The organism is Oceanobacillus salinisoli (assembly GCF_009733865.1).
Classification (GTDB): domain Bacteria; phylum Bacillota; class Bacilli; order Bacillales; family Amphibacillaceae; genus Oceanobacillus; species Oceanobacillus salinisoli.
Window position 1 is genome coordinate 112,297 of record NZ_WOFB01000017.1, and the last position, 41,782, is coordinate 154,078.

Consider the following 41,782-nt stretch of genomic DNA (forward strand, 5'->3'; position numbering starts at 1 on the left):
GAAGAGAAATTAATATAAAAAATCCTAGATGTGTTTCTGGGATTTTTTCATGTCAGCAGGAAAGTATAACATTTTGGCTAAGAAGCAAATGCGAGTTTTTTAAATGTTTTCTTTATTTTACAATGGACGGTTAATAGAGAAAACTAGTCATATTTTGTCCTAGCTAACATACATTTTACTATATAACTACTAAAAAGAGAGGGTCCATTTATGGATGAAATTATACGATTATTTCCGGATGAAATAAGACAAGCTATACAGACCAAAATTGGAAAAAGGTGGGACTTTCTGCAGGAAATACGAATTCGTTTGTTTCAACCAATTGAACTTATTTTTGATAGGAATATAGAATGGATTCACCATGTGAAACCGAACAAGAAGGATGGAATATTCATCGTCAACCAATTGAGTGAATTTTCATTATATCGCATGACTGATGAATTACGGGATGGATATATAACAATTGAGGGCGGACATCGTGTTGGTATAGCTGGAAGGGTGAATACCATCGGCGGTTCAGTCAAAGCACTTCAATATATTACGTTTTTTAATATTCGAATTGCCAAACAAAAAATTGGGGCCGCTACATCCATCCTTCCATATATATATGATAAGCAATATAGGAATACGCTCATTGTAGGTGCACCACAAACTGGAAAAACAACACTTATTCGGGATGTGACGAGGATTATTTCCACTGGCTGGAAAAATGTACAAGCTCAAAAGGTTGGGGTCATTGACGAGCGTTCAGAAATAGCGGCTTCAATCAACGGGGTTCCACAGCATGATCTCGGATATCGAACGGACGTCATGGACGCTTGTCCGAAAGCAGAAGGGATGATGATGATGGTTCGTTCCATGTCTCCAGAAGTGATCGTCGTCGATGAAATTGGAAGCGAAGAAGATATCGCTGCGTTGATGGAGGCGATTAATACTGGGGTGACGGTTATCTGCTCTATTCATGGACAAAACTTAATGGAATTAAAAAAGAGACCGTCTTTACAGGTTTTATTTCAACAGAAAGTTTTTCAGAGAATGATATTTCTGGAAAAATCGAGAAGGCCTACACGAATTAAAAAAGTGTATGACCAGAATGAAAAGGAAATATCCGAGAATTTGAGGTTTGTCATAACATGAAATGGATAGGGGCTCTTCTATTAATAGGGACAACGACTTGGATTGGCTTTGACTGGAGCAGCCGTTTAGCCAATCGTCCGAAGCAGATTAGACAATTAAAAAATGCTTTACAAATATTAGAAGCTGAAATCGTCTATAGTCAGTTGCCGCTTAAGGAAGCATTTTTAAATATAGCTGGACAAATTCCAGAACCGGCGAAGTCTTTTTTTAGGGGATTGGGAAACGGATTAGATGATTCCACTATTGATTTATATAAGATTTGGAAGGAAAACGTAGATGTATTTATGCAAAATTCCAGTTTAGGAGCAAATGAAAAAGAAATCCTGTATCAATTTGGGAGAACATTAGGGCAACATGATTTTTACCAACAGCAAAAGCATATTCAATTGACACTTTCTCATTTGGAAAGGGAACTGGAGGATGCGAGAGAGGAGCAATACAAATACAGTAAAATGGCAAAAAGTCTAGGTGTATTAGCCGGATTATTTATTGTGTTGTTGCTTATTTAGTAAGAAAGGAGATAGTCCATGTTTACGGATGCGCAAGTATTATTCCAAATTGCTGGAATTGGAATCATTGTTGCACTAATACATACCATCTTAAAACAAATGGGAAAAGAAGAAATCGCGCAATTTGCAACGTTAATCGGTTTTATTATTGTTCTTGTAATTGTTATCAATGGACTTTCTGATTTATTCAACCAGATTAAATCAGTATTTCTTTTCTAGGAGCAGGTAAATATGGATATTTTACAGATTGTGCTTCTCGGAATCATCGCCAGTATTTTATATATCGTCTTAAAAGACATCAATCGTTCCTTTGCGTTTTTCATCATTTTAATAACGGGCATTATTATCTTTCTGTCCATTATTCAGCAAATTGCAATTATCTTTGAGTTAATTCAAGATCTCGGAAGAAATGCAAATGTAGAAGGTTTGTACATGGAAACTATCTTAAAAATCATTGGCATTGCTTACATCGCTGAAATTGGTGCAAGTCTGACAAAGGAAGCAGGACTGGAAGCTGTGGCAAAAAATATAGAGTTAGCTGGTAAGATTTTTATCCTATTGCTCGCTGTACCAATTATAACAGCAGTAGTGGAAGCAATATTAAATTTTTTACCATCCGTATAAATATGGTTAGGAAATCGTAATCGAAGGGGGAAATCATAGTGAATGAAATTAATTAAATATCAACGAATCTTCTTATTCACTTTTATTTTTCTCTTTATTGGACAAGCGCCTATTCAGGCGCAAACCGAACCTATTGAAGTTACGGATTCCTTATTGGATGAAATATCATTAGATGGTGTTCAGGAATACTGGGATCAACTAGTACAGGAATACGGTGGCTATGTTCCCGAATTGGAAAAAACAAGTATCTATGAATTTATTAAGAGCCAGGATTCCTTTTCAATAAAAGCTGTTCTCATGGGTTTTGTGGAATATTTGTTCCATGAGATTATCCTGAACGGAAAATTGCTAGGTACACTACTGCTGCTCACTCTGTTTTCTACTCTATTACAGACGATGCATAACGCATTTGAAAAATCTTCAGTAAGTAAAATCGCCTATTTTGTCGTTTATATCGTGCTCATCTTTTTGGCATTAAATAGTTTTTACGTTGCTGTATCTTATGTTGAGGATGCGATCCAGACGATGAGCAGCTTTATGATTGCATTATTACCCTTGGTACTGGGATTAATGGCAACCTTTGGGAATTTAGTTTCGGTATCTTTTTTTCATCCTATTATCATTTTTCTTATTAACGTGAGTGGAGTTCTTGTTTCCAACTTTATTTTGCCTTTATTGTTTTTATCCGCCATTCTCACCATTGTCAGCAGTGTAAGTGAGAATTATAAGGTGACACATTTAGCCAATTTATTTAAATCAGTGGGGATGGGTGTGCTAGGTGTTTTTCTGACCATATTTTTAGGTGTTATTTCTGTTCAGGGGACAGCCAGTGCCATTCAAGATGGTGTTGCGATGAAAACAGCAAAATTTATTACTGGTAATTTCATACCTGTTGTTGGACGTACATTTACTGATGCAACAGATACGATATTAAGTGCCTCTTTGCTGTTAAAAAATGCAGTGGGCGTTGTAGGGTTAGTGATTGTTTTACTTATTGCTTTATTTCCAGCTTTGAAGGTTGCTGCCATCGCCATTATTTATAAGATTGCCGCTGCAGTCTTACAGCCAGTAGGGGACGGACCTGTTATTTCTACACTAAATACAATCAGTAATTATATTTTGTTTGTACTCGCATGTCTTTTAGCCGTATCGATTATGTTTTTCCTGGCCATTGTCATTATTGTGGTCGCCAGTAATCTTACAATGCTCTTACGATAGGATGGTGGAAATGGACATATTAATACAGTGGGTAACACAGATTATACTATTCATCATTCTAGCTACCATCATCGATTTGCTAATACCTGCAACAGCGATGAAAAAATATATTAAACTAGTTGTTGGCTTAATTCTCATCCTTATTTTACTAAAACCAATTTTTTATGTTTTTAATATGGATATTGAAAGTGCGCTAAATGCCTCATTTCAACAGATTGATCAAGCTAACAGCAATAATGAATCTGTAGAAAATTTAATCGAATTTCAAAAAAAAGAGATAGAAAGCAAACAAGATGCATATATTTTAGAACAAATGGCTGTCCAATTAGTAGATATTGCCGAAGACCCTTTAAAAGAAGAACATCAAGTAGAAATAACCGATGTTCAATTTCAGTTCCTGCCAAATGAGGAACTTACTTATGAAGGTCTTGAAGAAGTCATTGTCTATGTAAGAGATTTTGAAGAAGGGGAGGGAGAAGCTAGCGCAGTTGAAGATGTTGTAATTAATACAGATGATTCAGCAGAAAAAAAAGAAGAGGACAGACATGATGACCAAATTAAAACACTATTACAAGAAGTTTGGGAACTTACCGACAAAGAAATAACGATTTATTGGGAGGGAGGGGCATCTTGAAAAAATTATTTGAAAAATTTTTTCAGTCAAAGAATCCACAGGATGGCAAAAATGTCTCCAATAAAGCTGGCTATGTTGTCATTCTAGGTCTGATTGGCGTTCTTCTTATCTTCTTAAGCAATGTATTTTCATCACCTGAAGAAGAGGCAGACAATAATCAGCCGATAGAACAAACCCAGACAGAAGATGTACAGGCATCTAATGGGGAGGAATCTGATAAAACTTCAGATGTTGAAGAGCTGGAAAAAAGCTTCAAAGAGGATTTAGAGGAAATGCTGAATAAAATACAAGGTGTATCCGAAGCAGAGGTGATGGTTAACTTAGCCTCGACCAATGTTAAAGTTTATGAAAAAAATATTATAAAAGGGCAACAAACAACAGATGAAACAGACCAAAATGGCGGGACAAGAAAAGTAGAAGATCATACAGAAGAAACACAGGTTGTTTTTATCAGACAAGGTGATAGAGAGGTTCCATTACTTGTTAAGACGGAAAAGCCTGACGTAAGCGGAGTATTTGTTGTAGCTAAGGGGGCAGATCATGCAACAGTAAAAAAGTGGATTGTAGAGGCGGTTTCAAGAGTATTGGATGTTCCAACACATAGGGTTTCAGTAATGCCTAAAAGCAATTAAGAGGAGGAAGAAAAATGTTAAAAAAACAAACAGTTTGGTTATTGACAATGTTAAGTTTAATGATTGTGTTAAGTGTCTATTATATGATTTCTCCGGATAACAATGATTTGGCTTATATCGATAATGGACAACCAGCAACAGAGCCAGCGGCTTCGACTGACGTGCAAATAACGGATGAAGAAATGGAAGAGACAGAAGTAGATGAGATGGCAAATATCGGTGGCGACGAATTGTTTACAACGATTCGTATGGAAGTTCAGGATGAAAGAAGCATGACTAAATCACGTCTGGAAGAAATTGTAGCATCCAGTTCAGCAAGCGCAGAAGAAAAAGATGAAGCATTAAGAGAAATTGATGAATTAGAAGATGCATCTAAGAAGGAGAGAATCTTGGAAGAAACGATTTTATCTTCAGCTGAATTTCAAGACGTACTTGTACGTTCCGAAGAAGATAAGGTTCATGTACATGTAAAAGCAGAGGAATTATCAGGAACGGAAGCAAATGATATTATGCGAATGGTATATGATGAGTTTGGAGAAATTACAGTAGATGTTGTGATTCAACCAATAGATAATGAATAAATAATTTTTAAATAAGATAAGATCCAGGCTGCTGTTGAGCGTCTGGATTTTTATTTCGGAAAGGTGTGAAGTGCTTTGACAGTTTTTGCTTTCATTGCTAAATCATCGAAAAGTAAAATTTTTAAATAAATGAATTTCATGTCAACAGATCATTACGTATGCTTGTTCTTGTATTATTCGCTTTAAGCGTTAATCACTGATATAATTGGTATAAAAGTGTTTTAAGAATATTGACTATACTTATATTGTTTAATTAAACCTTGATGTACATTACTATATTATCGTAAAATAATAAAAGGTGATTTTAGTACCTAATAATAAATGGACATATATCATAATATAAAGGGAGTGCCAGTCATGTTAAAAATCCAGGAAATAAGGGAACTAATAAAATTGATTGATCAATCTGATATCAATGAATTTACATATGAATCAGACGGGACCACTGTAACAATGAAAAAATCAGGAAATGAAGCAGTGATACAAAAGGAAGTATTGACAAATGTTCCAAACGAACCGACTACATTAGTCAATACTACCCCACAACCAGCTGTGAAGGAAGACACTGTAAGGGCAGAGTCTCCAGCAGCAAAAGAAGAACAGAGGGAAGCAGCATCAGATGCAGACTATGAAATCGTATCACCAATGGTTGGAACCTTCTATAATTCTCCAAATCCAGAAAGTGATCCATATGTAATAAAAGGAAGCAAAGTGCAAAAAGATACGGTTGTCTGCATTGTGGAAGCAATGAAACTGTTTAATGAAATTGAAGCAGAGGTTACAGGTGAAATTGTAGAGGTATTAGTAGAAAATGGTGAACTGGTAGAATACGGACAACCATTGTTTAAAGTGAAGACAAAGTAAGGGGTTGGAAGAATTGATTAAGAAACTGCTAATTGCGAATAGAGGAGAAATTGCAGTCCGTATCATACGTGCATGCAAAGAACTGGGAATAGAATCAGTGGCTGTATATTCAGAAGCGGATAAAGATGCGTTACATGTACAGTTAGCAGATGAGGCGTATTGTATCGGTCCTAAGTTAAGTAAAGACAGCTACCTTAATTTTACTAATATAATGAGCGTTGCTACTTTAACAGAGGTTGATGCCATTCATCCGGGTTACGGATTTTTAGCTGAGAATGCAGACTTCGCTGAGATTTGTAAAGCATGTAATATCGCATTCGTCGGCCCAACACCGGAAGCTATTCAAAAAATGGGTATAAAAGATGTTGCAAGGGAAACGATGAAAAATGCAAATGTACCGATTGTACCAGGATCTGACGGAATTGTAGAAAGTGAAGAAGAAGCATTGGAAGTAGCAAACGAGATCGGTTTTCCTGTAATCATTAAAGCAACAGCCGGTGGGGGCGGAAAGGGTATACGTGTAGCAAGAACGGAAGAAGATTTAATCAAAGGTATTCGAGTTACTCAGAAAGAGGCAGAAACTGCCTTTGGTAATCCGGGTGTATACATTGAAAAGTTCATAGAAGATTTTCGTCATGTTGAAATTCAAGTATTGGCAGATGCATATGGAAATGTAGTACACTTAGGTGAAAGGGATTGCTCGATTCAAAGAAGGCTTCAAAAATTAATCGAAGAAACCCCTTCTCCAGCCTTAACTCCAGATATAAGGAAAAAAATGGGTGATGCATCTGTGAAAGCTGCGAAAGCAGTAGACTATGTTGGTGCAGGTACTATTGAATATATCTTTGATAGAAATACAAATGAGTTTTACTTTATGGAAATGAATACAAGAATTCAAGTAGAACACCCAGTTACTGAAATGGTTACCGGAGTGGATTTAATTAAAGAACAAATAAAAATTGCTGATAATGAAAAACTTTCCATAAAACAGGAGGATATTAGCTTAGAGGGGCATGCTATTGAATGTAGAATTAATGCAGAGGATCCTTTTAGAAACTTCATGCCATCAGCCGGCAATATTAATATGTACTTAGCTCCAGGTGGACTGGGTGTCCGAGTGGATTCAGCGGCGTATACTGGCTATCAGATTCCTCCATATTATGATTCCATGATTGCAAAACTTATCACTTATGCTCCAACCCGTGAGGAAGCAATCAAACGCATGAAACGTGCATTGGATGAGTTCGTTGTGGAGGGTGTTCATACAACAATTCCATTTCATAGCTTAATTATGGAACATGAGGTTTTTATAAAAGGAGATTTTAATACAAACTTCCTTGAAGAAAATCCAATCATAGAGAAATAAAAATAAATTTTATTTTTATACGAATTTAGGAGTGATGTCATGAGTGAACAGCCATTGTTAAAAGTAAGTGAGGATTCCGCTTTAGGAAAGGTTGAAATTGCTCCGGAAGTAATTGAGGTAATTGCGGGTATCGCAGCGACAGAAGTAGAAGAACTTTATGCGATGAGAGGGAATTTTGCTTCGGGTGTTGTAGAACGTTTAGGAAAGAAAACACATAGCAAAGGGGTAAAAGTGGAATTAACAGAAGATGGAGTTACCGTTGATTTGTATGTCATCTTAAACTTTGGTGTATCGATTCCACAAGTTGCCCAAAAAATCCAAACGAATATCCGGCATTCACTAAAGTATATGACAGCTCTCGAAATTGCAGAAGTTAATGTACATGTCGTAGGTATGAATATGGATGGCAATGAAAACCCTCAGGAAGAATAAAAAATGAAGGTCAAAGGATACTATCTTTTGACCTTCATTTTTTAGTTCCACATTAGGAGTATAAAATTTTATGTGAGTTCTCCAAGCAATAAGCTAAAAGACGATAGTTACTTCAACATGTAAAAAGGTAAGAAATCTAGTCCCTTTATAGTGAAGTACCAAGTTTTCTAGCCATTTTCTAGCTTTGCATAATTAATCATGTTATTATTTTGTAGAGAAGATGTAAAAGGAGTAAAAACCGATGAATCGACATACTGCAAGAGAAAAAGCATTTCAGATTATATTTCAAATGGATATAAATGAAGTGGAACCAAAAGAGGCTATCCAATCTACTTTAGAAACTGATAAAATAAATGACTTTTTACTGTCCCTTGTTAACGGTGTTACGGAAAACAAGCAGAAGATAGATGCCATTTTGACAGAGCATTTAGAGAATTGGACACTAAATCGAATCGCATCCGTAGAACGTAGTATTTTACGTATTGCAACATATGAAATCAAATTTATGGACGACATACCGAATAATGTTTCCATTAATGAAGCAATTGAGTTAGCAAATAAATTTGGCGATGAAAAATCCGGGAAATTTATAAATGGTGTGTTGTCTAAAATTATAGCTTAAAAGGGGAAATAGAGATGTCAGCAGAAATTATTAGCGGGAAGGATTTAGCACAGGAACTCAGATTAAACATGAAGCAGGAAGTAGAAGAACTGCGTAAAGAAGGAATTACACCACAATTAACAGTTGTACTCGTAGGGGATAATCCTGCATCCAAATCTTATGTTAAAGGAAAAGAAAAGGCAGCAAAGGAAGTTGGAATATCTTCATCTGTCATAGAATTACCTGCAACTATACCTGAAGAAGAACTGCTCCAATTAATACATAAATTGAACCAGGATAAAGAGGTGAATGGGATTCTTGTCCAACTGCCTCTTCCAGATCACATCAGTGAACAAAAAGTTATAGAGACGATTAATCCGGATAAGGACGTGGATGGTTTTCACCCGGTAAATATTGGAAGGATGATGATTGGGGAGGATACATTCCTGCCGTGTACACCTTATGGTATTTTAACAATGCTTAAATCCAGAAATATCCAGCTGGAAGGGAAACATGCAGTAGTTATCGGTCGGAGCAATATAGTCGGAAAACCTGTTGGCCAATTATTGCTAAATGAAAACGCAACGGTTACTTATTGCCACTCACGTACGAAAGATTTAAGGAATTTTACGACAAAGGCAGATATTTTAATTGTAGCAATTGGTAAACCCAATGTTCTTACTGCAGAAGATATAAAAGATGGAGCAGTCGTTATTGATGTTGGTATTAATAGACTGGAAAGCGGAAAGTTAACAGGGGATGTAGATTTCGAAAGTGCTGTAAGTAGGGCTTCTTACATCACGCCAGTTCCAAAGGGAGTAGGTCCAATGACCATCGCCATGCTATTAAAAAATACAATAAAAGCAGCTAAAGGACTAGAAAATCGTTGAATCATAAATATTTAACTGTTGCAGCAATAACGAAATATATTAAGCGTAAAATGGATACCGATCAACATTTAAGAGACATTTTGATGAAAGGCGAAATTTCAAATTTTAAGCATCATTCCCGTGGACATATGTATATGACAATAAAAGATGAGCAGGCAAAAATCCAGGCCGTCATGTTCGCTGGCAATAACCGGTTTTTAAAGTTCAGGCCGGAAAATGGAATGAATGTACTTATAAGAGGGGAAATCAGTGTATATGAAGCACATGGACAATATCAGCTTTATATCCACCAAATGGAACCGGATGGCATTGGTTCTTTATACTTAGCTTTTGAACAACTTAAAGAGAAATTACATAAAAAAGGCTATTTTGACGAATCACACAAAAAAAGCATTCCAATGTATCCTCAACATATAGGGGTGGTTACCTCTCCTACTGGTGCCGCTGTACGGGATATTATTACAACGATCAGAAGAAGATATCCGGTAGCAACAGTAAGTGTTATACCGGTATTGGTGCAAGGTCCGAATGCAGCTCAATCGATTAAGCATGCTATTGAAAAAGCTAATAAAATTGGTGATTTTGACACGTTAATTGTCGGCAGGGGTGGAGGTTCCATTGAGGAATTATGGAGCTTTAATGAAGAGATGGTTGCAGATGCAATCTTCCAATCGAATATTCCGATTATTTCAGCTGTTGGCCATGAGACAGATATAACCATTAGTGATTATGTAGCTGATCTTCGTGCACCAACTCCAACTGGAGCGGCAGAGATTGCAGTTCCATCACAAGTTGAATTAAGAGGAAGAATATTGAAATTAAAGCAGGCGTTGAACAGGGAACTGCAGAGAGAACTGTCCAACTATCATAACCATTTAAGGCGTTTAACAGAATCCTATGCTTTCCGCTATCCAGAACAGCTTGTTAAACAAAGGGAGCAAGAGCTGGATAGTTTAATGGAAAGGTTGCAAAAGGCAGTAGTAAATATCAGGAGAGAGAAGAAGCAGCGTTTAGAAAGCATGTTAAAACGACTGGTTGCACAGCACCCTAAGAAACAAGTGGAACAGGCGCAGAAACATTTATCTGAACACATCAAACTACAGAACTATTATATGAAAAAAATAGTAGAGAGCAAGACTGTCAAACTAACAAACACGATAGACAAGCTAGCTTTACTGAACCCTTTAGAAATTATGAAACGAGGGTTTGCTCTGCCGTATACTTCAGATGGAGAGATGATAAAATCAGTAGCGCAAATACAGTCAGATGATGAAATTGCTGTACGATTAAAAGATGGAAACTTATATTGTCATGTATTACAAGTAGAGGAGAATTTGGATGAGTAAAAATGATGAACTTTCTTTTGAAGAAGCGATGAAAAACTTGGAAGATATCGTTCAAAAGCTAGAAGAAGGGGATGTTCCTTTAGAAAAGGCAATCAGTTATTATCAGGAAGGAATGAACCTTTCCAAAATGTGCAGTGATAAGTTGAGTCATGTTCAAGATAAAATGACGCAAATTATGAACGAACAAGGGGAATTTGAATCGTTTGAAGTACAGGAGGAAGAGTAAACGTGTCAGATAGCCTGAAGGAATATATTAGTGATTATAGAAACATGATTGAAATGGAATTACAGGAACACCTTCAAAAATTATCGATTCCAGAGCAGTTAAAAGATTCAATGTTATATTCAGTAGAAGCTGGGGGAAAAAAATTACGTCCCATCTTACTGCTCGCTAGTTATCAAGCTTACAAAAAAGATTATAAAAAAGCAGTTTCATCCAGTGTTGCACTGGAAATGATTCATACCTACTCACTTATTCATGATGATTTGCCTGCACTGGATGATGATGATTATCGCAGAGGAAAGCCAACCAATCATAAAGCTTTTAACGAGGCAACGGCAATTTTGGCCGGAGATGCATTATTAACATACAGTTTTGAAGTGATAGCCAAAGATCCATTATTAGATGCCGAACAAAAAGTGGAGATTATGAAAATGCTGTCCTTCTGCAGTGGACCAAGTGGAATGGTTGCCGGGCAATTTTTAGATATGGGAGCAGAAAACCGGGAAGTAACCATAGAAGAGCTTGAGAAGATTCATATGTTAAAAACGGGTAAATTACTTGAATTTGCGGTCTTTACTGGTGCATATCTTGCTGGTGCATCAGAAAAGCAATTAGAGCATTTAAAACAATTTTCCTTTTATCTAGGTTTAATCTTTCAAGTACAAGACGATATTCTCGATGTAATGGGTGATGAAGAGCAGCTTGGAAAACCTGTCGGGAGTGATGAGGGAAATGAAAAAAGTACGTACCCTAAATTGCTCGGTATAGAGGGTGCCATCAAGAAAAAAGAAGAATATGCTGCAAACGCTGCAGCTGCCTTACAAAAAGCAAATGCACAAAACACCTATTTAATGGCATTAATGGAGTACTTTAGTAATAGGAGCTACTAGTGCGTGATCAAAAAGTAGGATGAAAGGGACCGGTCGGCTAAAATCGCAACGTCCTGGGACTGCGGTTACTCGTCCCATCGAAAACATTTGTTGCAACGCCGACACTAGCACGTCCTGTGGTCGAAAGTTCGAGGCGGCGAGCCAACGAAGAAATTCGATGTGTTATTTTCACCGGACTTTTTGAACATCCTCTACTAGAACAATCTTTCTAGAAATAAAATCTAATCTTTGTTATAATATAAACATATACGGAATGGTGCAGTATTCTAGTTAGTCCTCCTATCCTGAAGGCGGGCCTAAAAATCCGCCAAAGGGCACATCGATGAAGTTCCTTGTGTTGGCTTGAGGCGCCCAGCCTTGGGTTGATGCTGGGAGTTAAGGATTTTGGGCGATCCACAAAGGCATGTGGGCGTTGACCCGATTTCCGCGGAGGCCCATCTCTGTCGTGAAAACTAAGCCTAGTTATCGCGATGGAATGGGGTATGAACCTGCAAAAATATGGTAAGGGATACCTAATGTGCAGCGTAGCCTGTCTTGAGTGGCACTGAGGGGATTAGATCGATGGGTATTAAGTCTAGATGGCCACTGGATTTAATATCAATGTCTATGAAATCAGTGCTGCAAAAGAGACTAGGGATGGGTCAAAGACTGTAGAGGAAACCTCCTAGACTGTTCGTTATGACTTTTAGAAGGGATTATAGTGCGGATTAAGTGGTAATCCAGTCTAGCTATTGGTGACAAAGCTAAGGTGGGTTTAATGGGGAACCACCCTCATGGCGACGTGGGGCATCCACTTGGGAAAACCTACTGGACCTAAGCCGCAGTTTTAACCTTTTAAAAGACCATTCCACATACATAATTTTACAATTCGAGGTTATTCATGAAATCACAAATAAAACGCTCTATTAAATTTAGTTTTTCCATCGCCGTTATCACTTTTGTGTTAGCGGCTATTTTTTCAGTTGTATCATCCTCCATTCTGAGTGGAGTAGTCTGGATTACAGGATTATTTATTGTATTTTTGATTGTTTTTGTTGGAGTTGTTTTTGACATGCTGGGAATTGCAGCAACAGCGGCTGACGAAACTCCATTTCATGCGATGGCTGCTGAAAAGATTTCAGGCGCAAAAGAAGCAGTTTATATTGTAAGAAATGCGGATCGATTTGCCAGTTTTTGTAATGATGTAATTGGTGATATTTCCGGGATTGTCAGTGGTACAGCTTCCGCAATCGTTGTGTTGCAAATTGCTTCCCTTTTAAATCAGGCGGAAGGGTCACCAGGTCAGTTAGCGTTATCGACATTATTGACGAGTATTGTTGCAGCATTAACAGTAGGCGGAAAAGCAATTGGGAAAACACTGGCAATAAATAGTTCAACTAAGATTATATTTTTTGCTGGAAAGATGGTTTCTATACTTGAAGATAGGTTAAAAATAAATGTATTACCAAAAAAATAATACAAAAGGATATAATAAATGAGCAAAAAAAGATTAGATGAAATATTAGTGGAAAGAAATTTAGTGGAGAGCACGGATAAGGCAAAACGGCTAATTATGGCAGGACTTGTTTTTTCAGAGCAAATGCGTTTGGATAAACCAGGGATGAAGATAAAGGAAGATATTCCTCTGACCATTAAAGGAAAACAGATTCCTTATGTTGGACGAGGCGGTTTGAAATTAGAAAAGGCCCTCTCTTCCTTTTCTATATCAGCTGCCGAAAGGATTTTAATTGATATAGGAGCTTCTACCGGCGGATTTACAGATTGTGCTTTACAACACGGTGCCTCTTTAAGTTACGCAATTGATGTTGGCTATAACCAATTAGACTGGAAACTTAGAAATGACCGTCGAGTAGTAGTCATGGAACGAATGAATTTTCGTTATGTCACTTCAGATATGCTTCAAAAAGGAACACCTGACTTGGCTACCATCGATGTTTCTTTTATATCCCTTAAACTAATGCTGCCAGTACTGAAAAACCTTCTTTCGGAAAATAGTGATGTCATTGCTCTTATTAAACCGCAATTTGAAGCAAAAAAAGAGGAAGTTGGCGATAAGGGAATTGTCCGGGATAAAAGCACCCACCTGGAAGTTCTCCGTGAAATTATTCATTTTGCCGAAAAAGAAGGGTATGATTTTATCAATTTGACCTACTCTCCTATCACTGGCGGGGAAGGAAATATTGAATTTCTTGCACACTTTGGCTGGAAAAAGGAAATCAGTCAACCTGTTTCTTTGCATATGGAACAAATTGTGGAAGAAGCCCATTTATACGCTAAATAAAGAAACCCTTTTCGAAAAAGCCGCAGAAAAAGAGCTGATAAGGAGTTGAAAAATGAGCAAAATTCAACGTCATTTAAAAATTCGTGAACTTATTACAGAAAAAGAAATAGAAACACAGGATGAATTAGTGGATCGGTTAAAATCCCTTGGTTTTAATGTGACACAAGCAACGGTTTCAAGAGATATTAAAGAACTGCAGCTTGTAAAAGTTCCTACAACCAGTGGTAAATATAAATATAGCCTTCCAGCTGATCAACGGTATAACCCGCATGAAAAATTAAAACGGCTGATTGTAGATGTGTTTGTCAAAATTGATTCTGCCAGTCATTTTATCGTCTTAACAACCCTTCCCGGTAACGCTCATGCAATTGGCGTTTTAATTGATAATCTGGATTGGGATGAAATTATGGGAACCATATGTGGTGATGACACGTGTTTAATTATATGCAGAACAGAAGCAGAGTCAGAAGAAATTAAAAATCGTTTTATTAATATGCTATGACATATCTCGAGGTGATTTGTGGTGTTAACAGAGTTATCGATTCGCGACTTTGCCATTATTGAAAATATAGCGATAACATTTAATGAGGGGTTAACCGTTTTAACGGGTGAAACAGGAGCAGGTAAATCCATTATTATTGATGCAATTCAATTATTAGCGGGTGGAAGAGGATCGGTTGAATATGTGAGACATGGATCTAAAAAATGTGAAATCGAAGGACTATTTACGATAGACGACCCTAATCATATGATTTATCATACAGCGAAGCAATTTGGTGTAGAGATTCAGGATGGACAAGTCGTTCTCCAGCGCACAATTACTTCTTCTGGTAAGAGTATCTGCCGGGTTAACAGCAAGTTAGTAACCCTCGCTATTTTAAGGGAATTTGGACGTATGTTAATTGACATTCATAGTCAGCATGAAACACAGGTGTTAATGAATCCTGACCATCATTTAGAGTTCCTAGATATGTATGAACCGAATGTAATCATGAATACAAAGGAAGAATATGCCTATCTTTATGAAAGATTGATGACGTTAAAAAAACGTTATAAGCAATTAAACGAAAATGAACAGGAAATGGCGCATCGTTTGGACTTGCTGGAATTTCAAAAAAATGAAATTGAACAAGCAAACCTTTCTCCAAATGAAGACCTGGAACTTGAAGAAGAAAGAAAAACTCTTGTTAATTTTGAGCGGGTCTATACCTCGTTGACGAAAGCTTACAATGCCTTATATGGAGAAGGGAAAGGACTGGAGTGGGTGAATGATGCCATGTTGTCCATGGAAGAAAATGCGAAATTTGATTCCTTCATCGAACAGAAAGCTGAAGACTTGGCCAATTATTATTATCCACTCGAAGATTTAACATATGAATTAAGAAATAAAATAGAAAACCTTCAATATAATCCGGAAAGATTAAATGAAATAGAATCAAGGTTAAATGAAATCAGTCGGTTGAAAAAGAAGTATGGTGAAAGTGTCAATGATGTGCTTGAATATCTTGCGTCAATAGAGGAAGAACTAGAAGAAATTAAGAATAAAGATAATCATTTGTCTTCTTTGGTTGATCAAATTGAAGAAACGGAAAAAGATGCCCTCTTGGAGGCACAGCAATTACATGATATCCGTAAAAGGTCCGCAGAAAAACTTACAAAAGCTGTTATGCACGAGTTAAAGGGATTATATTTAGAAAAAGCAGCCTTTTCCATTTCATTTGATATAGAGGAACAACATCATAGACCGAAATTACATAAAAATGGGTTTGATCATATTCAATTCCTTATCTCAACAAACCCAGGGGAACCATTAAAAGTATTAAGCAAAGTAGCGTCCGGTGGCGAATTATCACGAATTATGCTAGTATTGAAAAAAATATTTGCCAAGCATCAGGGGGTTACAAGTGTTATTTTTGATGAGGTGGATACAGGTGTTAGTGGTCGTGTTGCACAGGCAATGGCTGAAAAAATTTATCAAATTTCCCATGATTCACAGGTCTTATGTATTACTCACCTGCCACAGGTGGCAGCGATGGCTGATACCCATAAGTATATTGAGAAGGAAGAAAAGCAAAATCGAACAATTACTAAAGTTAGGGAATTATCCAGGGATGAACAAATTGTAGAGCTAAGCAGAATGATGACTGGTACGAAGCTTACAGATACTGCACTAGAACATGCAAAAGAACTGCTGGATTCATCATTATGCTTTAAATCAGCGCTTACATGAATATTTTCCAGTAAAAGTCAGAAACTAAACCATCTGGCTTTTTTTTGCACGTTAGTAAAGTATAAATGTTAACCAAGAAGGTATTTTGACGTAGCTGAAAATTTTAACGATCCAGTATAAGAAAGATAACAAAAACTTTCCCGTCTTGCTCCAAGAGATTATTCTGTGAAGCAGCAATCCTCAAAAAACCTGAAGATCATTCAAGTGTAAAATTATGTGCTAACTAAAAGGAGTTCTTCGCTATAGGAGAGTTGACATGACTTTTTCTAATGGACGGAAGAATTAACGTGTTTTCAATTAACTCCTGTAATGACAAAAATAAACATGGGTGAGATTAACAATCTTGACTTCATCGCATTATTCCATATTCTTGTTATTTTAAACAGGAAATGTTAAACATCTTTTCTTATGATTCTCCAGTTTAAAACATCGGACGGAAGGTCAAATTAGAAGTACAGATAAATATTGTGTAATGGTGTGGGTTAGAGACAAGGAGAGTGAACCATTTGAAACTACCTCAATTGAATACAGTCAGGCATTGTATAGGTGTTATACTCCTTATTGCGGTAATTGCAGTTCCTTTGTTAACCCCAATGAACAAGTATCTCTCGATTCCTAATGAAATGGTTACCATTAGTAAAGAAACTCCAGTTGAGATACCAACTCTAGGTGAAAATGTAACTGTTAATACAACTAGTGACCATATACAAGCAATTGATTCCTCGGCTTTTCGTGCAAGTGAAGCAGGAAGCACTGAATTGGTATATGAAGTGAATGGCTTCCCAATAAAAAAAGTGAATCTTTCTGTATTAGATGACCTTAAAGTTGTTCCCGGGGGACAATCGATTGGTGTTCAATTACAAACACGCGGTGTTCTAGTTGTTGGGCATCATCTTGTAAATAAAAACGACAAAACAGTGTCACCAGGAGAAGAGGCAGAAATTCAAGTTGGGGACGTAATCGTTAATATAAATGGGAATCCAATCAAAGAAATGAAGGAAATTAAGGATTATGTATTAAAAGCAGGAGAAAACAATGAAAGTCTAGAAATTACTTTAAAAAGAGGGAAAGAAACGATTGAGACAACACTTAAACCAGTATTAGATGATAAGGAAGACGAATATAAAATTGGATTATACATTAGAGATTCTGCAGCTGGGATTGGCACGATGACTTTTTATGAACCAGAATCGAAAAAATATGGTGCTTTAGGTCATGTGATTTCCGATATGGATACGAAGAAACCAGTTGAAATAAATAATGGTACCATTGTACGTTCTTCTGTAACATCAATAGAAAAGGGAAATAATGGAATACCAGGGGAGAAACAGGCGAAGTTTTCTGTTGAAGAAAATAAAATAGGAAACATTACTAAAAACAGTCCATTTGGTATATTTGGTAAGTTAAATAAAACGATTAAAAATGGTAAATATGACGAACCAATGCCCGTTGCGTTATCACATGAAGTAAAAGAGGGACCAGCAAAAATTCTCACTGTAGTTGAAGGAGAAGAAGTGGAAGAATATGATGTTGAAATTATTAGCAGTGTTCCACAAAAATATCCGGCAACCAAAGGCATGGTTATTCAAATAACAGATGAAGAACTATTAGAGAAGACAGGTGGCATTGTACAAGGAATGAGTGGAAGCCCGATTATTCAAGATGGAAAAATCATTGGTGCTGTCACACATGTATTTGTAAATGATCCAACATCAGGTTATGGGGTCCATATTGAATGGATGTTACAGGATGCCGGTATCGATTTATATCGCGACAAAAAAGAAGCAAGCTAGGAATCCAAAATAAAAAGTGATTTGTTATGGTTTTTACATTCCATAATAAATCACTTTTTTAATGAGAAATTTACATAAAAAATCAATATAAAGCACCGTGAATATTTTTCGACATATTTTGTAGTAATTTGTCGTAATCACGAGAAAAGTTGAGAAAACGTGAGAAATCATAAAAAAATACAATCTTTTTAAATAAAAAAAAGGATATTTGGAACTTTTGTAGAATATCTTAAAATGGAAAAGTAAACCGCTACATAAGATTAAAGGAGGAGCTTTTTTTGAAGAAGATAACAGTTGGATTGGTTGATGACAACAGAGAATTAGTTCAAATGATGGAAGATTATTTTGATGAAAAAGATGATATTGAAGTAATTGGAACTGCATATAATGGGAAAGACTGTTTAAGCCTGCTAGATGAATTAGAACCAGATGTGCTGGTATTGGATATTATTATGCCTCATATAGATGGATTAGCTGTATTAAATACAATAAGAGAAAATCGCTTAAAATCAAATGTTATCATGCTGACTGCTTTTGGTCAGGAAGAAGTCATGAAAAAAGCAGTTGATTTAGGAGCATCTTATTTTATTCTTAAACCATTTGATTTAGATCATTTAGCTGACCAAATTAGACAGGTACAGGGTACACCAGCCATTCAATCGAGTGTGAAAAAAGGAACGAAAAAAGAGAAAAAACAGGATTTAGAGGCAAGTATTACGAATATCATACATGAAATTGGTGTACCTGCGCATATTAAGGGCTATATGTATTTGAGAGAAGCCATTACAATGGTATATAATGATATTGAATTATTGGGTTCAATCACAAAAGTTTTATATCCGGCAATAGCCAAGAAGTTTAATACAACTTCCTCACGTGTGGAACGTGCAATTAGACATGCGATAGAAGTTGCATGGAGTAGAGGCAATATTGAATCCATCTCCCAGCTATTTGGATATACGATTAACATCTCCAAAGCAAAACCTACCAATTCCGAATTTATTGCGATGGTCGCTGACCGCTTGCGTTTGGAACATAAAGCTAGTTAATACCATCAAACGTTTTTAAGAATTTAAACTTAGAAAGATGGGAATAATGTAATGAAGAGGATATAGAACGTTTATAATGTTTACCAGCGTCTTTCTTTATCATCGGACAATTCGATGAGGGAGGCGCTTTTTTGTTTAATAAATTTTATATTATAACTAATTGAGGTTATTCGTTAAAAAGACATGTTACGTCTATTTTTATTAAGCGAAGGACAAATTAAAACGAGACCAATTGAAGAAACGCAGCTACTAAAGAATTTTACATTTTGGTTCCGCAAAAAGGAAGAAGATGAATTAAACCACATCAACGAAAAGTTACCTAAAAAAGGAATGAGTTGGGAGACTGGCTGCCTGACTCCCACTTATCATTCTTGAAGTATCTCGAATTCTTTTCGTTAAGGTCTTACATCCAGTTAATCATGTGATAAAACTACTACATACTTCTATTTAGTAGTTATAGACCTATTAGACTATTATCTATTAAAAAAAATAGGTTTCTATTCTAGATAGAGAAACCAGTCATAATCGAGATAACCTCATATCTATATAGAGAAAGTAATATAGAAAATTAAAAAGGAGGTTATTTATTTATGCACAATCCTACTTTCATTTTTTTTAATGGGCTTGCAATTGGAACGTTTGTAACTATTCAATTTGATGGTGGTGGTGCAGCAGGTGTATGGGAAGGAACATTCCAAGGTATTGATAACCGTGGCAATGCTCTATTCTATAATCTTTACAATCCTACTACGAACACTACCTTATCAGGAATTACCCGTTTAAGAATTAATTCTATTAATTCTGTTACAGTTTAACTAAGCATTCACAAATTAATATCCTTAGAAAGGGGGTGTTATATTGCCTGATAAATTAGAGACTAATAAAAAAAACCACCACTATAACAATAACTATGGTTTATTCGTTATACTTTTTATATTATTAGTTATCGTTGGGGCAATTCAGATTACTGATCGAAAAGTCTACTATCACCCAAATAATAATAGGAGTAACGGAACGAGTCAATCTGTAAGTAATAACAATCATCTAAATCATAGTGTAAATAATAACAATAATTATCATCCCAATAATAGTGTCAATGAAAATAATAATAATAATGTAGCTAATGAAAATGGTGTATACGGTGTTACACATTTTGGTAACGGTGACGAAAATAGAAAGGCACATTATCAGAATAATCCTTAAGAACAGAAAGCTCGTTTATTCACTATAATAAGAAAAACCGGGAACAAGTATCCCGGTTTTTTACAGTCTAAAGGTAACATTAACGGTTCTCCGACAGAAGGCCCAAGTCTCGTTTGTATTACTCAAAAAACGCTTTATATAAGGAGCGAATAGCCTTATCAATGTCTACAGCCTGAATACCAAACATCATGGACACCTCGGAAGACCCTTGGTTAATCATGTCAATATTTACATTTGCATTGGAAAATGCAGCTGTTGCTTTTTGGGCAACACCTATCGTATTAACGAGTCCTTCACCGACTACCATAACGACAGCGATTCCTCTTTGAAGACTTACTGTATCAGGATGCAGTTCATCATTAATGCGCTTAATGACAATATCTTCCTTTTCAGGAGTCAGTTGATGTTCTCTAATAATAACAGACATGTCATCGATTCCGGATGGTGCGTGTTCAAATGAAATTTCTTCGTCCTCGAGAATATTTAATAGTTTGCGGCCAAAGCCAACTTCACGGTTCATTAAGTACTTGCTGACATAAAGGCTGCAGAATCCTGTGTCACTGGCTATTCCAGATACACATTGTTCATTTACTTCCCTTTCCGCAACAATCAACGTACCTTTTGCTTGTGGATTATTCGTGTTTTTGATACATACTGGAATCTTTGCTTTTATTGCGGGAATTAGCGCTTCGTCATGGAATACAGAAAATCCGGCATAGGATAGTTCGCGCATTTCTTTATAGGTTAAAACCGTAATTTCTTTTGGATTGTCCACAATGGTTGGATTAACCGTATATACGGAATTAACATCTGTAAAGTTCTCATATAAACTTGCTTGAACACCTGCTGCAACAATTGATCCTGTAATATCCGATCCACCTCTGGAAAAAGTTACAAGTTTTCCTTCTTCAGAATATCCAAAGAATCCCGGTATAACAAGAATTCCTTCTTCATCCCTAAGGGCATACATTTTTGTGAAACTATCTGGTAATATTTGGGCATTACCTGGCTCGTCACTTACAATTATACCTGCATCCTGTGGGTTTATGTAACGAGCAGTCAATCCTATTTTGGATAAATAGGCACTAATAATTTTTGCATTATTATTTTCACCAATCGCTTTTATGGAATCCATTTTTAATTCTGGATTTACGTCCTGGGCAAGAATGGTTTTAATGGATTGCTCAATTTCCATCATTAATGATGAAGAAAGCTCTAAATCATCAATAATATCTTTAAAACGTTCCACCACAATGGAATAAAACTTTTCATAATTTTCATTATTAATATAAGCAGTTCCCATCTTAATGAGCATGTCCGTCATTTTGAAATCATCTTTATCACGCTTACCTGGAGCGGAAACTATAATAAATTTCCTTTCTGGATCGCTGTTAATGATTTCTCCTACTTTTTTAATTTGTGTTGCATTTGCAACAGAACTTCCGCCGAATTTTGCTACTTTCATACTTTATCCCCCTGGTTTGGTTGATTATTTTTTATAATAACATAATTATTCTATTTTTCTATGAAAAAAGAAAAAAAGATGGCTTTTTATCCATCTTTTTCTTTATCATGCGATTAACTGGAGGCTGTAAGACCCCCACTTCAAGAATTCGAGATGCCTCAAGAATTATAAGTGGGCGTTGGGCAGCCAGTAAACTCCTGATTCGTTCAGAGGCCTTTAGGTCATCCTTAGGGCTAACAATCTTTGCGGGATGAAAAAAACCCCCACTAATTGAAGATTCACTTTATTCTTCGTTAGTTTTTGTATATTGGTCCTCTTTATCAGGAATAGCACGATATTTATTTTTTCTGTCCCGGTAAACAATAAATCCGCCAATGAAAAAGAAACCTAAAATAAAAAGAACCAGACCAACAAAAAATTGCACACCAGTATTTAAAAGAATATAATAATAATCTGAAAACATGGAATCACGCATTAATTTGATACCGAATACAGCGATTAACCCAGGTATAAGCAGTAATAGTAAGGCAATCATTCTCATCGTTCGTTACCCCTCTGTGTTTTGTACATACTAGTATAACAAACAATAAATAAAAATAGAAATGAAGGACTTTGCTAAAGTGTGCAAGATACCGTATGATGAACCTATGCAAAGTTTTGCAAGGAGGGTTGGGATGAAGAGGATACTCATTGTGGGTGCCGGTAAAGGGGGAAGCATATTATTTAAGCTGCTTCATGCTACAAAACGTATGAAGATTGTTGCCATGATTGATAAGGATGAACATGCCATTGGATTGAACCTGGCGAGAAAATATCATATTCCTGTCGATTCATACTGGGAAAAATGGATTCAAAAAGATGTTGATATTATCATCGAGACCACGGGCAACGAAGGAGTATTGGAACTATTAATGGAAAAAAGTTTACGACACACCGTTGTTATTCCTGGTTCTGTGGCATATATCATTTCGGAATTATTTGACGAAAAAGAAGCACTTCTTGAACGGATTAAACAGCAAAGTAAAAATCAGGAGCTTATTCTCAGTCATATACGGGATGGTATGATTATCGTCGACAATAAAGGGAAAATACAATTTGTCAATGATAGTGCATTAGACATAATCGGTAATCCGAAAAATAAGTTTGAGGGCAGATTTATTGACGATGTAATCAAACATTCAAGGCTGTTGAATGTGCAGCAAACAAAGAAAAAAGAAATTAATCAGAAATTCAAATTGGAGAATGGGAAGCAAATTATTACGACACGAATCCCGGTTATTAATGCGGAGGGGGAACTAATTGGTGCCTTCGCTGTGTTTAAAGACATTACAGAAGTAATCAAATTAGCTGAAGAAAATACAGATTTAAATGAAATTAAAACGATGCTGGAAGCTATTATTAAATCCTCTAATGAAGCCATTAGTGTAGTGGATGAGTATGGTAATGGACTGATGATTAACCCTGCCTATTCCCGTATTACAGGATTAACAGAGAAAAATGTCATCGGTAAACCAGCGGCAACAGATATATCCGAAGGTGAAAGCATGCATATGAAGGTATTGGAAACTAAAAAGACTTTTCGCGGTGTTCGAATGAAGGTCGGACCAAAGAAGAAAGACGTCGTTGTTAATGTCGCACCGGTTATTGTTAAAGGAAAAGTAAAAGGAAGTGTGGGAGTCCTGCATGATATATCAGAGATTGAATCTTTGACAAGTGAGTTAAATCGAGCACGTCAGATTATACGAAATTTAGAAGCAAAGTATACATTTGATGATTTGATTGGAAATTCCCAGGAAATGACTTTAGCCCTGGAACAAGCTAAAGTCGGTGCGAAAACCCCTGCCACCGTTTTACTTCGAGGTGGGTCCGGCACGGGAAAAGAACTTTTTGCTCATGCCATTCATAATGAAAGCAATAGAAAACAAGGTAAATTTATCCGAGTTAATTGTGCCGCGATTGCAGAATCTCTCTTGGAAAGTGAGCTGTTTGGGTATGAAGGTGGGGCATTTTCTGGAGCAAGAACAGGTGGTAAAAAGGGATTGTTTGAGGAGGCGAATCACGGAAGTATATTTTTAGATGAAGTGGGCGAGTTGTCACTGAATATGCAAGCGAAGTTATTGCGTGTACTGCAGGAAGGCGAATTGGTACGTGTTGGCGGTACAAAACCGATAGTAATTGACGTTCGTGTTATTGCGGCAACCAATACTAATCTGGAAAAAGCCATTATGAAAAAGACATTTCGGGAAGATTTATATTACCGCTTGACAAGACTTCCTATTTACATTCCGGCTTTAAGAGAGAGAATATCCGATCTTCCGGAATTGGTTGATCATATTATCCAAAAAATTAACCAGGATTACGGTAGAAATGTACAAGGTATTGAAAACGAGGCATTACATAAACTAAAACAGTACCACTGGCCGGGTAATGTTCGTGAATTAGAAAATGTTATAGGACGTACCATGATATTTATGGATAATAACGAAGAAAATATAAAGAAAGAGCATATTCCCAAATTAGAAACGGATGTACCTAAAAAAAATCATCATACTTTAGGTTTTCCAGAAACCATACCCTTACAGAAAGCAATGGAGCAATACGAAAAACAATACATTTTAAATCAATATAAACAGAACAACTACAATAAAACGAAAACAGCACAAGCGTTAAATATTTCGATAAGAAACTTGTATTATAAGTTGGAAAAATATAGTATAGAATAAACATGCATGCAATTAGTTGCAGGTTTGCAAATTATTGCATTGTACCAACCCTCACAAATGAAGCGCTTACAATAGTGAACGATATGGCATACTTTTTGCTAACAATATATGAAAGAAATATGTAGTGGACCATCAAGAAAAACGATAAGGGGGATATAATATGGGTATTTTTGTTGAGATGGAGAAACATGATTACGAGCAAATCGTGTTTTGCCAAGATAAAAATTCTGGATTAAAAGCAATCATTGCATTACATGATACAACATTGGGTCCTGCTTTAGGTGGAACTCGAATGTGGACATATGAATCAGAAGAAGCTGCAATTGAGGATGCTCTGAGACTAGCAAAAGGAATGACATATAAGAATGCTGCTGCTGGGCTAGATTTAGGAGGCGGGAAAACCGTTATTATAGGAGATCCAAAGAAGGATAAAAACCCAGAAATGTTTCGTGCGTTCGGTCGTTATATACAAGGCTTAAATGGACGCTACATTACTGCAGAAGATGTAGGAACGACCGTTGAAGATATGGATCTAATCCATCTGGAAACCAATTATGTAACTGGCATTTCTCCAGCTTTTGGTTCATCTGGAAACCCGTCACCTGTTACCGCTTATGGGGTTTATATGGGAATGAAGGCTGCAGCAAAGGAAGCATTTGGCGATGATTCATTGGAAGGAAAAGTTATTGCTGTTCAAGGTGTAGGAAGTGTTGCATACTCTCTGTGTGAACATTTGCATGAAGAAGGAGCCAAATTAATTGTTGCGGATATTAATGAAGTTGCCGTAAAACGTGCAGTAGATGCATTTGATGCCACTCCAGTAGATCCGAATGAAATATATGATTGCGAATGCGATATTTATGCGCCTTGTGCACTGGGAGCAACGATAAATGACGACACGATACATCGTATAAAAGCAAAAGTAATTGCAGGTTCGGCAAATAATCAGTTAAAATTACCTAGACATGGTGATATGATTCACGAACTTGGGATTGTCTATGCTCCGGACTATATTATTAATGCTGGTGGCGTAATAAATGTAGCGGATGAATTAAATGGCTATAATAGGGAACGTGTTATGAAAAAAGTAGAGATTATTTATGATCATTTAAATAAAATTTTTGATATTTCCAGGCGGGATAATATACCTACTTATGTAGCAGCCGACCGAATGGCAGAAGAAAGAATTCAGTCGGTTCAAGCTTCGAGAAGGCAATTTTTAAGAAATGAACATCATGTTTTAAGCAGAAGAAAAGGATAATTCCAGACAGGAAGTACTTTCTTATGAATGATGCCTAGACATCTTCTGGGAAAGTACTCCAGTTTGAAAGGAGTGTATTAAATGGCCGAGGAATACGATATCGTTATACTAGGCGGTGGAACTGGCGGCTATGTAGCTGCAATAAGGGCAGCACAGCTGGGGATGAAGGTCGCTATCGTTGAAAAGGATAAATTAGGTGGAACATGTCTGCATCGCGGGTGCATCCCGTCTAAAGCACTGCTCAGAAGTGCTGAAGTATATCAGCAAACAATGAAAGCAAGTGAATTTGGAATTGAAACAGAAAATACCACCTTCAATTTTTTGAAGATTCAAGAGAGAAAAGACGCAATTATTGAAAAGTTGCATCAGGGTGTAAAAGGATTAATGAAAAAAGGTAAGATTGATGTATTTTATGGGTACGGCAGAATTTTAGGTCCGAGTATTTTTTCTCCGCTTCCTGGTACGATATCCATTGAGTACAAGGATGGGAAAGAAAATACGATGATTGTACCTAAATCTGTAATAGTTGCAACAGGATCGAAACCCAATACATTGCCCGGATTAGATATAGATGGAACGAATGTTCTCCATTCAGATGATGCGCTACTTATGGAAAAACTGCCCGAATCCATTCTTATTGTTGGAGCAGGTGTAATTGGGGTAGAATGGGCATCCATGTTAAGTGATTTTAATGTGAAGGTTACGGTTGTTGAATATTCAGATCGAATTTTGCCTACCGAAGATGAAGAGGTTGCAAGCGAAGTGGAAAGACAGCTTAGTAAAAAAGGGGTAACTTTTATTAAGAATGCTAAAGTGCAGCCAGATACAATAGACAAACAACGTGGTATTCAGATCCATGCCGAAATTAATGGGGAAACGACTGTATTAAAGGCTGAAAAAATGCTGGTTTCCGTTGGTCGAAAAGCTAACATAGACAATATTGGACTGGAAAACACGGAGATTGAAATAGAAAATGGTTGGATTCAAACGAATAAATATTACCAAACGAAAGAGTCTCATATTTATGCGATTGGCGATGTAATTGGAGGAATGCAGCTTGCCCATGTTGCTTCCCATGAAGGAATTGTTGCCGTTGAACATATAGCGAATCAAAATCCGATGCCTATTAATTATAATCATGTTCCTTCTTGTATCTATTCCAATCCGGAAGCAGCAAGTGTAGGATTAACCGAGAGGCAGGCGAAGGAAAAAGGTTTCGATTTGAAAGTTGGAAAGTTCCCGTTTGCAGCTATAGGAAAAGCACTCGTTTTTGGAGAGACGGACGGTTTTGTCAAAATTATTTCGGATAAGAAAACAGACGATATCCTCGGAGTACATATGGTAGGACCTCATGTAACAGATTTGATTTCTGAGGCTGGGCTGGCAAAAGTTTTAGATGCAACAGCATGGGAAATAGGTCAAACGATTCACCCGCACCCAACACTCTCTGAAGTGATAAGTGAGTCTGCATTAGCTGTAGATGGATTTCAAATTCACGGGTAGATGTAATAGAAAAAGGGAGGTAATAAGATGGCGAATCTACATACTGAATTAGGGTTGTCTGACCAGGATGTTCTGGATATATATCAAACGATGTTACTAGCAAGAAAGATTGATGAAAGAATGTGGCTGTTGAATCGCTCAGGTAAGATTCCGTTTGTTATTTCTTGTCAAGGCCAGGAAGCAGCACAGGTCGGAGCATCTTTTGCTTTAAACAGAGAAAAGGATTATGTTTCCCCGTATTATCGTGATTTAGGGGTAGTCCTCTCCTTTGGGATGACTGCGAAAGATTTAATGCTATCTGCGTTTGCAAAAGCGGAAGATCCGAACTCAGGGGGAAGGCAAATGCCTGGTCATTTTGGGCAAAAGAAAAACAGGATTTTAACGGGGTCTTCCCCGGTTACTACGCAAGTACCACATGCAGTTGGGGTTGCATTAGCGGGGAAGATGGAGAAAAAGGATTTTGTCTCTTTTGTAACATTGGGGGAAGGGTCTTCCAACCAAGGTGATTTTCATGAAGGATTGAATTTTGCTGGAGTTCATAAATTGCCGGTCATAACTATGGTTGAAAATAATCAATACGCTATTTCTGTACCAATTGAAAAACAAATTGCCAGTAAAAATATCTCTGTACGTGCATTAAGCTATGGTATGGAAGGTGTTACGGTAGATGGAAACGATCCGCTTGCTGTTTATAAGGCTGTTCGCGATGCCAGAGAGCGTGCCATAAATGGGGAAGGTGGAACGGTAATTGAAGCTGTTTCCTATCGTCTAACCGCACATTCCAGTGATGACGATGATCGATATCGGGAAAAAGAAGAAGTAGATGAAGCGAAAAAGCAGGACGCTATCATTACATTTGGCAATTATTTAAAAGAAGAGAACGTATTGTCGAATAAAATAGAAGAAGAAATGAATCGAGACATTACGTCTATTATTAACGAGGCAACGGACTATGCGGAAGAAGCGCCTTATGCTATGCCTGAAGACGCGCTTAAATATGTATATGAAGAATAAGGAGGGGATACTATGCCTGTTATGTCTTATATCCAAGCTGTAACAACAGCATTAAAAGAGGAGATGCTCCGCGACGAGAAAGTCTTCATTCTTGGGGAAGATGTAGGGAAAAAGGGTGGCGTTTTCCGTGCAACAGAAGGATTATATAATGAGTTTGGGGAGTATCGCGTTTTAGATACACCACTGTCAGAGTCAGCAATTGCAGGAGTAGGAATAGGTGCTGCTATGTACGGCATGCGTCCAGTAGCCGAAATGCAGTTTGCGGATTTTATTATGCCTGCAGTAAACCAAATTATTTCCGAAGCGGCAAAAACCAGGTATCGGTCGAACAATGATTGGAATGTACCAATTACGATTCGGGCACCATATGGCGGTGGTGTTCATGGAGCACTTTATCATTCTCAATCTGTAGAGGCTGTATTTGCCAACCAGCCTGGCTTAAAGATTGTTATGCCTTCAAGTCCCTATGATGTCAAGGGACTATTAAAAGCCGCCATTCGTGATAATGATCCTGTTTTATTTTTTGAGCATAAGCGCGCCTATCGTCTGTTAAAAGAAGAAGTGCCGAATGAGGATTATGTTCTTCCAATTGGTAAAGCAGATGTAAAACGGGAAGGTTCAGATATTACAGTTATTACGTATGGATTATGTGTTCATTTTGCCCTGCAGACAGCTGAAAAATTAGCGAATGAAGGAATTGAAACACATATTCTTGATTTGCGTACAGTCTACCCTCTGGATAAAGAGGGAATTATTGAAGCAGCTAGTAAAACAGGTAAAGTCTTGCTCATTACAGAAGACAATAAAGAAGGTAGTATTATTGGTGAGGTCGGAGCAATTATTGCCGAAAATTGCTTATTTGACCTTGACGCACCTGTCATGCGTCTTGCAGGTCCTGATGTACCAGCCATGCCTTTTGCGCCGACTATGGAAAAGTTTTTTATGGTTAATCCTGATAAGTGTGAAAAAGCAATGCGTGAATTGGCAGAGTTTTAATTGGAGGGAAAAAAATGGCGACGGAAAAAATTACGATGCCACAATTAGGTGAAAGTGTAACAGAAGGAACAATTAGCTCCTGGTTAGTTAAAGAAGGTGACAAAGTAACTAAATATGATCCGATTGCGGAAGTATTAACGGACAAAGTAAGTGCCGAAGTCCCCTCTTCATTTACCGGGGTGATCAAAGAATTGGTTGCATCAGAAGGAGAAACCATTTCTGTTGGAGATGTCATGTGCCTGATGGAAACGGAGGAAAAAGGAGCGCGTGAAAAGGAGAAAACCACCGCTGAACAACCTCAAACAGACCCGGTACCAACCGAACCGGATCAATCAATGAAAAAAAGGTATTCTCCTGCTGTCTTACGTCTTGCCCAAGAACATGATCTAGAACTGAATCATGTAACTGGAACAGGAAAAGGAGGGAGAGTTACCCGAAAAGACTTAGAGAAGATAATCCAATCTGGTGAACTTCCTCAAAAAGAAGAACAAGAAGCTTCCATTTCATCACATACTACATCCCAGCCATCTGAAACCATTACACATGCTGGGGACATGGAAATCCCTGTATCTGGTGTACGAAAAGCGATTGCTCAAAATATGGTTCGGTCAAAACAGGAAATTCCGCATGCTTGGATGACGGTAGAAGTAGATGTCACAGATTTAGTAAGCTATCGTAATCGAATGAAAAAAGAATTTATGGAAAAAGAAGGATTTAACCTTACGTATTTTGCTTTTTTCGTCAAAGCAGTCGCTCAGGCTCTAAAAAAATACCCACAGCTTAACAGCACTTGGCAGGAAGATAAGATTATACAAAGAAAGGCTATTAATCTTTCTATTGCTGTTGCAGCAGAGGATAAGTTATTTGTCCCAGTAATAAAAAATGCGGATGAAAAAAGCATGAAAGGAATAGCGAAGGAGATTTTTGAATTTGCTAATAAAGCAAAAGCAAATGCCCTAACATCACAAGATATGGAAGGTGGAACCTTTACGGTAAATAATACAGGTTCATTTGGTTCGATTCATTCGATGGGAATTATTAACCATCCACAATCTGCCATTTTACAGATTGAATCGATTGTCAAGCGTCCGGTCATTATTAATAATATGTTTGCTGCACGTGATATGGTTAACTTATCTTTGTCCTTGGATCATCGCGTTTTAGACGGGCTTATCTGTGGAAGATTTCTGGCGTATGTGAAAGAATTATTAGAAAGTATGAGCGAAGAAAACATTCAAATATATTGAAACGCAAAATGGTGCCAATCCAATTAATTGAAATTAGTATCCAAAGTTGATAATCTAGAATATATGAAAACACTTTTATAAAAAAGGGGTAGGGTATATTATGGATTTTAATTTATTTATGAATGACGTTGTCGATGCAGCGCGTAAGGATATAACAGAAGCAGGTTATAAAGAATTAAGAAGTCCAGAGGAAGTGGATAGTACTCTAAAAGAAAAGGGTACAACACTTGTTATGATTAATTCTACATGTGGATGTGCTGGTGGTGTAGCACGCCCAGCAGCTGCTAATGCTATTCATTATGATAAACGTCCGGATCAATTAGTGACGGTATTTGCAGGGCAAGACCGTGAAGCGACAGAGAGAGCACGTGAATATTTTGAAGGTTATCCACCATCATCACCATCTTTTGCATTATTAAAAGACGGCAAAATCGTAACAATGATTGAGCGCCATGATATTGAAGGCCATAGTCCAATGGAAGTGACGAATAAACTTCAACAAGTATTTGAAGAGCATTGTGAAGAATTGTAAAAAGTAAGGAAAGAAGAAAAGAGGCTGTTCTTAAATTGAGAACAGCCTCTTTTTCGTACAGATTATCATTTTCCAGAAAAAAAAGTACAACCGCATTTGCACTCGTCTATTATCTAATGGGTTCTTTTATCTAATATTTGGGAGATAAAACTTTAGCTAGATTGCCCTTTTCTGGCTAAAATTTTATCACGCGCTGAATAAAAATCCACTATTAAAGAAGCACTTTTTACTCCTAATGTGTAAAAAGACTGAGCTCGTTTGAGGTCAGTCTTTTAAAAATTTATAAAATAAGCTAATCCGGCAGTAATAGTGGATAAAAGCATAGCAATAATCATAATATAAATAATTACTTTTTGTCTTCTTTCACGTTTTGATTTTCTTCTTGGAGCCGAGTTCTTTGCATTTGTTGCCAAGGTATAATCCTCCTTTAACGATTTAACGACTAACTGTATTTTATCGTGAAATATCCTATAGGACAAGTATAAAAAATTAAATATGGAGATATATACAGAAGTAATTGAAAATAGATTAGATAATAATTATATATTTACTTGTAAAGGTAGGGGGTGCAAAATGGGTGTTAACAATCAAGATTCTACTCCAAGGGAAAGATGGGAGACTGCTGCTTCAAAAATGATAAAACGCTTCGCAGAGAGGAAAGAAAGATTCATAACCTCTTCAAATATTGAAGTGAAACGATTGTATGAATCGAAAAGAAAAGAGGAAGTGGGAAATCTTGGATATCCTGGTCAATATCCATATACCCGTGGGATACATCCAACAATGTATCGAAGTCGTTTTTGGACGATGCGCCAATATGCCGGTTTTGGTTCCGCTAAGCAAACGAATCAACGTTTTCGGTATTTACTGGAACAGGGGCAAACTGGTTTATCTGTTGCTTTTGATCTACCAACACAAATTGGATATGACTCAGATGATGTGATGTCTGAAGGAGAAGTGGGAAAAGTAGGTGTAGCAATTGATACACTTAATGATATGGAGCAATTATTAAGCGGGATTCCCCTTGATAAAGTGAGTACCTCCATGACTATTAATGCACCAGCATCCATATTACTCTGTATGTATCTTGCAGTAGGAGAAAAGCAAGGGGTACCTTTTGAAAAAATAGCCGGAACGATTCAAAATGATATATTAAAGGAATATATTGCCAGGGGAACCTATATTTTTCCTCCTAAACCGTCGATGCGGTTAATCACAAATATTTTTGAGTTTTGTAATAAGTATGTACCGAGATTTAACACCATCAGTATTTCCGGTTATCATATTCGAGAAGCTGGATCCAATGCGGTGCAGGAAGTAGCTTTTACCATTGCTAATGGAATGGCATATGTCGATGCTGCAATTGAATCAGGGTTGAAAGTGGATGATTTTGCGTCTCGTTTGGCATTTTTCTTTAATGCCCATAATCATTTATTTGAAGAAATAGCTAAATTCCGTGCCGCAAGAAGGATTTGGGCTAAAATAATGAAAGAATATTATGGAGCAAAGGATTCGAATAGCTGGAAATTACGTTTTCATGCGCAAACCGCTGGCTCTACACTTACTGCCCAGCAGCCAGATAACAACATCGTTCGCGTTACTTTACAAGCGCTTTCGGCAGTACTCGGCGGTACACAGAGCTTGCACACGAATTCTCGTGATGAAGCACTATCCTTGCCGACCGAGGATTCTGCCAGAATTGCACTTCGCACCCAGCAGATTATTGCTCATGAAAGTGGTGTCGCTGATACGATTGATCCGTTAGCGGGGTCTTATTTTGTGGAAAGCCTTACTGATGAAATGGAAAAAGAAGTAATGAAGTATTTAGACAAAATTAAAGAGATCGGTGGTGCAGTCCAGGCGGTTGAAGAGGGATATATGCAGAGGGAGATTCATCAAAATGCTTATCAAATCCAAAAAAATATAGAATACCAGGATGAAATTGTTGTAGGCTTAAATAAATTTACCGTGGATGAAGAAGTCGAACCGGATTTATTAAAAGTTGACGAAGCATTGGAAAAAGAACAAATTGATTCGTTACGTGTAGTAAGGGACAAAAGAGATAATAAAAAAGTGAAAATGACACTGACAGCACTTAAGGAAAATGCAAAAGACGAAAAAGCTAATTTAATCCCTTTGATATTAGAAGCGGTAAAAGCGTATGCTTCTGTAGGAGAAATTTGCCATGTACTTCGTGAAGAATTTGGAGAATACAGAGGAGTTTAAAGGGGGGGATGAAAAATGAGGAGGAAAATCCGTGTGTTATTTGCCAAACCAGGTCTTGATGGACATGATAGAGGTGTATTGGTTATTTCTCAAGCATTAAGGGATCATGGAATGGAAGTGATTTACACTGGGCTTCGACAGTCTCCTTTACAAATTGCACAAGCAGCCATTCAGGAAGATGTGGATGTGGTCGGATTATCATCCCTTTCAGGGGCACATCGAACTTTATTTCCGAAAGTCATTGAAGAGTTAGAAAAACAAGGGGCTGGATATATACCAGTTGTTGGTGGCGGTGTTATTCCCAGTGAAGATATTCCTTACTTACTCGAGAAAGGTGTAAAAAAGATATTTACGAGCGGGTCATGTACTGATTTATTAGCCAATTATATTGAGGAATTAATTAATCCTTAAACAGAGCCTGTTGCACTGCCGAAAAATGATAAACGCGGAACTAATAAAAGACCTGGAGATGCTACATAATAGGAAGAGCAGCTTTAGCAAAACTCGAATTCGCTCATGTGCTCAATTTTTTTTATATTTCTTAAAGTGGAAGAAAAAGCACGGGCAACATTCCCCCTTAAATCCATTCAATAGAACACCATATCTTTTTATTTCTATAAAAAATGTAGTAACCTATTTATCAGGAGGTTATGATAGATGACAATTACAGTTAATGAAGAGCGACTTTTAGATGAATTTTTTGAGTTAGTTAAAGTAGATTCGGAAACAAAATATGAAGCCAAGATTGCGGAAGTACTAACTAAAAAACTGACGGATTTAGGTGTTGACGTTATAGAGGATAACAGTAAAGAAAAAACAGGACATGGCGCAGGGAACCTTATTTGTACCTTAAAAGGCAACAAGCAAGGTGTTGATCCTATTTATTTTACGTCACATATGGATACAGTTGTGCCAGGTAACAACATCAAACCATCTATTGAAAATGGATATATTGTTTCCGATGGGACTACTATACTCGGTGCCGATGATAAAGCAGGTTTGGCAGCTATATTGGAATCGATTCGTGTCTTAAAAGAGAACGATATTCAATATGGGGATATTCAATTTGTCATTACGGTTGGAGAAGAGTCTGGATTAGTTGGTGCAAAAGCATTAGATAAATCTTTATTACATGCAAAATTTGGCTATGCTTTAGATAGCAATGGGGAAGTAGGCGATATTATTTTAGCAGCACCCACACAGGCAAAAGTTCATGCAGTAATTAAAGGTAAAACCGCACATGCCGGATTAGAACCAGAAAAAGGAATATCCGCAATTACACTTGCAGCAAAAGCGATTTCAAAAATGCCGCTTGGGCGAATTGACGAAGATACGACAGCAAACATAGGCCGGTTTGAAGGTGGAAAGCAAACTAATATTGTTGTTGATCATGTGGAAATTCTGGCAGAAGCAAGGTCATTAGTTCCAGAAAAAATGGAAAAACAGGTAGAAAAAATGAAAGAAGTTTTCGAGAAAACAGCCGAAGAATATGGCGGATCTGCAGATGTAGAAATTAATGTCATGTATCCTGGATTCCATCAAAATGCAGGAGACGAAGTGGTAGAAATGGCAAGAAATGCAGCGAAAAAACTCGGGCGTGAAAGTAATTTACTAAAAAGTGGTGGTGGCAGTGATGCTAACATTATTGCTGGATTCGGAATTCCCACTGTAAATCTTGCTGTCGGCTATGAAGAAATTCATACTACCAATGAACGCATTTCGGTAGAGAATCTGGTTAAAATCACAGAATTGGTAGTTGAGATTATTCAACAAGTATCCAAAAAATAATCTAGGGAAACGGATTCGTGGTCCCAAACTTATAAGAAGAAAAAATCCGAACTAATTCGAATTTTAACTGAAGCATTTTGAATTATAGTTCGGATTTTTCTTTGGGTACTTTATGTATAAATGAATGAATATACAAGTAAGAAAAAACAAAGATGTGGTATAATTAGTAGACAATTCTAGGAGTAAGGATGAATTTTTATGTCAACACAAAAGCAGAATAAAAGAAGAATAATATTTCATATTGATATGAACTGCTTTTATGCATCCGTAGAGATGGCATTTAATCCACAGCTGAAAGGCAAACCTTTAGCTATTGCAGGAAATCCTGAAGAACGCAGGGGAATCATTGTGACGAGCAGCTATGAAGCAAGAGCTAAAGGAATCAAAACGACAATGAATCTATGGCAGGCTAAAAAACTCTGTCCTGAATTAATTGTCATGAAGCCCAACTTTGAACGTTACCGAAATGCTTCCAAGGAATTATTCAAAATATTGTCAGACATTACTCCATATGTCCAACCTGTTTCTATTGATGAAGGTTATATGGATGTTACGGATATACATGATTACGGGACACCAGTTGAATTAGCCCATTATCTTCAAAATAAAATTAAGAATGATCTTGACCTTCCATGCAGTATTGGAATTGCTCCCAATAAATTTTTGGCAAAAATGGCCTCTGATATGAAAAAGCCTTTAGGAATAACGATCCTTAGAAAACGGGAATTGGCGAAAACGCTATGGCCATTGCCGGTAGAGGAGATGTATGGGGTAGGTGAAAAAACTGCTAAAAAGATGCACTCGTTTGGAATCAAAACCATTGGAGACTTAGCAAAAGAAGATACATATCAACTTAAACAGCTTTTTGGAATTAATGGAGAAAGGTTAAAAAATAGAGCTAACGGGGTGGATCCTCGTCCAGTGGATCCAGATGCGATTTATGATTTTAAAAGCATAGGTAATTCCCAGACAATGGCAAAAGATACGACAGATATGAAAGAAATAAGCAGACTAATGAACCGTCTTGCTGAAAATGTAGAACGAAGAATGAAACGTAAAAATGCAGCTGGAAAAAGCATACAATTAATGATACGCTACCATGATCGAAAAACGATAACACGCAGTAAAAAGTTGGATTACTATATTGATTCTAAGTCAGATATTCTCTTTCTGGCCAATGAATTGTTGCAGCAACATTGGAATTTGGAACCTATTCGACTAATTGGAATTACCGTTCAGGATGTTGAGGATAAACAAAACATAGGACAACAATTGGATTTGTTTACTTACGAAAAGGTCGCCAGTAAAGAAAAGTTGTATAGTGCAATCAATCAGTTAACAGAAAAATACGGCGAGAATCCGTTTAAAATACTACAGTCTCCAGAAACCTCAGATATACAGCACCCTCAAACCAGTTTTCAGAAAGATTTTTTAGATGATTACAGGAAATAAGATAAGGTCGAAAAATAAATGGAATCTTCAATAGTTTTTTTCATCCCTTATTGTTAGATAAACGAATCACGTGATAAATGAACTATAAAAAGAACGAAACTATAGTAAAGGGCAATTATTATGTAGCAAATACTTAACAGACAAAATACTCCTTTTAGTATTTTGTCTGTTATAATTCTATTTATTTTGATGATAGACTCATTCTCTTAAATTATTATTCCATGATTTTCTTTACAATCGATTCTGAAACTTTATTACCGGGATAACGGAATGGGATATCGAACTTCGTTGTTTGTTTTAGTATGCTTTTTTGGTGGGTAAAAGCATCAAAGCTGAATTTCCCATGATAAGCACCCATCCCGCTTGTACCAACTCCACCAAATGGTAAATGAGGGTTTGCTAAGTGATAAAATGTATCATTGATGGAACCTCCACCAAAAGGGACATACTCAATGACTTGCTGTTGTGTTTGACTATCTTCCCCAAAGTAATATAAGGCCAGTGGTTTTTCACTTGTTTTAATGCGATGTAAAGCATCTTCCAAGTTTGTAAAACTTAATACAGGAAGAATTGGTCCAAATATTTCTTCGTGCATTACCGCATCTTCCCATGTGATTTTATCAAGGACAGTCGGTTCAATTGTAAGTGTATCTTTATCGAAATTGCCCCCATGTATCACATTGCCATTAGAAAGGAAGCGGATTAGACGGTCAAAATGTTTGTCGTTAATAATACGCGTATAATCATTGTTTTTTAAAGGGTCTTTACTATAAAAAGAACGAATATATTTTTTAACCGCTTTTAAAAATTTAAATTTAACTTTTTCATGCACGCACACATAGTCTGGTGCAACGCATGTTTGCCCTGCATTTGTAAACTTACCCCAAACAATTCGTTTTGCAGCTAAATTAATATTTGCATCCTCATCGACTACTGCTGGACTTTTCCCGCCTAATTCAAGTGTCACAGGTGTTAAGTGTTCACTTGCTGCCTTCATTACAATTTTTCCAACTTCAAGGCTACCGGTAAAGAAGATTTTATCAAATCGCTGCTCTAACAATTCTGTTGTTGTTTCTATTCCTCCTTCTATAACTGTAAAAAAAGAACTGTCAAAATGATCTCTAATCATATCTGCTAGTAGGGAGGAAGTTGCTGTTGCGTGTTCGGAAGGCTTCAGGACAACACAGTTTCCTGCAGAAATTGCTCCTATTACTGGTGCCAGCGCTAATTGTAACGGATAATTCCATGGTGAGATAACTAACGCTACACCGAATGGTTCTTTTAAAATATAACTTTTGGATCCTTTATGAGTAATTGGTGATGGAACCTTTTCTGGTTCCATCCAGCTGCGCAGGTTTTTAACAGCAAAATCAATCTCTGAAAAGAGAAACCCTAGCTCAGTTGTGTATACCTCATATCTTGATTTATTTAGATCTCGCTTTAATGCTCGGTAGATTTGGGATTCATTCTTTTTAAGCATTTGCTTTAAATTTTCTAATTGTTTTTTTCGAAACTCATATGAGACCGTATTCCCATTTAAGAAATACGCTCTTACATTGGATACCGCTTTTTCGGTTGTTTCCATAAAAGTTCTCCTCTACGTTTGATGTTCTATGATTATTCTTTTTAAGTCTGTTGCCATGGTTGTGTTTGAGAAGATTTGTTGTGCTTCGTTTGTCAGCAGCTTATTGTCTTCTTTTTGATAGCGCGATGAAATATGAGTTAGGATTAAATGGTCTACATTCCCTTGTTTAGCTAGGAAGGCTGCTTGGGTCGTTGTTGAATGAAAATAATCATATGCTAAGGCAGATTTATCTTGATCGAATGTTGCCTCATGGATTAAAACATTTGAATTGCTTACAAACTCAATATGTTCCTCCTTATACCGTGTATCACCAAGAATACTAATCACTCTTCCTTGTTTATCAGGTCCTATATAATCCTCCTGGTGCAAGATTTTTCCATCGTCAGTCGTTACAACAGAATTTTCCTTAATTTGTCTGTAAATGGGGCCAGGTATGATTCCGATTTTTTGTAACTTATCTACGAGTAACTCCCCAGGCTTATTTTTTTCGACAATACGGTAACCAAAACTTGCTATACCGTGATCGAGTTTTTTTGCATGTACTTGAAAATGATCATCGTCCATTACTTTTCCTTCTGTAGTCTCAACAAAGGTAATAGGATAAGTGAGATGGGATGAACTTACTCGGAGACTTGTTTCCACAAACTCTTTAATTCCACTTGGACCATAGATGGTCAGTTCTTCATCACCACCTTGGAAGGAACGACTGCTAAGGAAACCAGGTAAACCGAAAATATGATCCCCATGCAAATGCGTAATAAATATTTTATTTACTTTTCTCGGTTTAATGGATGTATGCAGAATCTGATGCTGGGTTGCTTCCCCGCAATCAAAAAGCCATACATTATTAATTTCCTGCAATAAGGATAAAGCAATACTTGATACATTCCGTTCTTTTGAGGGGACACCTGCACCAGTCCCAAGAAAAATTAGCTCCATAACTTTTTATATCCTCCAACATTATTTCCAGCCGCGTTTGTATTGTTTCGGCGCTTCGATGTCTGTTTGTAATTCATCTGAAGCAGCTTTAGCCCAATATGGGTTGCGTAATAGTGCTCTACCGATAAAAATTAAATCGGCACGGTCATTTTGAAGTATTTCCTCTGCTTGAAGCCCAGTTGTTATTAATCCAACCGCACCGGTATAAATGTTTGTATGATGTTTAATAATCTCAGCGCGTTTCACCTGGTATCCTGGATAGGAAGGGACTGGTTTTGGTACAATTCCACCTGAACTGCAATCAATTAAATCTACTCCCATTTTTTTTAATTGCTCTGTAAAATACAATATATCTTCCAGTGTATTTCCATTTTCATCGTATTCATTAGTTGATAAACGTACAAATAACGGTCCACCCCATTCCGTTTTTACCGCTTCAATGGTTTCCTTCAGCATACGGAAGCGGCCATTCCTATCTCCACCATACGAATCCTCTCTCTTATTGGTTAATGGTGATAAAAATTCATTAAGCAAGTAACCGTGTGCCGCATGAATTTCTATCATATCAAATTTTGCTTCCTTTGCACGTCTAGCACCATTTTTAAAAGCTGAGACCGTATTCTGAATATCCTTCGCAGTCATCTCCAAAGGTTGTTTTGACTTTTCGCTAAATGGAATGGACGAAGGAGCATAAATTGGAGTAGTTGAATCTAACACCGCTTTTCTACCAGCATGAGCGAGCTGAATCCCTGATTTTGACCCGTATGCATGAAGTTGTTCATTTAGTTGCTTGAAACCTTCTATATGTTGATCAGACCAAATTCCTAAATCGTGAACAGAAATTCTTCCTTCGGGTTGCACAGCTGTTGCTTCAACGATGACAAGACCTACTTGCCCGACGGCTCTGGATGCATAATGTGTCAAATGGAAGGGGGTAAGCATGCCATTTTCCTTCATCGAAGAGTACATACACATAGGTGACATCACAATTCGGTTTTTAAGGGTAACATCTTTTATTTTAAATGGTGAAAATAATTTGGTCACAGTATACCTCCTAGAATTTTTCTTGCTTATACTTAAATGCTATATCCGGGACATCAGTAAATATTCCGTCACAGCCTACATCAAAGCAGCGCTTAATCGATGGATATTTATTTACTGTATATACCCGTACTTTCATCTTTTTTTGATGGGCTTCATCAACCAATAATTGGTTTAATAATCTGTACTTGATATGTATCGCATTTGCTCCTAATTCTTTCGCGTCATAAATCAAGTGTTTATTTTTTTTCGAAGTAAGAAAGGCAACACCTATGGAACGATTAATGTCCTTCATGCGTTTGACGCTTTCAGGGTTAAAGGTAGAAAGTGTCGTTCGTTCGAGAAGTTGATATTCCTTTAGCATTTCATATACAATCATTTCCAGATCTTTATAATCTATTTTATTATTTTTTAGTTCAATATTTAAGTATAACGGCTTATGTTTTGCCCAATCTAAAAACTCTTTCAAAGATGGTAATTGAGTATTTGAATATTTTTTGGAAAACCAGCTTCCGGCATCTAGCGTTTTTAGCTGAGCGAATGTTAGGTCTTTGACATATCCTCTGCCATTTGTCGTCCGTTTAACATGTTCATCATGGATAAGGATGGGAACATTGTCTTTTGTTAACTGGACATCAGTTTCAATCCCGTCCGCTTTCATTTGATATACCAGTTCAAATGCAGGCAATGTATTTTCTGGTGCGTATTTACTGGCTCCCCGGTGCGCAAAAATTTTTGTAGTCAATCATGTCACCTCTTTTGTATTCTTGGAAGATAAAGTGAATCTTCAATCAGTGAGGGTTTTTTCCATCCCCAACTGATTGTTAGACCTAAAGGCCTCTAAACGAATCTGGAGTTTACTGGCTGCTCGACCCCCACTTATAATTCTTGATGTATCTCGAATTCTTCTCGCTAAGGGTCTTACAGCCAGTTAATCACGTGTTAAAAAAGTATAAAACGTTCAGCTGTATAAAAGCAACAAAGCAGGAAATTAAAAAAACTCTTATGTAAATCATATGATGAATTTATAAGAAACAAACTATATTGTTACCGAAACTATGCCCAACATGTTACACTTTGAGTTAAAGGTGGTATGAAAATGAAATTAATGATTACTCCAGAAGCAAATAGGAAATTAAAGGAACTGAATGTAGAGGAAAACAAATATTTACTTTTATGGTATGACAGGGACGATTGTGGTTGCGGGGTTAACGGATTACCAACCATACGTTTTACGAATGAGAAAAAGGACTTTCATCAAGAAGTAAATAATCAATCCTTTCCAACATTAATCCCCGAGCAACAGGCCGTATTTTTTAATAATGACTTAAAGTTGGATATTCATCTGGGGTCTTTTCGATTAACGAGTCCGAATGAGATGCTAAATCCGTTTATTCCACAGCATAGCATTTGCACGCCTGTTTATGATAATTAGGTTGATACAAATTGTATCAACCTAATTTTTTACTGCTTAGCGTACAATGTCAAATACTTTTTTCAAGTTTTT

42 protein-coding genes and 1 pseudogene are annotated in these 41,782 nt (G+C 36.9%); 36 read left to right on the forward strand and 7 right to left on the reverse strand.

Going from position 1 to position 41,782, the window contains the following annotated elements; all coding sequences use genetic code 11:
- Positions 1 to 210 precede the first annotated feature (210 nt).
- From spoIIIAA to GMJ66_RS13525, 24 genes are all read left to right on the forward strand, one after another.
- Positions 211 to 1,137 carry a stage III sporulation protein AA gene (gene spoIIIAA / locus GMJ66_RS13410; RefSeq protein ID WP_231514932.1) on the forward strand — a complete coding sequence of 309 codons (927 nt, stop codon included), beginning with the start codon at positions 211 to 213 and terminating at the stop codon, positions 1,135 to 1,137.
- A complete protein-coding gene (spoIIIAB, locus tag GMJ66_RS13415; RefSeq protein WP_156290824.1) occupies positions 1,134 to 1,646 on the forward strand; it encodes a stage III sporulation protein SpoIIIAB in 513 nt (170 codons plus the stop codon). Before spoIIIAA ends, spoIIIAB begins: the two co-directional genes overlap by 4 nt.
- A gap of 18 nt (positions 1,647 to 1,664) precedes the next feature.
- Positions 1,665 to 1,865, forward strand: a complete 201-nt coding sequence (spoIIIAC, locus tag GMJ66_RS13420; RefSeq protein WP_121202836.1) for a stage III sporulation protein AC — start codon at positions 1,665 to 1,667, stop codon at positions 1,863 to 1,865.
- Between the two features lie 12 nt (positions 1,866 to 1,877).
- Positions 1,878 to 2,270 carry a stage III sporulation protein AD gene (gene spoIIIAD, locus GMJ66_RS13425; protein ID WP_156290825.1) on the forward strand — a complete coding sequence of 131 codons (393 nt, stop codon included), beginning with the start codon at positions 1,878 to 1,880 and terminating at the stop codon, positions 2,268 to 2,270.
- 42 nt (positions 2,271 to 2,312) lie between these two features.
- Complete coding sequence (gene spoIIIAE, locus GMJ66_RS13430; RefSeq protein ID WP_156290826.1) at positions 2,313 to 3,488, forward strand: stage III sporulation protein AE; 1,176 nt, start codon at positions 2,313 to 2,315, stop codon at positions 3,486 to 3,488.
- 10 nt (positions 3,489 to 3,498) lie between these two features.
- On the forward strand, positions 3,499 to 4,122 hold the full coding sequence (gene spoIIIAF / locus GMJ66_RS13435; protein ID WP_156290827.1) for a stage III sporulation protein AF: 624 nt from the start codon (positions 3,499 to 3,501) through the stop codon (positions 4,120 to 4,122).
- A complete protein-coding gene (gene spoIIIAG / locus GMJ66_RS13440) occupies positions 4,119 to 4,754 on the forward strand; it encodes a stage III sporulation protein AG (protein WP_156290828.1) in 636 nt (211 codons plus the stop codon). The genes spoIIIAF and spoIIIAG overlap by 4 nt, the downstream gene beginning before the upstream one ends.
- Before the next feature lie 14 nt (positions 4,755 to 4,768).
- Entirely contained in the window at positions 4,769 to 5,335 is a 567-nt protein-coding gene (locus tag GMJ66_RS13445) for a SpoIIIAH-like family protein (protein ID WP_156290829.1), read from the forward strand.
- 357 nt (positions 5,336 to 5,692) lie between these two features.
- A complete protein-coding gene (accB, locus tag GMJ66_RS13450; protein ID WP_156290830.1) occupies positions 5,693 to 6,199 on the forward strand; it encodes an acetyl-CoA carboxylase biotin carboxyl carrier protein in 507 nt (168 codons plus the stop codon).
- 13 nt (positions 6,200 to 6,212) lie between these two features.
- Complete coding sequence (gene accC, locus GMJ66_RS13455) at positions 6,213 to 7,565, forward strand: acetyl-CoA carboxylase biotin carboxylase subunit (RefSeq protein WP_156290831.1); 1,353 nt, start codon at positions 6,213 to 6,215, stop codon at positions 7,563 to 7,565.
- Between the two features lie 39 nt (positions 7,566 to 7,604).
- Positions 7,605 to 7,997 (forward strand): Asp23/Gls24 family envelope stress response protein, encoded by a 393-nt coding sequence (locus GMJ66_RS13460; RefSeq protein ID WP_156290832.1) that lies wholly within the window; start codon positions 7,605 to 7,607, stop codon positions 7,995 to 7,997.
- 241 nt (positions 7,998 to 8,238) lie between these two features.
- Positions 8,239 to 8,619 (forward strand): transcription antitermination factor NusB, encoded by a 381-nt coding sequence (gene nusB / locus GMJ66_RS13465; RefSeq protein ID WP_156290833.1) that lies wholly within the window; start codon positions 8,239 to 8,241, stop codon positions 8,617 to 8,619.
- A gap of 14 nt (positions 8,620 to 8,633) precedes the next feature.
- Positions 8,634 to 9,488: a bifunctional methylenetetrahydrofolate dehydrogenase/methenyltetrahydrofolate cyclohydrolase FolD gene (gene folD / locus GMJ66_RS13470; protein WP_156290834.1), complete on the forward strand. Its 855-nt coding sequence runs from the start codon at positions 8,634 to 8,636 to the stop codon at positions 9,486 to 9,488.
- Positions 9,485 to 10,834: an exodeoxyribonuclease VII large subunit gene (gene xseA, locus GMJ66_RS13475; protein ID WP_156290835.1), complete on the forward strand. Its 1,350-nt coding sequence runs from the start codon at positions 9,485 to 9,487 to the stop codon at positions 10,832 to 10,834. The genes folD and xseA overlap by 4 nt, the downstream gene beginning before the upstream one ends.
- The gene (locus tag GMJ66_RS13480) at positions 10,827 to 11,060 is read left to right on the forward strand and encodes an exodeoxyribonuclease VII small subunit (RefSeq protein WP_156290836.1); all 234 of its coding nucleotides are present in this window, start codon (positions 10,827 to 10,829) and stop codon (positions 11,058 to 11,060) included. Before xseA ends, GMJ66_RS13480 begins: the two co-directional genes overlap by 8 nt.
- 2 nt (positions 11,061 to 11,062) lie before the next feature.
- On the forward strand, positions 11,063 to 11,947 hold the full coding sequence (locus GMJ66_RS13485) for a polyprenyl synthetase family protein (RefSeq protein WP_156290837.1): 885 nt from the start codon (positions 11,063 to 11,065) through the stop codon (positions 11,945 to 11,947).
- Between the two features lie 880 nt (positions 11,948 to 12,827).
- Entirely contained in the window at positions 12,828 to 13,403 is a 576-nt protein-coding gene (locus tag GMJ66_RS13490) for a hypothetical protein (protein ID WP_156290838.1), read from the forward strand.
- A gap of 18 nt (positions 13,404 to 13,421) precedes the next feature.
- Positions 13,422 to 14,228 carry a TlyA family RNA methyltransferase gene (locus tag GMJ66_RS13495; protein WP_156290839.1) on the forward strand — a complete coding sequence of 269 codons (807 nt, stop codon included), beginning with the start codon at positions 13,422 to 13,424 and terminating at the stop codon, positions 14,226 to 14,228.
- A 52-nt stretch (positions 14,229 to 14,280) separates the two neighbouring features.
- A complete protein-coding gene (ahrC, locus tag GMJ66_RS13500; protein ID WP_156290840.1) occupies positions 14,281 to 14,730 on the forward strand; it encodes a transcriptional regulator AhrC/ArgR in 450 nt (149 codons plus the stop codon).
- A gap of 21 nt (positions 14,731 to 14,751) precedes the next feature.
- Positions 14,752 to 16,458: a DNA repair protein RecN gene (gene recN / locus GMJ66_RS13505; RefSeq protein ID WP_156290841.1), complete on the forward strand. Its 1,707-nt coding sequence runs from the start codon at positions 14,752 to 14,754 to the stop codon at positions 16,456 to 16,458.
- A gap of 506 nt (positions 16,459 to 16,964) precedes the next feature.
- Positions 16,965 to 18,251 (forward strand): SpoIVB peptidase, encoded by a 1,287-nt coding sequence (spoIVB, locus tag GMJ66_RS13510; protein ID WP_156290842.1) that lies wholly within the window; start codon positions 16,965 to 16,967, stop codon positions 18,249 to 18,251.
- A gap of 278 nt (positions 18,252 to 18,529) precedes the next feature.
- The gene (spo0A, locus tag GMJ66_RS13515; RefSeq protein WP_156290843.1) at positions 18,530 to 19,300 is read left to right on the forward strand and encodes a sporulation transcription factor Spo0A; all 771 of its coding nucleotides are present in this window, start codon (positions 18,530 to 18,532) and stop codon (positions 19,298 to 19,300) included.
- Between the two features lie 590 nt (positions 19,301 to 19,890).
- Complete coding sequence (locus GMJ66_RS13520; protein WP_156290844.1) at positions 19,891 to 20,115, forward strand: hypothetical protein; 225 nt, start codon at positions 19,891 to 19,893, stop codon at positions 20,113 to 20,115.
- A gap of 43 nt (positions 20,116 to 20,158) precedes the next feature.
- A complete protein-coding gene (locus tag GMJ66_RS13525; protein ID WP_197046699.1) occupies positions 20,159 to 20,503 on the forward strand; it encodes a YjcZ family sporulation protein in 345 nt (114 codons plus the stop codon).
- Between the two features lie 118 nt (positions 20,504 to 20,621).
- Here the strand turns inward: GMJ66_RS13525 and GMJ66_RS13530 are convergent, their stop codons facing one another.
- Positions 20,622 to 21,968: an aspartate kinase gene (locus GMJ66_RS13530; protein WP_156290846.1), complete on the reverse strand. Its 1,347-nt coding sequence runs from the start codon at positions 21,966 to 21,968 to the stop codon at positions 20,622 to 20,624.
- A 283-nt stretch (positions 21,969 to 22,251) separates the two neighbouring features.
- Complete coding sequence (locus GMJ66_RS13535; RefSeq protein WP_156290847.1) at positions 22,252 to 22,509, reverse strand: DUF2627 family protein; 258 nt, start codon at positions 22,507 to 22,509, stop codon at positions 22,252 to 22,254.
- Between the two features lie 133 nt (positions 22,510 to 22,642).
- Between GMJ66_RS13535 and GMJ66_RS13540 the strand changes: the two genes are divergently transcribed.
- From GMJ66_RS13540 to GMJ66_RS13570, 7 genes are all read left to right on the forward strand, one after another.
- Entirely contained in the window at positions 22,643 to 24,691 is a 2,049-nt protein-coding gene (locus GMJ66_RS13540; protein WP_156290848.1) for a sigma-54 interaction domain-containing protein, read from the forward strand.
- A gap of 160 nt (positions 24,692 to 24,851) precedes the next feature.
- On the forward strand, positions 24,852 to 25,952 hold the full coding sequence (locus tag GMJ66_RS13545) for a Leu/Phe/Val dehydrogenase (RefSeq protein WP_156290849.1): 1,101 nt from the start codon (positions 24,852 to 24,854) through the stop codon (positions 25,950 to 25,952).
- Positions 25,953 to 26,033: 81 nt separating this feature from the next.
- Complete coding sequence (lpdA, locus tag GMJ66_RS13550) at positions 26,034 to 27,455, forward strand: dihydrolipoyl dehydrogenase (RefSeq protein WP_156290850.1); 1,422 nt, start codon at positions 26,034 to 26,036, stop codon at positions 27,453 to 27,455.
- A 27-nt stretch (positions 27,456 to 27,482) separates the two neighbouring features.
- Complete coding sequence (locus GMJ66_RS13555; RefSeq protein ID WP_156290851.1) at positions 27,483 to 28,469, forward strand: thiamine pyrophosphate-dependent dehydrogenase E1 component subunit alpha; 987 nt, start codon at positions 27,483 to 27,485, stop codon at positions 28,467 to 28,469.
- A 12-nt stretch (positions 28,470 to 28,481) separates the two neighbouring features.
- Positions 28,482 to 29,465, forward strand: coding sequence for an alpha-ketoacid dehydrogenase subunit beta (locus tag GMJ66_RS13560; RefSeq protein WP_156290852.1), 984 nt, complete (start codon positions 28,482 to 28,484; stop codon positions 29,463 to 29,465).
- 14 nt (positions 29,466 to 29,479) lie between these two features.
- On the forward strand, positions 29,480 to 30,712 hold the full coding sequence (locus GMJ66_RS13565) for a dihydrolipoamide acetyltransferase family protein (RefSeq protein WP_156290853.1): 1,233 nt from the start codon (positions 29,480 to 29,482) through the stop codon (positions 30,710 to 30,712).
- A 100-nt stretch (positions 30,713 to 30,812) separates the two neighbouring features.
- Positions 30,813 to 31,244, forward strand: a complete 432-nt coding sequence (locus GMJ66_RS13570) for a BrxA/BrxB family bacilliredoxin (RefSeq protein WP_156290854.1) — start codon at positions 30,813 to 30,815, stop codon at positions 31,242 to 31,244.
- A 272-nt stretch (positions 31,245 to 31,516) separates the two neighbouring features.
- Here the strand turns inward: GMJ66_RS13570 and prli42 are convergent, their stop codons facing one another.
- Entirely contained in the window at positions 31,517 to 31,657 is a 141-nt protein-coding gene (prli42, locus tag GMJ66_RS13575) for a stressosome-associated protein Prli42 (RefSeq protein ID WP_156290855.1), read from the reverse strand.
- 160 nt (positions 31,658 to 31,817) lie between these two features.
- Here prli42 and GMJ66_RS13580 point away from each other — a divergent pair, with 160 nt between their 5' ends.
- From GMJ66_RS13580 to GMJ66_RS13595, 4 genes and pseudogenes are all read left to right on the forward strand, one after another.
- Complete coding sequence (locus GMJ66_RS13580) at positions 31,818 to 33,470, forward strand: acyl-CoA mutase large subunit family protein (protein WP_156290856.1); 1,653 nt, start codon at positions 31,818 to 31,820, stop codon at positions 33,468 to 33,470.
- Positions 33,471 to 33,485: 15 nt separating this feature from the next.
- Positions 33,486 to 33,872, forward strand: a pseudogene (locus GMJ66_RS13585) (cobalamin B12-binding domain-containing protein); the annotation flags it as partial.
- Between the two features lie 255 nt (positions 33,873 to 34,127).
- Positions 34,128 to 35,258 (forward strand): M20/M25/M40 family metallo-hydrolase, encoded by a 1,131-nt coding sequence (locus GMJ66_RS13590; protein WP_156290857.1) that lies wholly within the window; start codon positions 34,128 to 34,130, stop codon positions 35,256 to 35,258.
- Positions 35,259 to 35,456: 198 nt separating this feature from the next.
- Complete coding sequence (locus tag GMJ66_RS13595; RefSeq protein WP_156290858.1) at positions 35,457 to 36,710, forward strand: DNA polymerase IV; 1,254 nt, start codon at positions 35,457 to 35,459, stop codon at positions 36,708 to 36,710.
- Positions 36,711 to 36,924: 214 nt separating this feature from the next.
- Here GMJ66_RS13595 and GMJ66_RS13600 read toward each other — a convergent pair whose 3' ends face one another.
- The 4 genes from GMJ66_RS13600 to GMJ66_RS13615 are packed head-to-tail and all read right to left on the reverse strand — an operon-like array spanning position 36,925 to position 41,020.
- Positions 36,925 to 38,295 carry an aldehyde dehydrogenase gene (locus tag GMJ66_RS13600; protein ID WP_156290859.1) on the reverse strand — a complete coding sequence of 457 codons (1,371 nt, stop codon included), beginning with the start codon at positions 38,293 to 38,295 and terminating at the stop codon, positions 36,925 to 36,927.
- 12 nt (positions 38,296 to 38,307) lie between these two features.
- On the reverse strand, positions 38,308 to 39,234 hold the full coding sequence (gene rnz, locus GMJ66_RS13605; RefSeq protein WP_156290860.1) for a ribonuclease Z: 927 nt from the start codon (positions 39,232 to 39,234) through the stop codon (positions 38,308 to 38,310).
- 21 nt (positions 39,235 to 39,255) lie between these two features.
- Entirely contained in the window at positions 39,256 to 40,278 is a 1,023-nt protein-coding gene (gene namA / locus GMJ66_RS13610) for an NADPH dehydrogenase NamA (RefSeq protein WP_156290861.1), read from the reverse strand.
- A 10-nt stretch (positions 40,279 to 40,288) separates the two neighbouring features.
- On the reverse strand, positions 40,289 to 41,020 hold the full coding sequence (locus GMJ66_RS13615; protein ID WP_156290862.1) for a glycerophosphodiester phosphodiesterase: 732 nt from the start codon (positions 41,018 to 41,020) through the stop codon (positions 40,289 to 40,291).
- A 354-nt stretch (positions 41,021 to 41,374) separates the two neighbouring features.
- Here GMJ66_RS13615 and GMJ66_RS13620 point away from each other — a divergent pair, with 354 nt between their 5' ends.
- Positions 41,375 to 41,710, forward strand: a complete 336-nt coding sequence (locus GMJ66_RS13620; RefSeq protein ID WP_156290863.1) for an iron-sulfur cluster biosynthesis family protein — start codon at positions 41,375 to 41,377, stop codon at positions 41,708 to 41,710.
- The last annotated feature ends 72 nt before the right edge of the window (positions 41,711 to 41,782 follow it).

Coding starts and splice junctions, on each gene's coding strand:
- spoIIIAA (WP_231514932.1), top strand. CDS start 211: ATGGATGAAATTATACGATTATTTCCGGATGAAATAAGACAAGCTATA.
- spoIIIAB (WP_156290824.1), top strand. CDS start 1,134: ATGAAATGGATAGGGGCTCTTCTATTAATAGGGACAACGACTTGGATT.
- spoIIIAC (WP_121202836.1), top strand. CDS start 1,665: ATGTTTACGGATGCGCAAGTATTATTCCAAATTGCTGGAATTGGAATC.
- spoIIIAD (WP_156290825.1), top strand. CDS start 1,878: ATGGATATTTTACAGATTGTGCTTCTCGGAATCATCGCCAGTATTTTA.
- spoIIIAE (WP_156290826.1), top strand. CDS start 2,313: ATGAAATTAATTAAATATCAACGAATCTTCTTATTCACTTTTATTTTT.
- spoIIIAF (WP_156290827.1), top strand. CDS start 3,499: ATGGACATATTAATACAGTGGGTAACACAGATTATACTATTCATCATT.
- GMJ66_RS13445 (WP_156290829.1), top strand. CDS start 4,769: ATGTTAAAAAAACAAACAGTTTGGTTATTGACAATGTTAAGTTTAATG.
- accB (WP_156290830.1), top strand. CDS start 5,693: ATGTTAAAAATCCAGGAAATAAGGGAACTAATAAAATTGATTGATCAA.
- GMJ66_RS13460 (WP_156290832.1), top strand. CDS start 7,605: ATGAGTGAACAGCCATTGTTAAAAGTAAGTGAGGATTCCGCTTTAGGA.
- nusB (WP_156290833.1), top strand. CDS start 8,239: ATGAATCGACATACTGCAAGAGAAAAAGCATTTCAGATTATATTTCAA.
- folD (WP_156290834.1), top strand. CDS start 8,634: ATGTCAGCAGAAATTATTAGCGGGAAGGATTTAGCACAGGAACTCAGA.
- GMJ66_RS13480 (WP_156290836.1), top strand. CDS start 10,827: ATGAGTAAAAATGATGAACTTTCTTTTGAAGAAGCGATGAAAAACTTG.
- GMJ66_RS13490 (WP_156290838.1), top strand. CDS start 12,828: ATGAAATCACAAATAAAACGCTCTATTAAATTTAGTTTTTCCATCGCC.
- GMJ66_RS13495 (WP_156290839.1), top strand. CDS start 13,422: ATGAGCAAAAAAAGATTAGATGAAATATTAGTGGAAAGAAATTTAGTG.
- ahrC (WP_156290840.1), top strand. CDS start 14,281: ATGAGCAAAATTCAACGTCATTTAAAAATTCGTGAACTTATTACAGAA.
- GMJ66_RS13520 (WP_156290844.1), top strand. CDS start 19,891: ATGCACAATCCTACTTTCATTTTTTTTAATGGGCTTGCAATTGGAACG.
- GMJ66_RS13530 (WP_156290846.1), bottom strand. CDS start 21,968: ATGAAAGTAGCAAAATTCGGCGGAAGTTCTGTTGCAAATGCAACACAA.
- GMJ66_RS13535 (WP_156290847.1), bottom strand. CDS start 22,509: ATGAGAATGATTGCCTTACTATTACTGCTTATACCTGGGTTAATCGCT.
- GMJ66_RS13540 (WP_156290848.1), top strand. CDS start 22,643: ATGAAGAGGATACTCATTGTGGGTGCCGGTAAAGGGGGAAGCATATTA.
- GMJ66_RS13545 (WP_156290849.1), top strand. CDS start 24,852: ATGGGTATTTTTGTTGAGATGGAGAAACATGATTACGAGCAAATCGTG.
- lpdA (WP_156290850.1), top strand. CDS start 26,034: ATGGCCGAGGAATACGATATCGTTATACTAGGCGGTGGAACTGGCGGC.
- GMJ66_RS13555 (WP_156290851.1), top strand. CDS start 27,483: ATGGCGAATCTACATACTGAATTAGGGTTGTCTGACCAGGATGTTCTG.
- GMJ66_RS13560 (WP_156290852.1), top strand. CDS start 28,482: ATGCCTGTTATGTCTTATATCCAAGCTGTAACAACAGCATTAAAAGAG.
- GMJ66_RS13565 (WP_156290853.1), top strand. CDS start 29,480: ATGGCGACGGAAAAAATTACGATGCCACAATTAGGTGAAAGTGTAACA.
- GMJ66_RS13570 (WP_156290854.1), top strand. CDS start 30,813: ATGGATTTTAATTTATTTATGAATGACGTTGTCGATGCAGCGCGTAAG.
- GMJ66_RS13580 (WP_156290856.1), top strand. CDS start 31,818: ATGGGTGTTAACAATCAAGATTCTACTCCAAGGGAAAGATGGGAGACT.
- GMJ66_RS13590 (WP_156290857.1), top strand. CDS start 34,128: ATGACAATTACAGTTAATGAAGAGCGACTTTTAGATGAATTTTTTGAG.
- GMJ66_RS13595 (WP_156290858.1), top strand. CDS start 35,457: ATGTCAACACAAAAGCAGAATAAAAGAAGAATAATATTTCATATTGAT.
- GMJ66_RS13600 (WP_156290859.1), bottom strand. CDS start 38,295: ATGGAAACAACCGAAAAAGCGGTATCCAATGTAAGAGCGTATTTCTTA.
- rnz (WP_156290860.1), bottom strand. CDS start 39,234: ATGGAGCTAATTTTTCTTGGGACTGGTGCAGGTGTCCCCTCAAAAGAA.
- GMJ66_RS13620 (WP_156290863.1), top strand. CDS start 41,375: ATGAAATTAATGATTACTCCAGAAGCAAATAGGAAATTAAAGGAACTG.